Source organism: Phormidesmis sp. 146-12, from assembly GCF_052939495.1.
Window position 1 is genome coordinate 173015 of the sequence record NZ_JBJPHS010000001.1, and the last position, 41861, is coordinate 214875.

The following is a 41861-nucleotide window of genomic DNA, read 5'->3' on the forward strand; positions in this document are numbered from 1 at the left end:
AAAGCCACTAAACCTGAAATCGTCCTGGTCGATCAGCGCGATCGCTTCCTATTTTCGCCGCTTCTTTATGAGTTGGTGACGGGGGAACTGCAATCCTGGGAAGTCGCCCCCCCGTATCAAGAGTTGCTCGAAGGGACAGGCATTCGGTTTTGTCAGACGGCGGTTGAGCAGATTGACCTCGACCAAAAACGGGTGCAACTGCAAGATGGAGAAACGGTGACCTACGATCGCTTAGTGTTAGCAATGGGCGGCGAAACTCCGTTAGATAAAGTGCCTGGAGCCGCTGAATTTGCCATTCCCTTTCGGACGATCGCCGATGCCTACCGTCTCCAAGAACGCCTGCGCGAACTCAAAGAATCGGACGCTGACAAAATCCGAATTGCCATTGTCGGAGCGGGCTACAGCGGCGTAGAGTTAGCGTGCAAATTGGCGGATGTGTTGGGCGATCGAGCCAGAGTGCGATTGATCGAGCAGGGCGATCAGATTTTACGGTCATCTCCCACTCACAACCGAGACGCAGCGACCAGGGCGCTAGAAGAACGCGGCATTTGGGTCGATTTAGAAACGACGGTTGAGTCAATTACAGCCGATTCGATGTCGATGCTTTACAAGGGGTCAGTGGATACGATTCCGGTTGAGTTGGTGCTGTGGACGGTGGGCACTCGTGTCAATGAAGTGGTGCAAAGTTTGCCGCTCAAACAAAATCAACGCGGACAATTGCTGATCACGCCTACGCTACAGGTCGTCGATCGTCCCGAAATTTTTGCGCTGGGCGATCTGGCTGACTGCAAAGATGCAGATGGGCAACAGGTGCCACCGACAGCTCAAGCAGCGTTTCAACAGTCCGACTATGCTGGCTGGAATATCTGGGCCTCTTTGAGCGACCGCCCCCTGCTGCCTTTCCGCTATCAGTATTTGGGTGAAATGATGACTTTGGGCATCGACAATGCAACTTTGACGGGCTTGGGGCTTCAGTTAGAAGGGTCTTTTGCTTATGTGGCGCGGCGGTTAGCCTATCTCAATCGGATGCCGACGCTCAAACATCAGCTTCGAGTTGGGTTAAATTGGGTGACCAAGCCGATCGTCGATGTGCTGGTTGGCAAAAATGGATGAGCGATCGTGCTTCTCTCAATCTTGATCTCTTCTCTCAATCTTGATCATAGAAATCCTTGATGCTTTTAAAGCACAAAATTCTCCAGCAAATCCTGACGATTGAGTAGGATGAAAAGGCATTCAGCGTGAATTTTTTTACCCCAGATTCCTATGCTGTTATCCACACCTGATCAATCTCTAGCGATCGTGAAAAGCGAGTGGGAGGGTTTGACGGTTGAGTATGGTCGGCTGAATGCAGTGGGCGAGTTTGATTTTGCAATGCCTAAGCACAGTTTGAGTATTGCCTTTGCGCCGCACGAGGAAGTGATTTGGTCAGTGGATGGTCAGTCTCAGAAGACGAGCTTACCTGCTGGCAGCGTCTTTCTGTATGGAGGACGAGAGTTTGTTTGGCACCGCCGAGTTAAGCCGAGTGAGTATGTCAATTTAACCCTCGACCACGCTTTGTTAAATCAGATTGCAGTTGAGAATGGACTGTCTTCACTAGACGTTGAACACCGAGTTATCTTTCAAGATCCCACGATTTTACATATCTCACAGCTATTAAAAACAGAGGTGTTGACCGCAGGAATGGCTGGCAATCTATATGTAGAGTCGTTGCGAAATCTATTAGCCGTTCATTTACTCAGAAACCACACCAAAACCTCAATCAAATCGACCCTTGAAGACAATCATCTCAATGGTCTAAAGCTAAAGCAACTTAAGGACTATATTGAAGAAAATTTGACCGAAGCGTTAGCGATCGCTACTCTAGCCGCTCTGATCCCTATGAGTCAGTTTCACTTTGCTCGCGCCTTCAAAACGGCCACCGGAGAACCGCCCCATCGCTACATTACCCAGCGTCGGATCGAACGAGCCAAGGTTTTACTTTCAACCACACGGCTTTCGGCCGCAGAAGTCGCTTATCAAGTTGGGTTTTCTAATCAGAGCCATTTCACAATGCAGTTTCGCAAAGCGATAGGCATGTAATAAGTGTGTGGTGAGAACCGTTGCGATCGACGAGACCACGATCTCACTCATAACTTGGGGGGCTTGTATCTCAGTTTGCAACAGTTGGACAAGATGCAATAGAGCGGGATCAGTGACAGTGCAGTTGTAATTGAGCGGTAGAGAGATAGGGTGAATTTGTTGAGCAATGCTGAAGTCGAGTGAACCGAGTTTCACCATCATATGCAGATTGCTAGTTGGGTGTGGAATGTTCTGGAGAGGAAAGTCTTCAGCGATCGTGCAGCTAATGACGACATCCTGGGAATCGGTCAATGATTGCGAACATTCCACGATTAACTCATGCCAAGAAACTCTGAACCTTGATCCACAACATGGGATTAAATCAGAAGAGACAAGCGCCATTTTCTAAAACTCAGGGATAGCAGTTCTTCATTTAGCAAATTCGGCGGGAAGCCCCGCGCTCTACCTGTACTCACAAGCGTCGGGATGAAAGCCAAGGCGCTGACGAATTGATGTCTTGAACAAGACGAAACGTCGTTGAGTGAGAGATTGACATCGATGAGGAAACGCCACACTCTTACAACTCACCACGAGTTACTTTGTCTAGGAGTTCTTTTGGTTGTGTCTGCACATATCGAATCAGAATGTCTAGCTTTGTGACACCCACCGAATCAATCGAGTAAGACTCATTCCAAAATACTCTAGCGGTCTTCTCGCCAGTTCTACGACTGATTTTTGGGGAGTAGATTTTTTCTAGATGTTCTGCAAACTCCTGGTTCATTTTGCGACTTGAAACACTTTTGATGTTGCCAATAAATTTATCAAGATCAGTTTGGGGGAAGAACCTGAAAACCAAGTGAAAGTAATTTGGCTCTGCGTTGCCTTCAACGTATTCACACTGCCACTTGGTGCAGAGATCTTTAATAATCTCTTTCAGTCTTTCCAGCATCGGTTCTGTGATCACGCTGTATCGATATTTGGTTGTCAATACTAGATGAGCGTGTAGATTGCTAACACCTCTAGAACGTGTCTTGTACTCGCGCTTCACTGCTTTTCAATAAATGAACGTGTGCTATAATTATCGCATGAGAATCGCATACCAGTACCGATTACGTCCAACCTCTAGCCAAGCCGCCACCATGAGCGAGTGGCTAGATTTGTTGCGTCGTCAGTACTATCGCTTAGGTGAGCGGTTTTCTTGGTATGAGCAAAATCGCTGCGACATCAACGCTTGCCCGTTGATTTGCCATATCCCAGAGTTGAGAGACGATCCTGATTTTTATTCTCAGAAGCGCGATTTGGTGAATTCTAAGGCGCTGTTTCCTGAGTATGCAGAGATTCATTCTCAAGTGCTGCAAGACTGCATTGCGAGAGTAAAGAAGACGTTTGACCGATGGTTGAAAGGGGACGGCAACGGTAAGAAATCAGGGAAACCACGATTCAAAGGACATAGACGATATCGCTCATTCACATTCCCTCAGATCAAACAAGACTGCATTCAAGGCAAGTTTATCAAGCTTCCGACAATTGGCAAGGTGAAACTGATTCAGCACCGTCCGCTACCCGATGGATTCACAATCAAGACGGCAGCCATTACTCACAAAGTTGATGGTTGGTACGTTGTTTTGAGTCTCGAAGATGCTTCGGTTCCTGCTCTCAGCCCTGATATTCCAGTGATGGAAAATACTATCGGGATTGATGTAGGTTTGAAGTCATTTCTAACGGATGATTCAGGCGTAGAGGTTGCAATTCCTCAGCATTACCGCAAAGCTGAAAAGCAACTGAAACGACTACAGCGCGGATTATCTCGCAAGAAGAAAGGCTCTAATCGTCGTAGAAAAGCGATTAAGCGAGTCGGTAAAGCACACCTAAAAGTCTCGAATACTCGCAAGGACTTTCACTACAAAACAGCGAAAAAGCTTTTATCTCAAGGGAAGCATGTTGCACATGAAAAGCTGAATATCAGAGGACTTGCCAAATCGAGATTGGCAAAATCGGTCAATGATGCTGGATGGGGTCAATTCCTGCAAATTCTCTCAATCAAGGCTGAAAGAGCCGGGTTGCAAATCATTGCTGTGAATCCAAACGGTACAAGCCAAAACTGTTCAAGCTGTGGGATCAAGGTCAAGAAAGGACTTTCCGACCGTTGGCATTCCTGCCACAACTGCGGATGTAGTCTTGACCGTGACCACAATGCAGCAATCAATATCAAACATAGAGCGGTAGGGCATTCCGTTCTTAAAGCTCATCAAACGTCCGAAGCAATAGCTGGAGTCGATGAGAAGCCAGCGTTCTATGCGTCAGCATGAACGTCTGGAGTATGTCACCTGAAATACGCCCACCTATCTCCTAGCCGCACAACTGTACCGCACTCAATTAAGAAAGGATGCTTGAATCTAACCAAGTCCACCACCATCGACACTAAACTGGCCGCCCGACACATAAGAAGCTGCATCAGAAGCCAACCACAAGACTAGATTTGCGACTTCACCCGGTTGTCCAACTCGCTTGCTTGGATAAGGCGCGACCAGTTGTTCTTCGGTGACTTTCCAATCTCGTTTGACCCGATCGAGCATTGCAGTATTAACTGGCCCCGGCGAAACTACATTAATCCGCAGCTTTCCATACTCCTGTGCTGCCATCTTGGTCATGTGAATGACGGCTGCTTTGCTCGTTCCGTAGCCCACAATGTTTGGGAAAGCCCGCGCTCCTCCGATGCTTGCCATGTTGATAATCGAACCATCGGTCTTGAGAAGATAGGGAATTTCGTACTTCATGCCGAGAAAAACGCCACGAGCATTGGTATTCATCAAGTCATCAAATTCAGCGATCGAGGCATCGGCGATCGGAGCAGGCGGATAATCAATTCCCGCATTATTAAAGGCAATGTCTAACCGCCCATATTTTGCAACACACGCCTCCACAAACGCTTTGACCTCTTCAGCTTTGCGAACATCCGCCTTCATGTAAGTCGCTTCTCCACCCGCCGCCCGAATCTCTTGTTCCACCTGTTTTCCTAAGTTCTCGCGCCGACCGCAGAAAAAGACTTTAGCCCCCTGTTTCACAAAGGCTTCAGCGGTAACTTTTCCAATCCCAGAAGTAGCCCCAGTGATCAAGACAACTTTGTTTGCAAATGCGCCTGGTGAATTCGTCGAAGTCGATTCAGTAGTTTGATTAGGCTTGGGTTGAGCAGCATTCGCCAAGCTGTTTGTCGAAATTGCGGCAGCGAGTCCAGCAGCACCCGTAGCGAGGATATTGCGGCGTGAAAATGACATGATGACCTCCTAAAGAACACTGAAACAGAACAAGAACTGAGCGCGTGAACCTAAAGTGATGACTGTAAGTAGTTGGCAATGAGCGAAACGGACTGATTGACGGTAGCGGTTTGGTCATAGAAATCAAATTGAGTGCGATCGTTTAACCAATTCATCTGTTTGTTTTTACCAGGAATGTTTGCAAAAAACTGACGCGCCCCATCGGGAATTGCAGCTTTCTCACTGTGAATAAACAGGGTAGGAACCTTGATTTGTCTTGCAACGGGCATAGGATTAAACGTCAGCCATTCTGCCCAGGATGCGATCGCAAACCGATTTTTCCACTGAGGAATCGCCCCACGTTTGGGGTTTTGATAATAGTCAATGTCGCCATACATCACGGCTGTTTTATCTGTCTTACTCGTTGCTAACACATAGTCTGCTTTGCCAGTTTTCTCAAACTTTGTTTCGGCTGCTTTCCCCTTTGCAATTAGGGTTTCAACGGCTGCTTTCCCGCCATAAACCGCGTCAACAATTTGTGGATCATGAATCCACGGAGCAACCGTAATGAATGACTTGATCCGAGAATCTTCTGCGGTCGCAACTGCCATATAGCCTGCACTCGCACAAATACCCAATCCAGCAATGCGATTTGCGTCCATAGCATCCACCGTTTGCAAAAAAGAAACTGCATTTTTGATATCAGCAATTTTCGCTGTGGGAGACTCAAAACTCCGCAGCTTACCGCCACTTTCACCCCAAGAGCAGAAGTCAAACGCAAAGGCAGCAAACCCCCGATCGGCTAATCTTTGAGCATACAATCCAGGCATTTGTTCTTTGATCGTCATCCAGGCACCCGTCACAATCACCGTTGGCAGTTTGTCGCCCACTTTGTAGTTTGCAGGTAGGTAAAGATTGCCAACCAACGTTTCGCCTTCACTCTGAAAAGTCACGCGATCAATACCCGATCGCAAAGCGGTCGATCGCATCGAATTAGAAATCCCCGGCGTAGAAGAAACTTGAGACTGAACAGGAGCGATCGCAGCAGTGCTCCCTAACACAACCAGCGGAACTGCCCACAGGAGAGAATGCAATTTCATGAGGTGAAACTCCTTAATCAACTTCGATGTTCTTACTTTACGGATCAAGCCATCGACAGAGATATTGGATTCTTGCGCGGCGTTATCAAAATCTTGCTGACTCCTAATTAGTGATATAAAGTTCTACAGTTTCACGCAAAGGCGAGGCTAAGAGGGCGATGAGTCAGCAAGTTTTGGGCATTGACTTAGGCGGAACGGCGATCAAGTTGGGGCGGTTTGATTCACAAGGGATTTGTTTGCAGTCTCTCACCGTGCCGACTCCTCAACCTGCAACGCCCGAAGCGGTTTTGACGGCGATCGTAGCGGCTATTTCACAAGTCGATCCAGACGGACAAAGCACAGCGATCGGCGTTGGCACCCCTGGCCCAGCAGACGCTCAAGGACGAATTGCCAGAGTTGCGATTAATTTAACAGGTTGGCAGAATGTCCCGCTGGCAGACTGGCTCGAAGCAAAAACGGGGCGATCGACGATTTTGGCAAACGATGCAAACTGTGCCGGATTGGGCGAAGCTTGGCTAGGAGCGGGGCGATCGTTTCAAGATTTGATTTTGTTGACGTTGGGAACAGGAGTCGGGGGCGCGATCGTGCTCAATGGCAACCTGTTTGTCGGGCGAGAAGGGGCGGCGGGTGAGTTGGGGCTGATTACGCTGCATCCAGATGGGTTTGCTTGTAATAGCGGCAACCGTGGCTCATTGGAGCAATATACGTCGATTCAGGCGGTTCGTCGTCGCACAGGGCTGGAGCCTGAAGAATTGGGCAAGCTGGCTCAGGCAGGCGACCCAAATGCGCTGGAGTTTTGGCAGCTTTATGGACGCGATCTGGGAATTGGCTTGAGCAGTCTGGTGTATGTGTTGACCCCGGAAGCGATCGTGATTGGCGGCGGGATTAGTGCGAGTGCTGAGTTTTTCTTTCCAGCGATGCTGACAGAAATCGAGCAGCGAGTCATGCCCAGTTCTCGAAATGGATTGCAGTTGCTCAAAGCCGAGTTAGGCAATCAAGCGGGCATCGTCGGTGCGGCAAAATTGGCCTTGGAGAAGAGTTGACATCCAATCAATTTTTAGGTGAAACAAATTGACCTTTCCCAACCCCTCTTTAGTGCGGGGAGCTAGAAAATTCCACTTCTATAAAATCCCACCCTGCTACCGTGTATACACAAGTCGTTGTCGCTTCGTTTCAGGCGGCTTCAGCCCCCTAAATCCCCCAGTCTGGGGGACTTTGACAAAGGAAAGATTTCCAAAGTTCAAAGCCATGACGACGGCTCAAAGTCCCCCATTTTTGGGGGATTTAGGGGGCGAAGGATCTCAGCAATGACAGATCGATCAACGTGTGTGTACACGGCAGCCCTTATAAGAGGAGATGCCGTAGTCAGGGGGGCGCACATTTATAGCAATGAAAGATCAGACTAGTATTACCTCTAGTATTACTTCTGATAAATCTACTTCACAGCGTTTGTTCGTTGGTTGTATCGCTTAGTTCAATTAATGTAACTTCTCTAAATTCTTCTGGACTCATCACTTTCAATTTCTAGCAATATGAGCTGGAGAGGTTGTACAACAAAACTATGATTCAACACAGGATTCAAGAGGCGATCGGGGAGTCGCTTTAGGTCAATGTTCCTACTCTCCGAGACGATGGATGTAACCTAATTTTGCAACGCCTCCAGCCTTTCGCAAATCATTCATGTAATTTTACATACAAACTGCCTTCATGGTTTTCCCTTAAATCTCTCTACAGATAGTTAGCGCTGATGTGCCAATAAAGAGATAATTCTCAATACATATACTCGGATAACCGATCGCTACATTGCATCTGCTACTCGTAATAACATAATTAAAATCAGCGGAGGAACTCTATGAACCGCTTGACGAAGAATTGGAGATTTAACAATATCTACAGTGCTTTAGGACTTTTACTGACTAGTTACAGTGTGTTTGCGCTGGGCGGCTATGGTAATGATGACGATACTTATCGGATGCTGAATACCTGGAATACACTGATCAGTCAAGGAAAGTATGTGTCCTCTCGGTTTCAGGGATACTTAATTCCAGAAATCGCGATCGGGCTTGCCTCCCAAATCGGAGGGTTCTTTCTTGCTAATCTTGTTTCTGTCGTGTTGTCTGTGACTACGTTGTTTATCTTCTATCGGCTACTTCGTAGAATTACAACGACTAGAATTGCTATATTATCGGTGCTGGCGATCGGGGTAAATCCCTTTTGGGTCATTGCGTCTGCTACGTCGATCGATTACATCTATGCTGCATTTTTCTTTGTGTTGGGTGTCTTTCTGTTAATTGATCAGAAATTCAGATGGGCGGCGTTGATCTTTGCAGCGGCCGTTTCTTCGAGGATTACCTATGGGCCGATGGTGGCGATCGCTTACTTCCTTTACTTCTGCTATGTTCAAAAAGAGTCTAAATCTAGAAGGCTTTTAGTTCAGAGCTTTATTCTTTTTCTGGTTGCATCGGTTGTCTTTTATTTACCTGTGTTCTTTGCGTCTGGGATGACCCTTTCCTTTTTGGGAATTGGCCCCGATGCGTCTGGCGGTTTTGTGGGAATTATTGCCAGATTTGTTTATAAAAACATCTACTTTTGGGGACTGCCTGCTTTTGTTTTACTAGGTGCTTTTCTCTTTCAAGAACGGACTTTTTTAGTTAGAAAGATTGCCGATAATCCATTCCAAAATACTCAGGCTGAGAAACTGATCTTTTATAGTACTTTTCTATGTGTGGTTTATAACCAGATCATGTTTTTCAGGTTGCCTCATGAATATGGATATCTGTTTCCTGTGTTGTTTTCGGTGATCTATTGGATTGCCACCTCTGAGAAAGTTAGAAAGGTGCAATACCTCAGTTTGCTGATTGCTTTGCAGATTGTATATGGACTGGTCTTTAACTTTGATGTCATTCAAACCTATCAGACTGATATCAATCCCAAAACAATTCATTCAGATTCTGCCAGAGTTCACTTCTCGATTAAAGAAGGGGTTTTGATTCGAGATTGGCAGTGGCGATCGATTTACCAAAAGTATCAGCTAGAGGAGTACCGCAAAAAGTGGGGCAAATAAAGTGACATACTCCTACACCAACCTTTCGGTATGGAGTAGGCTTCTCAGTGACTCCTGCTACTGCATCGGACGTTACCTGAGCTTTGTTTTAAATCCACGGAATGCCCTACCGCAGATTGTGAACAAGTACAAAAAGTATGTTCAACCTCTGTACTGTCAGAATTTTACGCACCAACAGAAAGCGACGCAGAACGTCTATTACTCGGTGCAACCCCATATTCTGAGTTGTCGTGGTTCAGATTTCAGAGCGGCGATTAGCTCAAACCCTTGCCCTGATTATATCACACTCGTTTTGTGTCATGAGAGATTTGCTCATTTCCTCCATCTCCCCTTCCCGCGCCTTTGGCATAGGTCAGCGCCCAACCCTGGAGGAGGGTTTCCCTCCGTAGGGGATTGGGTAAGAGAGGGGAGCGTCGTCAACTCACTCGCATTCATCTCAACGCCAAATCAGAGATTATGGCGTGAGGCTTCTGCTGCTTCAGCTAAAGTCAAGTTTCTCAATCGGAACTAAGAATTTGCAAACACTTTGGCCGCTGCCGCAACTCCAGCACCCGACTGCACTCCTTCATATCCGAGTTCTTGGAGCGTGGCTTCTAGGGCACCGATCGCCGTGAGAATGTCGCGATCGCTCACAAATCCCAGATGCCCGATGCGGAAGATTTTACCTTTGAGGTGATCCTGTCCACCCGCCAGCACGATGTCAAACCGCTTCTTCATCACAGAGCGGATTTTTTCAGCATCCACGCCACTCGGAATCACCGATGTAATCGCAGGACTCGCACACTCATCGGCCGCAAGTAAAGGTAAGCCCATCGCTTTGATCGCGGCACGAGTCGCCAAAAGTAGGCGTTGATGTCTTGCAAAAATGTTTTCTAAGCCCTCAGCCTGCATCATTCTCAAAGCCGCTTGTAGTGCGAAGAACAAATTAATGGGAGGCGTGAAAGGCGTAGTATCTTTGGCGGCATCTTTGCGATATTTGCCCAAATCTAAATAGTAGCGAGGCAGTTTAGCCGTTTTGTAAGCCTCCCACGCTTTAGCGCTCACCGCCACAAACCCCAACCCCGGCGGAATCATGTAGCCTTTTTGCGAACCCGATGCCACGACATCCAGCCCCAGCGCATCCACAGGAATATTCATCGCACCCAAACTGGTCACGGTATCGACAATGATTAGCGCTTCTCCGTGGGCTTTGACGTGACGGTTAATCGTCTCCAGATCATTGAGGACACCTGTCGAGGTTTCGCTGTGGGTGACGATGACAGCTTTGATTTGTTTTTGGGTGTCTGCCTCTAGCGCTTGACGAAACTGGGCTGGGTCGAGCGGTTTGCCCCATTCTGCCGTAATGCGATCGGTCTTCAACCCATATGCGTCAGTGACCTCGGCCCAGCGTTCGCCAAACTTGCCATTGGAGCCAACCAAAACTCGATCGCCCGGACTCAAGAAGTTAATGATCCCCGCTTCCATCACGCCCGTACCGCTGGCCGTGAGAATCAACAGATCATTTTGCGTCTGGTGCAGCCATTTCAAATTTTGGGTGACTTCTGCCATAATCTTGCCAAAATCACCGCTGCGATGTCCGATCGGATGTTTGGCCATGGCCAACAAAACCTGCTCTGGTACAGGCGTTGGGCCGGGAATCATCAACATTAATTTGTCATCCATGTGAGCATCCTTCCTGTGGTTTCTGGTGCATGATCCAGGATTACACAAGAGATCCGCGATCGGGTTTAATGCAATTGGAAATTAACTTTCTTGGCTCACAGTCTGGCCGCACACAACGCCGCACCAATCAGACCGACTTGAGGATTGAGAACAATGTGAATCGGAATTCTTTCTAAAACCGAACTCATCCGACCTTTGTGAATAAAAGCCTGCAAAAATCCCTCTTCTTTAATCAACGGGAGAATCTTGGCCGCAATGCCTCCCGCGACATACAAACCGCCGTAGGGAAGGAACTTGAGCGCCAGGTTGCCCGCCTCTGCGCCGTAAGATTCGACAAACATTTGCATGGTTTTTTCGGACAGACGATCGCGATCTTCTAATGCCGCCTTTGAAATCGTCGCCGCTGCATCCACCGTTTTGGGAGTCCGCCCAATTTGAGATTCCCATTCTCTCACCACCTCTGCGACTTCAGGCGTTTCGGTCGCATAGTGTCGATCGCGCAAAAACTGATAAATTGCCACCACACCCTGACCCGAAATCACCCGCTCTGCGGACACTCGCTCAATGTTGTGTTTGGCCAACAAGTAGCTGGATAACTGAAACTCTAAGTCCGATCGGGGCGCAAAATCAGCATGACCGCCTTCAGATCCAAAAATATGATAGTTGCCATCAAAATGAATCAGATAACCCTGTCCTAGACCTGTTCCTGCGCCGATGACGGCGATCGGTGCATTCTTTTGGGCACATCCCATTTGCAGCGTATGCAGATCCGCAGGTTCCAGACCGAGAATGCCATAGCCCACCGCTTCAAAATCGTTGATCAGCGTCACTTTGGGAATGGACAGCGTTTGAGAGATGCGATCGGCTTCGAGAAACCAGCCCACGTTTGTCACTTTGGAAGTGTTGTTGATGACCGGCCCGGCGATCGCAAAGCAGGCTTTTTGGGGCGAGACAGATTCTCCTAATTCCTGGGTGGCAGCCGCCAAAAACGTCTCAGTCATCGGCACCAAATCCGGGAAGTCACTGCTGGGATAGCGAACCTCATAAAGCGAATGGAGCGACCCTTGATCGGGCTGCAATTTAACCAATCGCAAAATCGTCTTCGTTCCGCCGATGTCTCCGGCCAGCAGCAAGTTCATGAAGTCACTCCTAGAGAAGGGGGAAATCGCACATGATAGCGCTCTCATTGAGGATTGATCAATTGTTCACATCCAGCAATCACCTTCTCGATAGAAATACAATGCAGGAAGGATAGAAACTTCAATAGAGATGGATATGTCGATCGCAGATTTGAGGAAAGACTACACGCTTCGCGCACTCACCGAACAGGACGTAGACCCCGACCCGTTTCGACAATTTCAGCAGTGGTTTGATCAGGCCGTCGCAGCCCAACTGCTCGAACCCAACGCTATGACGATCGCCACTGCCAGCAAGGAAGGCATTCCGTCGGCCAGGATTGTGTTACTCAAACATTTTGACGATCGCGGCTTTGTCTTCTACACCAATTACGAAAGCGACAAAGGCAAAGAGTTGATTGAGAATCCTCATGCGGCGATCGTCTTTTTGTGGGCTGAGTTAGAGCGTCAAGTCAGAATTGTTGGCGCAGTTGAGAAAGTTTCTGATGCAGAATCCGACGAATATTTCTACAGTCGTCCCGTCAACAGTCGCCTCGGTGCCTGGACTTCGGATCAGAGTCGCGTGATTCCCGATCGAGCCGTTTTAGATCAGCGATTAGCCGACTTAAAAGTTCAATACGAAAATCAGGAAATTCTCCGGCCGCCTCATTGGGGAGGATTTCGCGTCAAGCCCAGCGCGATCGAGTTTTGGCAGGGGCGATCGAGTCGATTGCACGATCGATTACGGTATCGACGGCAGGGAGAGGGGTGGGTTGTCGATCGGTTGTCGCCGTGAAAGGGATGAGGAATGAGGGATGAGGGATGAGGGATGAGGGATGAGGGGTGGGGATTCTCCAATTTTGTCAAAATGACGGACAATACAGCTACATCATTTTCCCTTCGTCTCTACCCAACCAAATGTCTTTTGAAATTGGCCCGTTTGCCTTCGCTGTTGAAGCCACTCAGATTGCAGGAGCCTGCTTGTGGGCACTGGCGCTCTATTTGGGATTTTCGCCCGTGGGTGAATGGGTCACCGAACAATTGAATCGATGGCTTAATTTTGCGGAGCGATCGCTCTACACGTCTGCCGAAGAATTTGAGAAAACCCGCCCCGCTAGAGAATCTCAAAACGCCTTCTATGCTTCAATTTGCAGCATTCTACCTTTTCTAGTCGTCGGCACACTCTGCAACGTCGTCACCGAAATCAGCCTGGGCGAAAGTTGGGGAATTAGCCTCGGAATTCTCGCCTGCATGGGTTGCGGTATCTACGAATTAGGACGACGCGATGGAGAATCCTCTGATTGATACCAATCAATCTTTGAGTACAACCCATCTACAACCTCCCCAACCTCTCTCAGGCGAGGAGCTAGAAATCCCACCTTGATCATCTACCGTGTATACATAAGTCGTTAATCGCTTCGTTTGAATCGGCTTCAGCCCCCTAAATCTCCCACAAGTGAGGGACTTTGAATCGAATCTAATGTCTTAAAGTCCTCCAGAATTGGGGGGTTGGGGGCAGAAGACTTGAATAACGAAGCGAAATTCATCGAAATCACGTCTTTCTAGCTCACGATCGCGCTAACTCCTCAACGACGATCGCCGCAAACTTCCGGGCTGCTCCCGGTTCTCCTCGGACGGTTCGTAGTTTGTCGCGCATCTGTTGCAGCTTGTCTGGATGGTCGAGAAAATCGGAGACGATCGCAGCGACCGCTTTGGGTTGAAGACGGCCAAACAGTTCAGGCACGATCGCTTCTTGCGCCCAAATATTGGGCCACGACAGCAGCCCCATGCGGCGCACAAACCACCCATTAATCAGCTTGGCAAACAGCGATCCGACTCCCGGTAGATTTGATAATAGACCTGGCAGTCCATCCCACGCTTTCATTGCGTCCATTTGATACGTGGGCAATAAGACGATCATCGGCACGGCTAACGACCCCAATTCCGCCGTATTTGCGCCAACTGTGGTGATACAAAGCGTGCATTGCGACAACAGCGAATAAGCCGGAACTCGCTCCGTCGGATTTGACCAAAGCTCAACTTGCAGTCCGCTGGGTGTTTTGAGATAAGGACGATCGCCCGACTCAGGAATCACCAACTGGGCTGAAACGCCCTCCATCAAGAGCATCACAGGATTTTGCTCAGGGTCAACATACTGAGTCAGCGTGTCCAAATCCAGCGTCGGTGCCACTGGAATCACAAAGCGAATTTCAGAGCGAGTTTGGGGACGATCGCGCCAAAGTTGATCGGCGATCGTCAGCATTAAGGGCACCCCCTGAGACAATTTGGCAGGCTTAGAACCCGGTAACAAACCGATCAGCGTTCCCCCTGTTTTGAATGCCTCCTCGGTGCCAAAGGTCGAAACTTCTGCCATCAGATCTCCGACAACGGTCAGTTTATGAGCAAATTGGTGAGGGGCACGATCGACAACTTGCGATCGCATGACTCCAAAGCGATCGATCCAGCGATGCCAGCGCGCTTCCCATTCGGCATAGATCACCGTCCGATAGCCCAACCGTTTGCCAATCACCAGCGGGAAGAACTGATCGCCGCCGAGAAAGACGACCACGCCGCGATCGTGCCAGTCCCACGGTTCGGCCGTTTTGCCCCAGAGCAAGAAGGGAAAGAAATGCCGGGCGGATTGGACGCGATCGACTTCCGGGTAACTGAGGGCAATTTCAGCTTCTTGACCACTGGCATTTGGACAAGGAGACAGCACCACCGAAATCCGAATGTCATCGCCCAAAAGTTGCTTGAGTTCTCGAACGACAGGCTTGACCCAGGTAGCGAGTTCTCCGGGGGCATTGGAGAGAATCAGAATGTCAGCAGGAGTCGGCATAAAGCGTTAAGAAAAATAGATTACAACCCGTCTGAAGCGGCAAGTTTTAGGGCGGCGAGTTGGGCCTCGGCTTTGTGCAACGATTCATGCCATTCTCGCTCAGGATCGCTGTCTGCAACGATGCCCGCACCGACTTGACCGTAGACGATCGCAGGGGTGAGGGAGAACTTCGATGATCTGTTCCCCTTTGGGGGTAATCCGCTTTGCGAGGAGAGATGAGGGATGAATGGATCTTTCTCCGCTCTCCGCTCTCCACTCTCCTCACCTCTCACATAGAGTAGGGTACGAATCAGAATGTTCAAATCCAAATTGCCGCGCCAGTCGAGGTAGCCACAAGAACCATAGAAGAGACTGCGGCGATCGGGTTCCAGTTCTTCAATAATCTCCATACAGCGGACTTTTGGGCAGCCTGTGATCGTTCCGCCGGGGAAGAGGGCGCGAATCAGGTCAATGGCGTTGAGGTGTGGTTTTAGCGTTCCGGTGACATTGCTGACCAGGTGCATAACGTGACTGTAGCGTTCGATCGTCAGCAGTTCATCGACCTGTACTGATCCCCATTCACACACTCGTCCCAAATCATTGCGTTCTAGATCAACTAACATGATGTGTTCGGCTTGTTCTTTGGTGTTGCTGATCAGTTCTTCGGCTAGTTGTTGATCGTGAGCGATCGTGGTTCCTCTGGTGCGCGTGCCTGCGATCGGCCGCGTTTCTGCATGACGGTTTTGCAGTTTTACTAACCGTTCAGGAGAGCAACTGATGACCGTTCCCCAGGGAGTTCGCCAATAGCTTGCAAAAGGAGAAGGATTAATCTGTTGCAACGCGCGGTAAATTGACCAACTCTCTGCCGTCGTTTCTGCCTCAAATCGCAGCGACAAATTCGCCTGAAAAATGTCTCCCGCTTGGATGTGCTTTTTGGCTTGCAGAATGGCCGATTCGTAGTCAGCCTGAGCAAGATGAAAGTGAGGCGGAGCAGCGGTTTGAAATTCGGGTTTTGGTATCTCAACCCTTCGATCTAGCGCCTCTTGCATTGCATCGAGATCAGTCGCTTGAGTGGCAGCTAACCAAAGCGTTTGTTGGTGATGATCTAGAACGGCAAAGCGATCGGGTTCATACCAGTAAGCGATCGGAAAGGGCAGCGAGTCCGATTTGAGATAAGGCAGCTTTTCAATTTCCCAGGCCAGATCGTAGCCCAACCAGCCCAGCCACCCCCCGGTGAAAGGCAGTTCAGAAGCAGCTACCTCAGCATGAGGACGATCGAGAAGCTGCTGCAAAAAGGGCAAAATTTCACCCACTGGCGGACTCCAAAGCTGCAATTCTCCCTCAACCACACGCGGCGCACCCGCACAAATCGAGTACCGTCCCAACTGCGGATAATCGGGTGAAGATGGATACGGACTTTCGAGCAGCGTCGCGATTTCATCCGTCAAAAACAGGGCTGTGAAAATTTCAGAACCCGATCGTTGGTCGAGAGGAAGCGATCGCCAGTGCCAGGGAAGAAGGGAACGCATTGGAAGGGATGAGGGATGAAGGATGGAGAAGGGATGAGAGATGAGGGATGAGGGATGAATAGAAACGAGTGTTACGCGGTGTACGGCTTTTAATGCGTGTTCGCGTTTTTTAAGTGAGGCTAATTTGAGGTTGAGAAAGAAAACAGGTCTTCTGCCCCCCAACCCCCATCCTGGGGGACTTTCGGACAAGATTTCTGGCTCAAAGTTCTCTGTTTATGGAGAATTTGGGGTGTTCCTGGCTTTGTAGTCGAAGTGAGAAATTTCATCGAATTCACGTCACACCACTTTACGCGAGAATTCTTTCATCCCTCCTCCCTCCTCCCTCCTCCCTCACCCCTCACGCCTGCCCCACAACAAATCTTGCAGCCCACAATACGCCCAACAGTCCCAAAGCCAGCCAGTCAAAGCGTTTGAGGCGCAACTCATGCCACTGGACTCGATGCTTGTTGGGACTGGTAAATCCACGCACTTTCATGGCGCTGGAAATTTGTTCGGCTCGCAGGAGTAAGTTTTCGAGCAACCGTTCGGCGACGAGCATCCACACTTGAGCAGCCCGACGAAAGCCGAGTTTTTTCCAGTCGATCGCGCGAGTTCTGACCGATCGCACTAGATTCTGAAATTCTTCTAACACTAAGGGAATGAACCGCAGAGCCAGCGTCAGTGTCAACGCTATTTCGGTAATCGGCCAGTTAAAGCGGCGCAAAGGACTCATCAAATCCTCTAACCCTGCGGTAATTTCTTCTGGCGCGGTCGTCAGTAGATATAGGTTTGTACTATAAATCAGCGTGAATAGTAAAGTGCTGACCGTGATGGCCAGGGTGAGCGATCGTCGCGTGACGGTAAATGGGCCCGCCTGAAGCACCACATACCGATAAGCAGTGGGCTGAGGTAAATCAGGGCGCTTGAGTTTTTGGGCAGCTTCTTGAGGCGGAGATTTCTTTTCTCCAGTGTTGAAGGGATTATTGAAGGGATTGTACCAGGGGCGAGGCGGAGTTGGGGCAGGGAGCTGATCGGGTTGTTGCACAAAGGCCAACTCATTTGCAGGCAGACGAGGACGAGCATTGACATTCAACGCATCAGGAGAAATCGCCACCAGCGAAAACACATACAGCGAAAACAACAACAGCCACCCCATCTGCTGTTTCCACACCCGCAAAGGGATCATTGCCGTCAGCGTCAACAACACCAACAGCACCACCAAAAAGATGCGCCACTCAGGACTCGCCAACAGCGGAGCAATCAAAAAACTCATCAACCAGGCCAACTTGACCCGCGCATCCAGATGATGAAGCCATGTAATCGGCTGTTCGAGATAGAGACCGAGGGGGAGCGATCGTAGTAAATCCATGAGGGAAGGGAGGAGGGAGAACTTCTTACACCTTCGTCGCCCGATTAGCACTGGCCCGATCGAGTTCTCTCATCTTCTTGCCACGCCATAACAGACGCAGCGGAGTGCCCTGAAAGCCGAGAGATTGACGGAATTGACGCTCGATATAGCGGCGGTAGTTGTCATTGAGCAAAGCGGGATCGTTGACGAATAGGGCGATCGTCGGCGGTCGGCTACTGACCTGGGTGCCATAGTAGATTCTACCTTGACGACCCTGGCGCGTAGTGGGCGGAGAATGCCATCTGACTCCATCTTCGATCACTTCGTTAATTACAGACGTGCTGACGCGGCGTTTGTGCTGTTCGGCGGCGACCTCGATCAGGTCAAAGATTTTCTCGACGCGCTGTCCGTTTTGGGCGCTGATGAAGATGATTTCTGCCCATTCCATGTAGTGAAGTCGAGAGCGAATCAGCTTTTCGTACTCGTAGATCGTGTTGGAATCTTTCTCGATCGCGTCCCATTTGTTCACGACAACAATACAGGCACGCCCTTCATCGGCAATGCGTCCGGCTAGTTTTTGGTCTTGCTCGGTTACGCCGTCTAATGCATCAATCACTAGAAGAACGACATCTGATCGATCGATCGCCTTAAAAGCCCGATTGATGCCAAAGAATTCTGGCCCATATTCGACGTTCTTTTTCTTACGAATTCCTGCGGTGTCGATCAGGCGATACATCTTGTCGTTGCGTTCGACCAGCATATCGATCGCGTCTCGTGTCGTGCCAGAAATCGGACTGACGATCGAGCGATTTTCACCCACAAAGGCGTTCAGCAAACTGGACTTGCCCACATTCGGACGGCCAGCGATCGCCACCCGAATTTCTGGCGTTTCTTCGATCTGATCGGTGGACGGCAAAAATTCGATCACCTGATCCAACAGTTCGCCCGTGCCGTTGCCATGAATTCCTGACATTGCAAAAGGTTCGCCCAGCCCCAACGACCAAAACTCGGCGGCTTGCGTGAGTCCTTGATCAAGCGATTCACATTTATTAACGGCCAACACGACAGGCACGGATTGCTGGCGCAGCCACATGGCGATTTCTTCGTCGGCAGTCGTCAAGCCTTGTTTTCCATCGACAACAAAGATCGCAACGCTCGACTCGGTGAGGGCCGACATCGCTTGTTCACGAATCAGGGGCAAAAATTCGGTATCGTCGTCAAAAACCAATCCGCCTGTATCGACTACGAGAAAGTCACGATCGTTCCAAAAGGCGCGTTTGTAGGTGCGATCGCGCGTCACACCGGGTTCATCGAAGACGATCGCGTCCTGCACTTTCGCCAAACGATTGACGACGGTGGACTTGCCCACGTTGGGACGACCGATGATAGCAACAATGGGCAAAGACATAGGAGAGATGAGGGATGAGGGAGGGCGTTGCCCCGCTTTTGCGAGGAGGGATGAAATCAGACAGTTTGAGGAGTTGAGAGCGTCACAATTTCATCAGCATCCCATTGTAGCGAGTTTAGTCAGACATCTGCGGATTCCTTACCTCCAATCTCCCTTTCGAGAGCAGCCCGCCGCACTGTTTCAACCTCTAAATCAGAAGCATATGCAATTTGTTCCAAAGTCAGACCGAATTTCAGCGATCGAGGCACACATTCCAATTTGCCTTCCAATATTCCTTCCAGTCTCCCTTCTTCTTTGGCTTCCTCATACACTCTGGTTTGCTTGAAGCTATCTGCGAGTTCTATCAGTTCTATGGTTGGGTCATTCATCTCTCAAACAGGGTTAGAGAAGACATTGCTGCGCTCAATCAGGTTGGACAGCCTGCCGAACTGTTTCCAGGTCTAATTCCAACGTCTGAGCGATCTCCTCCAGACTCAAACCGAGTTCTAGAAATCGAGGAACACCCTTCAGTTTGCCTTCTACAAGACCTTCCAATTTACCTTCTACAAGACCTTCCAATTTGCCTTCTTCTTTGGCTTCTTGATAGACCTGGGTTTGTTTTAATTCGGCGAGTTCTAGCATTTGTTCAATGGCCTCTCGACTCAGTTTGGGGAACTTGTAGATGATGATCGTTTCTATCAATTGTAATATTTCCCGCTGGATTGCTTCATCGGTGATCTGAGTTCTGGTCGATCGAATCAACGTTTTGGCCCGTTGTCCAGCGTTGGGCGGTGGTTCGACGATTAGTTTTACCAGACCTAAGCCGATCGACCCTTCAGTGACCTCCAATTCATCTAAATAAATGCGGCGTACTCGCTGACTTTCGAGCAATTCCCAGTAGCGATCGGTGCCTCCCGTATCCAGTTTTCGGCTTCCCCAGACGATGGCTCCTTGCCAGTTATTCACAAGCTCAGTTTTGTCGAGATAGAGAAAGATCTCAGTGAAAAATCGAGAGTAGAGTTTGGGGTCGGGCTGAAACTGAAATTCGCTGAAGTAAAGGGGATCGTTAGGTTGGTTGGGCAAAAACACGCCATCGATCCGAAAAGCAGTTTGTTTGACTTCAACCGAGGCGAATTCATAGCTTTGAGCAACGGCGGCAGGTTGACCGATTAGCTCAAAAAAGATGCCTGGAAAGGACTTGAAGAGACAATACCAGATCGAATCGGTTTTCATCGTTGTAAAAGCTCTTCTGGTAGGCGTTGTAGCAATCGCTGAAAGGGAGCGGTATTTTCTAAAGCACGCGCTAACACCAAAGCACCCTGAATTTGTAAGATGGCATCTTCGGCGCGCTGAGTGGCTAAAGGGAGATTCATGCCTGTTTGGGTGAGAACGGTTGCGATCGCGCCAATCCACTCCTCCAGCGCTGCTCTGATTTTGGGTGAAAATAAGTCTTTTGCGTCGCCCATTGACAAAACAGAAATCAAACAGGACTGTTGACCCCCGTTATAGGCTTGGTCGAGCGATCGCATCATTGCCTCCAATCGTTCTAGAGCCGTTCCGTTTGCTTGAAGTGGAGTCAGAACGTTGGTCTGTTGCCAGCGATCGAGATGCTCCAATACCGCGTTTGCCATCTCCTCTTTGCCGCCCGGAAAGTAGTGATACAGGCTGGCTCTACCGAGGTCGGTGGCTTGAGAAATCTTGGTCAGCGTTGCGCCCTCATAGCCATATTGCCGAAATACTTGCAGCAGTTGAATGACGATCTGATCTCGTGACATAAGTTTTTTGAGTCTTCTATTGACATCTTACCGAACGATCAGTACAGTCATGAATGATTAGACTGAACGTTCGATACAATTGACCCCAACAACTAACGACCATGCTGAAACTTCACGATGCGACGATTTCGGGTAACTGCTACAAAGTGCGATTGCTGCTCTCACTACTGGAATTGGACGTTGAATTGGTGCCCGTCAACCTAAAGGAGGGTGAGCACAAGTCTTCGGCTTTTCTCCAGTTAAATGAGTGGGGACAGGTGCCTGTGTTGGTCGATCGAGACCAGACCATCCGTGATTCTCAAGCGATTTTGGTTTATCTGGCGCGTCAGTATGGAGGCGAAACCTGGTTGCCGACGGATGCAGTTTCGATGAGTCAAATCATGCAGTGGCTCTCAAATGCAGCAAATGAAATCGCAAATGGACTGGCCGCCGCAAGAGTCTACTACCTGTTGGGTCGGACTGAAATTGATGTCGATCGCGCCACCCAAAAGTCGCACCAGTTTCTCACGCTCCTCAATGCACACTTATCAAATCGAGACTGGCTGGAATGTGGTAGACCGACGATCGCCGATATTGCTTGTTTTCCTTACGTGGCGCTGTCTGGGGATGCCAAAGTTTCGTTAGAGCCGTATCCGAATGTCAGGGCGTGGATTGATCGCATTCAACAATTGCCCAACTATGTAGGGATGCCAGGACTATGACCTATCACGCTGGAGAACTTCTGATTCAGACTCGTGTGGGAGTGCAAGCAGCAGCCGATCGCCTTCAAAAACTAATTGGCTCTGTGGTTTCTCCAGCAGCTCAGGACTTTTTGAAACCGCAACAGTGGGCGATCGCCAGTACGGTTGATCAGAATCATCAGGTCTGGGCATCGTTGCTCATCGGTGAAGCGGGGTTTTTGACGGGAAACGATCGCAGCATTCACATCCACGCCGTCGAGTCTGACGATCCGCTCTGGGAATCGCAAAGTGATCAGCAAAGTGATCAACTGATGGGACTGTTGGCGATCGATCTCGCAACCCGCAGACGATTGAGAATAAACGGTTCGATTCAAAGAACTCCGCAGGGCATTCATCTCTACGTCAATCAGGTGTATTTCAACTGTCCGAAGTACATTCAGATGCGGCAGCTTATAGGAATGTCAGAAGAAATGTCGGAGACTAATCAGACAGCCCAATGGTCGGATTTTCTGGATCTCAAACAACAGCAGTTGATCGCTCAAGCCGACACATTCTTTATCGCCAGCCTTCATCCCACACATGGGGCAGATGCGTCTCATCGGGGCGGCCAGCCGGGATTTGTGAAAGTCTTGCAGCCCGATCGCTTGTTGTTTCCAGACTATGCGGGCAACAATATGTTCAACACATTGGGCAACATTGCCGTGAATCCAAACGTAGGCTTGTTGTTCATCAATTTTGTAACGGGTGAAACACTACAGCTAACCGGAAGGGCACAGATTATTTGGGATGCAGACTCAGAATTTGTTGGGGCAGAACGGCTGATTGAGGTACAACTCGATCGTATTCGAGCGACTACCATTCCCCTACGCTGGCAGTTTGTTGAATACTCTCCCGCCAATCCAGCCTAAATCGGTCTTTTCACTTTGTTGGTTAGCCGTTTAGCCCCCTAAATTTGCCATTCTGGGGGACTTTGAGTTGGAGATCTCGTTCCCTAAAATTGGCTGAGTGGGGAGCGATCGTTTGCAGCAGAGTTGGTAGCGGTGATTGAATGCTGAATCGTGACAAGATTGCTTAAGTCTTTCCAAAAAAAGCAACTTTAATGTGAGAGCATACCGAGATTGTTTCACCGTAGTCTTGTAGAGAGTTACAAACAAGACGATCGCCCCAAAAGAGTAATCTTTCTGAAATTCTCAAGGGGATCGCTCACAAACCAGAGGATATTTATTACAATTTGTTATTTCCTGGAAAAGTGATCAATTCAACATAATATTCTCTCTACACTTACACGCCGAGCCAAATCTGAATGAGCATTGAGACATATCTAAATCACCCTACTTTTGGCTTGCTCTTTAGAGTGTGTTTGGTTGAGGAAAAGCGTGAACTGTTTAGCACTCTCTATGCCCAACGCCTCTTTTTTCTGGTAGACAATGGCTCAGACGGCATCGAATTTGAGCCGATCGGTCGGGCTGAGGCCAAAGTTTTGGTCGAAAATCGCATGAGAATGCTGCGACGGACTGGAATGCAGAAGGAATACGACCAGCTTCAGTTTGTGCATAAACGGACGTTTCAGTAGGGATGAGGGATGAGGGATGAGGGATGAGGGATGAAGCGATCGTTCTGTTTATTGATCGAGACGTGGGACTTTAGACTTGAGAAGTGAATTGTCAATTCTGGGTTCGTTTTTTATTTGTTGTTCTCGATCGCTTTCCTCATGATTAAAACTGACCTACTGCAAGAACGCATTCAACAATTTCGCCAGACGATTCCTGATACGGTACGGGTTATCGCAGTTACTAAACAAGTGCCCGTAGAAGCGATGCGGGCCGCCTATGCAGCAGGACTGCGGGATTTTGGAGAAAATCGCATTCAGGAAGCCGAGGCAAAACAAGAACAATTAAAAGATCTTGAAGATGTGACGTGGCATTTGATCGGGCATTTGCAAAGTAATAAGACGCAACGAGCGATCGAGCTTTTTCAGTGGATTCAGTCAGTAGACAGCCTCAAATTGGCGCAACGGCTCGATCGTCTCGCCCAAGACCTCCCTACAAAACCGCAGATCTGCCTTCAAGTCAAACTCTTACCCGACCCCAACAAATCAGGCTGGACAGTACCAGAGTTGCTCACCGACCTGCCTCACCTCAACGATTGCAAAAATCTGGACATTCAAGGACTGATGACCATTCCACCGATGGGCTTGACCCCTGATGAGATCCGGGACGTGTTCAAACAGACTGGCAAACTTGCGGAGACGATCGCGCAGCAGAACTTACCCTACGTTCAGATAAATCAGCGATCGATGGGCATGTCCGATGACTATCTCTTAGCCATTCAAGCGGGGGCGACGATGATCCGGCCAGGAAGAATTTTGTTTGGCGATCGTCCTCTAATCACCTGAGAATAAGGGGTCAGACCCCCCATACCGCTTTACAAAAAGAAAATAGGATGCCCAAAATTGCCCTCGTTTGCACGCTCACTTAGGGCATTAGAAGCCTTTAGAATGAGCAGCGATCGACCTGGTATTCACTGATTCAGCAAGAGAAACAGGTCAAATTTGCAACTTGTTCTTAATAAATGTCGAACTAGATAAAATAACAAAGAAGATCCTCAACATTGGGCAGCAGCTTCATAGATAAGGACTTCAGGAAGATTCTCAGCTTTTTTAAAGTTGCTGTTGACGTTCTGGAGAAAGGTGATATTGTAAATAACCTGATCGGCAATTGGTTTGAACGATCGCATTGGGTAATCTGGCTTAAATCTGAAAGCCGAACTTTAGAGAGTTCAAAATTGACCCAATCAAAGCTTCAATGTGCCACCTGCTTGATCTGCATTTTTAGACTTGTGACCGTGCAGTTGTCGTTTCAACTTTTGCGGCACTTTAGGCACTGCTGTTTGTTCATCATTCAGCACCTCGATCGGCGATAGAACCTTCTCTATCACCCAAACTTTTACGACCAAATCTTTCACCTAACTGGTTCACTTAACTGGGGCAATTTGTCACTGAGGTTTCTGTTGTCAAGACAGGCGATCAAAGGAGGTTTGTGAATGCAATCGCACAAGACTAGAAAATTTCTTGATCTTGCGATCGCATGGCTTCATCAGCCGATACAATTGCGACGGCGATTAAAAAATTTAGAAAGGGCGGCTCATTTTGGAAACAGCATGTATACTAATTGTTCATTCGGCGAGGTGGGCAGTGTGGTAGACTTTCTAACGCTGCGAACCCAACTTTAAAACCTTTCTTCGATCGCATCCAACAAGTGACTTAGATAGGCGTGATAACAAAAACTGTAAATGGCTTTTTTCTTGCTACTCTACAGTTGTCAAAAACAGATTTGTCAGTAAACTAACGTACACAACAACATAGATCGTGACGGAGCGTGAATCGTGAATATCTTCAGCAAGCTACGGGATTTTGTCGGTCTGAACGAGCAAGTCGATTATGAATATGAGTACGACGAAATGGATGGGCAGGAATACCAAACGCTCTACCAGGAAGAGAATCCTGCACCCGCTGTCAACAACAGCAATACTGAAGAAGAAACTCGTGCGCGCCGTCAAAGGTTTCGCGATCGAGCCGCTATCGCTACAGAACCCGCAGTCATTGGAACCACAGGTGTAAACAACGGTATGAATAACGTGATTGGAATGCCCGGCGCAGTTAATGGAATTTCTGAAGTCGTGGTGATGGAGCCTCGCACCTTTGAAGAAATGCCCCAAGCCATTCAAGCGTTGCGCGAACGCAAATCCGTTGTCTTAAATCTGACCATCATGGACCCTGACCAAGCTCAAAGAGCTGTCGATTTTGTGGCAGGTGGCACTTATGCGATCGATGGTCACCAAGAGCGCATCGGCGAAAGCATTTTTCTGTTTACACCTAGCTGTGTTCAGGTTAGTACTCAAACAGGCGTAATCCACGAAGTGCCTCAACCTGCACCTGCGGCCCGCCCCGCTCGGCCTGCGGCACCGACTCCTGCATGGGCGACTGAGCAAGCGAGAATGGCGCAATAAAAAGGGATGAGGGATGAGGGATGAGGGATGAATTTGTTAATGAATTTTTTGGTGAGTTCATTCCTGAATCTGTTTGTTTCTGAACGTCAAACTTTTGGCTTTTGTTATATTTCCAGGAATTGACTTGAGCATTAAATTTGGAATGATTGGGGGCGGGATGATGGGGGAAGCTCTGTTGTCCCGTCTTGTTGTGCAGGAGATTTATTCGCCGGATCAGATGGTGGTGAGTGAGCCGCAGTCCAGGCGACGTGATTTTTTAGCCTCACACTATCAAGTTCAGGTGACTGACCAAAATAAGGCGGCCGCGGCCGCGAGTGAAGTGCTGTTTTTGGCAATCAAGCCTCAGATTTTTGCGGCGGTTGCTAAAGATTTGGAATCAGATTTGGGGTCTGAAACTCGTGGCGCTCTGGTGATTTCGATCTTGGCAGGAACGTCGTTAGAGACGCTAGAAGCCGCTTTTCCAGGACAGCCTGTAATTCGAGCAATGCCCAATACTCCAGCGGCGGTTGGTGCGGGGATCACGGCGATCGCACCCGGTCAATATGCCCAATCTCATCACTTAGATCAGGCCCGCCAAATTTTGGAGACCGTAGGCGAAGTGGTCGAGGTGCCCGAATCGATGATGGATGCTGTCACAGGGCTTTCGGGATCGGGGCCGGGGTATGTGGCGCTGATGGTCGAAGCGTTGGCGGATGGAGGCGTGGCCGCAGGTTTGCCCAGAGCGATCGCCCTCAAGCTGGCTTTACAAACGGTACGTGGTACGGCTCAACTGCTGCAAGAAGAGGGCATTCATCCCGGTGAATTGAAGGATCGAGTGACAAGTCCGGGGGGGACGACGATCGCGGGGATCGCTCAGTTAGAGAAATCAGGCTTTCGATCGGCGGTGATTGAGGCGGTTAAGGCGGCGTGGAAGCGATCGCAGGAATTAGGACGGAAACTTTGAATGTAAATCTGTGTATCACAATACAAAGTTCCTTATCTTTTTCGCCTGATTCCGAAAAGAAGGGCGTATTCTTGTAGATACAGAAGGAATGAACCTCTATGAAAACCGCCAGTCACCCACTATAAAACGACTGGTTTATAAAAACCAAACCTGGATCGATTCGTCGGTCTGGGTTTATTTTTTGGGATTCGTTATTCAAGCCTTTTGCCCCCAACTTTGCCTTGAGAAGGGATGTTGATCAGAGAGTTGAGGGTTAGAAGCTGCTCGATCGCGATTGTGATAAGAAATGCTTTAACCAACCCTGAGTTGATTTAAGGGAAACTTATGAATGGCGCGACGAAACCTCGATCGGTTTGAGCAAAAGCCGTGATCGTCGTGGTGAAGGTTGCGGTTGTCGTGGTGAAGGTTGCGGTTGTCGTGGCGAAGGTTGCGATCGTCGTGGCGAAAACTGCGATCGTCGTGGCGAAAACTGCGATCGTCGTGGTGAAGGTTGCGGTTGTCGTGGTGAAGGTTGCGGTTGTCGTGGTGAAGGTTGCGGTTGTCGTGGCATGTCCTTGATCTGTGCTGACAAAGGCTGCGATCGGGGCAGGGGTGATGGCTCTGCTGGTGTCCGTTGGGTCATTTTATTTGAACGTCAGTTCGATGAGAGTGACTCGCTTCGTTGCGATCAGCTTCAGCCCCCTAAATCCCCCAAAATTGGGGGACTTTGACCCAGAGAAAGTTCCAGAGTTCAAAGAAAGAAATGATGCTGATTCAAAGTCCCTCAGAATGGGGGATTTAGGGGGCGAACCCCTTGGCAACGAAGCGAAAAAGTTTATCGAAGTGACGTTATTTGAGCACCTGTTGAAGTCGATCGGCTTTCTCTTTCAGTCTTCATCTCTGCCAAACCCACCCCACGATTTTCTGCCACAGCGAGGTCTGGCGATTTGTTGGGGGTTGCGTCATCTCGTTGCAAATGGCATTCAACTCCTGGTCGCTTTGCCCATCGGGATTGTAAGTGCGGTAGTCGTGCAGCCAATCACATCCCAAGGTCATCAAGCTATTCAGGTCAAGATTCCAGAGGATTGCCGTGTTGTCATCACTCCCCGTCGCCAGCGTTTTGCCATCCGGGCTGAAACTCACGCTCAAGACCATTCCACTGTGCCCTTTCAAGGTTTGCAGTTCCCGTCCCTGCAAGTCCCACAGCTTCACCGTGTTGTCATTACTCCCCGTCGCCAGCGTTTTGCCATCCGGGCTGAAACTCACGCTCCTGACCCCTCCACTGTGCCCTTTCAGGGTTTGCAACTGCCGTCCCTGCAAGTCCCACAGCTTCACCGTTTTGTCTTCACTGCCCGTCGCGATCATTTTGCCATCCGGGCTGAAACTCACGCTATAAACCCTTTCACTGTGCCCTTTCAGGCGATTGCGTTCGTTGATCTGATAGACCACCTGTAGTGCGGCTTTCACCTGCGTGGGTGTCCCTGCTTCTACATCCTTTTCCCACTGTTTCAGCTTGTCTCCTGCCTTCAAGCCCTCCGCCAGCGACTCCAGGTGTAGATCAGAAGCCAACAAATTGAGAGACGTGAGACTTTTAGCACTGAGTTGAGCCTGCTGCTTTTGGGCCACGGCCTCCTGCTGCTGCTGAAACGCAAAGACCGCCGCCCCCGCCGCCACCAGCGCAAACGCCCCCACCCCCACCACAAACGCCCGTTGTCGCCCTGCCTCCGCTCTCTGCCGCAGCGTCTCCGCCAGCCGACTCGCCCGAATATAGCCCCCCTGAAGCTCCGTCACCTGCGGCTGCTTACTCGCCCCCTGCACCAGCCAGTCTTCTGCCCCCGCCAGATCCATCCCCCGCAGCAAAAAACTCTCATTGCGCTGCTTGCCCTCCCACTCCACCGCCCGCTCCGTCAACCGGGTATGCGATCGCACATACTCCAGATCCGTCTCGATCGCCCGCACCAAATCCCCAAAGCCGCGATCGAACTCATCCGTCTCCCGAAAAAACAGCCAATTGTGCTTCGACAACATCGGATGGACGGCTGTCATATCAAACCCCTCTCGATGAACGATCGGCACCAATCGCTTATTGTGCTTAACCGCGTGATCGATTTCTTTGCGGCAAATGTCTGATGCGATCGAATCAGGACTGATCACAAACACAAAGGTATTGGTGCCTTCGATGCCGCGCTCAATCTCCTGCCACCAGTCAGCCGTCAGCGGAATCGCCTGCCAATCGACCCAAATTTCTCGCTGTTCTGCCCTGAGCGCATCATGCAGCGTTTGCACAAAGGCTTTATCTTTCCGAGAGTAGGAGAGATAAACGTCAGTCATGAGGCTAGAAGAAGATTTTATCTAACCCACACAAAGTAGCAATCGAATCCCCTCACCCCTGGAATACTCAGCAATTCTTATGAATCTCGATCGCACCAGAGCGGCACGACTTCAGACGATATTTGAAAAGTCTTCGTTCATGACATTCCCCCGCTTGAGAGTTGAGCGATCGTCCCCTCCTCGCACAGTTCAGCCCCTCGCCCCAAAACTCCAGCAACCTCGCGTCGTACAAAATCCCAGACGAAATGCTTGACGACCCTGGAGAATGTCGGTATGCTCTCTGGTTAAGTTGCTTTATGGAGAGAAAGTAGCAGGTCGCTCGAAAATCTAGCCCAACGCCATCCAAAGCTGGTGAGACAACTCTGGATAGCTAACCCCCCACACTGTTAGAGGCAGTCTGAGTGGGCTGATGGAGATTTTAACACTCCACCTGGCCACCTCGATTTTGCGCTGCGGTTCTCGGAATATTCTCCCCTCCGAGTCGATCGGGATGGCCAGGTTTCTGGGTTTTCTTCAAATCCAAAACTACGGAGACAATCATGGTTGACAATTCTTTAGCGAATCCCGGCGTAATTCCCGTTCCCGACCCCGATGAGTCTGACGGTAACTGGGAGCGTCTGTTAGTGCTGGTGATTGGGTCAAGCGAAGGGACGATCGAAACCATTCACAACCTCTACGCCAGAGGCTTTGCCGACGTGAGTGCGTGGAGTCCTTTGCTGCCAGCCCCCTACCCCCGCGAAGTGGTGAGCATTCTCTCTCGCCGCCGCCGAAAGTAGTGACCTATCCCGGTTTGCTGCCTATCCGACTCTGATGACAAGCAATACAAAGCGGGCCGTCGAGTCCCTGGCTACTCGCTGCATCGGCTCGGCGGTCTGACACCTCCACGAGCTTAGTTTTAACGTCAGTTCGATGAGAGTGACTCGCTTCGTTGCGATCAGCTTCAGCCCCCTAAATCCCCCAAAATTGGGGGACTTTGACCCAGAGAAAGTTCCAGAGTTCAAAGAAATTATGCTGATTCAAAGTCCCTCAGAATGGGGGATTTAGGGGGCGAATCCCCTGGCAACGAAGCGAAAAAGTTTATCGAACTGACGTTAGTTTTACTTCTGCGTGAGGGCTGCTGCTGAAAAAGCTCAACTCTGATCAATCTGATCAAAGAGATCGATCGGCAGATGTCCAAACGTCTCATTCACGTCGCCATCGTAGGCAGATTGGCAGGAGACTAATACCCCCCGATGGACTCCTGTGTAGGGTTCAGCGTGCGATCGTCCCGTTTTGGGATTGTATTTGATATAGACAACGCCATCCGTTACGCCGCTCACAGTGGGCATTTCTTCGTAATTTAAGGCCGTCAGGTAGCTAGAAAGCGTTTGTTTGCCCTGGTCAAAACTGTCGGCACAGATGCCAAAAATTTGATAGTCCGACTGATCGACCACCAGAAGTAGGGACGATCGGATCAGCGCATAATCCAACGGCGCGGCAGGGCTATCACTACAAATAAACTGCCTGAGAACCTTGAGCGCCTCTTCTTTCGTCAGCGGAGAATTTTGTAGAGACATGGCGAGACTGGGGGCGGTACGTGATCCATCCTCCGCTAGACTCGCTTCACCTGTCAAAATAACAATAGAATCATTCGTTTTCTTTACTATGCTTGCCGATCGCCCCAACCCCCCAACCGGACGCGACCCCCTGATTCAACAATTGCGAACTGGATTGCGCCCTGGACAGCGTGAAATCGCCGATTGGCAAGGGGGGCGGTTGGCAGTTTCGGCAGTTCCGGGATCGGGCAAGTCTACCGGGATGGCCGTGGCGGCAGCGATCGCGATCGCTCGATATCAGCTTCATACTCGCCGTCAGTTGGTTGTGGTGACTTTTACGCGATCGGCGGCCGCCCATATCAAAACCAAAATTCGGCAGCATTTAAAAACGCTTTCTTTGCCCCAGGGCGGATTCGTCGTTCACACCCTGCACGGGCTGGCGTGGTCGATCGCTCGCAGCTACCCAGAGCTTTCGGGACTTAACCCAGACAGCGTTTTGGTCACGCCCAATCAAGGACATCGGCTAATTCGCACGAGTGTCGAACAGTGGATCGGCAACCATCCGCAGCTTTTTCAACAGTTGCTCGAAGGCAGACAGTTTGATGGCGAAGAAACTGAGCGGTTGCGACGACAAGCCGTTCTCAGAACTGAAGTGTTACCTGCGCTGGCAGACACCGTGATTCGCGAGGCCAAAAGTTCGGGATTGATGCCCCAGGATTTGCGCGATTGTGCCTCCGACCATTACTTGATTCTAGAAATCGCGGCTGGACTTTATGAACAATATCAGTCACAGCTTCGCGCCAGAAATTTGATTGATTATGACGAAATGATCTTGGGTGCCCTGCGCGTGTTGGAAACTCCGACGGTGCGCGATCGCTGGCAGAGGCAAGTATTCGCGGTCTTTGAAGACGAGGCGCAAGATTCCAGCCCATTGCAGACTCGATTGTTAGAAATTCTCGCGGCTGATCCCGATCGTCCCGAATCAAATCAACAAAACCTGGTCAGAGTGGGCGATCCCAATCAGGCGATCAATTCCACTTTTACGCCAGCCGACCCGGTTTTCTTTCGTCAATTTTGCGAAGAATGCAGCGACGAAGACCGACTGGCTGAGATGAATCAAGCAGGTCGCAGTAGTCAAGCGATCGTCGATGCAGCAAATTTTGTGTTGCAGTGGGTGAATGGAAGACACAAAGTCAGTGAGGAGAGAGGAGAGAGGAGTGAGGAGAGGAGTCAGGGAAGCCTTCCGTTGGAGTCTCCGTTTCGTCCTCAAAAAATTCATCCTGTGGCGTTTGATGATCCTCAGTTGGATGCGAATCCGTTGCCCGAAGGGTTGGGGCTGGAGATTTACACGCCGGACGATGTGTATCAAACGGTTGAATTAATTGGACAGCGATCGCTCACTCTATTCACTCAAAATCCCGATGCTCAGGCGGCCGTTCTGGTGCGTACCAATGATCAGGGGCGGTTTGTGGCGGAGCAGATTCAACGCTGGCATGGTGAAAATTTGAAGGTGTTTGATGTGGGACAGCGCGATCGCCAGTCTCATGTTCCGGCTGAAATGCTGGCGTTGTTGCAGTTTCTCGATCGCCCCCATTCGCCAGACAATCTCAAAGCGGCGCTCACGGTTTTGGTCAGTCGTCGGCTGATCCCCAATCAAGATTTGAATGCGTTAGTCACCTTTCCCGAACAGTTTTTGTATCCCGCACCGCTCGACCCTCCGCAAGCGCCCGCCGTTAAGGAAGCGAGCCGTTATTGTGTGAGTCTGCTCCGCGCCAGATTAGAACTGCCGATTTATCAACTGATTTCTTTTTTGGCGTACACCCTGATTTACGACCAGACCGAGTTGGCGACGGCGAATAAGCTGTCCGATCGCATTCTCCAACAAGCTACTGAGAATTCTTTGGGCGCAGTTTTAGAAGTCTTGTCAGAGATCGTCAGTTCAGAGCGATTTGAGCCAGTCGAAGCGGAAGAAGACGATCGCTATGTGCGCGCCAGCCAGCTTACGGTGATCACGATGCACAAAGCAAAAGGACTGGACTGGGATTACGTCTTCATTCCCTTTTTGCATGAGAACATGATCCCCGGCAGTTTGTATGTGCCGCCGCAAGCCAAGTTTATTGGCGACTTCACCCTGTCAGAAGTGGCCCGCGCTCAGATTCGAGCGATCGTTCATCAACAAGAAATTCCCGATGTTTTCACCGCCTGGGAACGCGCCGGACACCTCAAAACCGCCGAAGAATTTCGTCTTCTCTATGTGGCGATGACACGAGCCAAACGCCTGCTGTGGATGTCAGCCGCCAAACAAGCCCCCTTTGCCTGGAGCAAACCAGAGAACTTGAGCGATCGTCCTCCCTGCCCAGTGATTCCTGCCCTCAAAGCAAAGTTTCCCTTAGCCGCGATCGCAGAAGATGACGAAGACGTTGCTTTTTAACGCTGATAAATCCTGCTTTTTTAGCCTTGCTTTAGAATCTCCGTCACCCAGTCCTGATCGTGAGGAGAAAGGGCAGGTTTGAGCGGCTGAGAATAGTCGATCGCTAAATCAAATCGGGCCCGATCGTAAATTTCATTCAGCAGCTTTTGCAAATCAACGATGGGTTCGGGTTCTCTCGCTCGTAGAGGAATCGGAATTGCCGGGATCGAGGTTCTCAAATCAAAGGTGTACAAGTCTGCATCGGGTCTGTCTACACTGCGGCTGACCAAAATTCGATATGCGTCATCGACTGCACCGACGATCGGCATCGGGTCGCCCAGTCTTAGGAAGTCAATTTCTACCAAATTTGTGGAAGATGCCAGAATTTTCTGACGCTTGTTTTGGTAAGTTGATCGACCTTCTTTAGACCGCTTGTTTTTGGGTGAAAGAATCTCAACGATCGAGATCAATTCTTTGGACTGAGTTGAGCGCACTTCCAAAAACCGTTCTGTCACCTCTTCTGGCATGGGAACTTTCACTTTATTGGGTTCGGTGCTTTTTACCGTTGCTAACGGTGTTCCAGAATTTTGACGATCGCTCACCGCAACATCTGCAATTCCCACCAACAGAAGATCATCAACACTGGAATAAACTCGTTCCTCGATCGACACGCGATATTGGGGGGCAATTTGAGGCGTGAGATCGTCTGCGATGGCTACAATTAGCCGATTATGAACCTGGTGCCACAGTTCGGGTTGCTCTAAATAAGGGTTCATACCAGGAAACGGGTTAGCCATCTCACACGCTCACCATTGCTTATTTTGATTCTATGTTGTCTTTGCTGCCAAGGTTTAAACGTCAAGTTTGGGTGCAGTCTGCGGCACGAGGACTCTTTCAAGTCGGGCAAGGGCTACTTCAGTTTTATGTGCCGATCGTCTTTGTTAATCAGGTCGGTTTGTCTGCCACCTCAGTTGGAATCGGGCTGGCCAGTTCCTCAATTTCTGGAGTGGTGGGGAATTTTTTGGGCGGTGCCCTATCAGATTCACAAACAGGCCGGCGGGGAACATTGCTTTTATCGGCGAGTTTATCAATTTTGGCCGCGATCGCCCTCGCCTTCACTCAAACGCTGCCGATGCTGATTGTCGCAAACTTGCTGTTGGGGTTGAGTATGGGGTTTTATTGGACAGCCGCCGATGCCGCCGTGATGGATATGACCGAACCAGAGCAGCGATCGCAAGCCTTCGCAATGTTGGGCGTGACAGATAATCTCGGTGTCGGAGTCGGCATTTTGGGCGGCGGATTGTTATTAGCTTTAGTCAAGCAACCGCGATTTCTCTTCCTATTCACCAGCTTGTTGTTTGTCGGCTTTTTGATTTTGATTCAGTTAGGCATTACCGAAACGAGAGAGAAACCTGGAGAACATTCAGAAGGCTGGTCGATCGCGCTCCAAGACAAAGCCTTGAGAATCTTCGTCGCTGCCAACATCCTCTTCACCACTTACATCGCTTTAGTGAATGTGGCCTTGCCGCTTTACTTCACCAACTTTTTGCTCAAATCGTCTACCGCGAATATTGCCAGTTCGTTTACCTGGTGGTACATCGGATTGGGAGCCGTTTTGCAGATTCCGATCGCTCACCTCTTCGCCCCTTTGGGCAACATTCGCGCGCTCGCCGTTTCGATGGGTTTGTGGAGTGGGGGATTTGGTCTCGTATGGTTGATGGGCGGATTAGCATCGGTGCAGCCTCCTGTTCAAATCGGAGCGTTGGGCGTATTAGCGATCGCCACCATCCTCTACCGACCCTTTGCCGCCGCCTTACTCTCACAACTCGCCCCCCCATCGCTTCGAGGAATTTACACCGGAATCAGCGCTCAATGTTGGGCGATCGGCTACTTTGTCGGGCCAATTCTCGGCGGTTGGGCACTAGATCAGACCAGCGAAGTCACCCGAACTTTCTGGCTATTTCTGGGATTAAGCGGCGTGATCGGACTCCTAATTCTCTGGCGTTTGTCCAACGAAAAGGGAACGATCGCCCCAACCCAAGAAGCAACCTAGCCCCCTCCTCCCTCCTCTCTCCTCTCTCTTCTCTCCTCTCTCCTCCCTCCTCCCTCCTCCCTTCTTAAAGAATCCCTTCCTTCTTGGCCATCGCCACCATCAGATCGATCACCCGCTTCGAGTAGCCCCACTCATTGTCATACCAGGAGACGACCTTGAAGAAGTTTGAATTTAACTCAATGCCCGCCCCCGCATCAAAAATACTGGAGTGGGGATCGCCCTGAAAATCAGTCGAAACCACTTCCTCATCGGTGTAGCCCAAAATATCCTTGAGGTCGCCTTCTGAAGCCGCCTTCATCGCCGCACAAATTTCTTGATAGCTCGTCGCCTTCTCCGTTTTGAAGGTCAGATCAACGACAGAAACATCCGGAGTCGGGACGCGAAACGCCATACCCGTCAGCTTTCCCTTGAGTTCTGGAAGTACCAGAGTGACTGCTTTTGCGGCTCCCGTCGAGGCAGGAATAATATTTTGAGCGGCTCCCCGTCCGCCTCGCCAATCTTTTTTGCTGGGGCCATCGACCGTAGGCTGCGTTGCTGTCATCGCGTGAACCGTCGTCATCAGCCCTTCTGTCAGACCAAAATTGTCGTTGATCACCTTAGCCACCGGGGCCAAACAATTCGTCGTACAGCTTGCATTCGAGACGATCGTATCTTTCTCAGGATCAAACTGGTCATGATTGACCCCCATCAACAGGGTTTTGACGCGATCGGGTTCCTTCGTGGGCGCAGAAATGATCACTCGTTTTGCCCCCGCCTTGAGGTGATTAGACGCGCCTTCAAAGTCGGTAAATAAGCCTGTAGACTCCACTACATAATCAGCACCATCCTTGCCCCAGGGGAGATCTGCGGGATTGCGAATGGCCGTACAGGAGATGAATTTTCCATTCACGACAATGCCATCTTCTTTGGCTTCGACGGTGCCATCAAACGTGCCGTGAGTCGAGTCATACTTGAGCAGATAAGCCAAATTGTCTGGGGGAACCAGGTCATTGATGCCGACAAATTGAATGTTGGGATGATCAATTCCCGCCCGAAATACGAGCCGACCAATGCGACCAAACCCATTGATGCCTACTTTGACGATCGTCATGATGCAGTCCTCAAACAGCGCAGATTGCAAACAAGTTATCGTATTTCTCAACAGAACGGGGCTGACATAATCTTTTCATCACCTTAAGAATCGTGAAAGACTGATCTGAACCGTTATGCAAAACTGGGATTGCAGTTAAAGAGGAACTGACGATGACACAGCAGCCCCTTGCAGGCAACTCAAAGAAAGCGCCCTATCAACCTTCACTATTGCGCCTACTTCATGGCATTAACGCCCTAATCGCTTTGTCGGCCCTAATTACCGGATTTTGGGTTTACAACATCTTCGACGGTCGGTTTGGCAAATTGCCCCTGCCGCGAGTCAACGATATTATTGGCATTCATGGCACCTTTGGCAGAATATTCTGGTTGTTTACGCCGCTCTTTATTCTCTACAGTGTTGTAATTGGCTATCGTCGCCTGATCCAAAAAGATTCTCTAGTCAAACTCAAACAGCTCAACACGCCAATCTGGTGGTACACGCTACATCGCATCACCAATACAATCATGATTCTCGCGTCTCTGTTTGCGGTCAGCACCGGGCTATTGATGCAAGAATCGTGGCTACCTTCCAGGGAGTTGGATCACACTGCCTATTTACTGCATCTGGCAGCTTGGGCGACGTTGCTGGGTTGTCTAGTGCTGCATTTAGCCATGAGCGTCAAAGTCGGCGGAATTCCATTACTGTGGTCGATCGCCAACTTCAAGTATCGCCCCGGAGACAGCCCTAAGCTGTGGCTACAAAAAATCCGCGATCGCCGAGAATAAAAGTTACCGTTTTGGCAGAATACTGAGTCGGCTGCTAATCGCTCATCGGTTTGTTAGCCTACTGGGTTACCTGTAAGGCAGTACTTCAGGTGTGCTTGCAAATGTTCCACGCTACACAGCACTGGATCTAGACTGTCGAAGTTACGTGGGTAAGGATGGCGATGGAATTTCACAAATCCAATTAGCCATAGACACTTGCTTTTGCGGGTATTTAATTAAAGCGACAAAAGCGGCAAGCTATTCGATCTGAATTAATCGTTCTTTATCAGGAGAGTGACACCAAGAAGCGAGGGAAGCAACTAGAAGTAATTTTGAATAGCCTGTTTGAGAGTGAGGGAATTTTGATCAGAGAATCTTTCACTATAAAAGGTGAAAACAATGAAGGAGTAATTCAGCAAGTTGATGGAGCTATTGAGGTGAACAGCCATCTTTATCTTGTTGAAATGAAGTGGTGGAAAGAAGCTTTGGGTCCCGGTGATGTTGCACAGCATGTCATGCGCCTTTTTGAGAGGACTGATGTTCGCGGTATCTTTATCTCAGCTTCTGGTTATACTGATGCAGCAATCATCAATATTCAGAAGGCACTTAATCAGAAAATTATTGTGCTTTTTACCTTAAAAGAACTTGTTCTTCTTTTAGAAGGAGAAAACTCTTTCGAGTCTCTTTTGAAGTCCAAGGTTGAGGCTATTCAGCTTGAGGGGAAGCTTGTGTATGACCTTTAAAGAGTGGATTTGCTTATTCTCTAAGTCATTGGAGGCAAACCAAAATATGCCCTAAAGCCGGATAAACGTCATCGTCAACTTTGTCAGGTTCATCTATGATTTAGATAGTTGAGTCAAAGCCAATCTATGCCAGTCTTAGCACCAAAATCTTATGTAGAGTACCGAAACGAGAGTTACTGGGTAGAAGGAACTCGGATTTCTCTTGACTCGATTGTCTACGTTTTCCAGAAAGGGTTATCACCGGAAAGTATTGTTCAGTCTTTTCCGTTGTTAACCCTTGAGCAGGTTTATGGTGCGATCGCCTTCTATCTTGCCAATCGTACTGAGATTGACGCTTACTTGGCAGCAGAGGAGGAGGCGTTTGACGCTATGTCCCAACCGCTACAAACCACTGATCCTGTTTTGTATAACAAGCTTATGGCAGCGAAGGCAGCGAAGCGGCAGGTAGAATTGTGACCATACGTTATCAGGCTGATGCTGATTTGAATCAGGCGATTGTAACGGGTGTTTTACGGCGAGAACCTACAATTGATTTTCAAACCGCTTTTGCTGCTGGATTGGAAGGTGTTAAAGATCCAGAAGTGTTGGCAATCGCAGCAGAACAAGGGCGTATTCTCGTCAGTCATGATCGCAGAACGATGCCATTGGAGTTCGCCACGTTTGTTACCAGCAGTCAAAGCTCAGGAGTTATCATCGTTTCGAGAAAACTATCGATTGAAGTTGTTATTGAGGAATTGCTGCTAGTTTGGGCAGTATCCAGTGCAGAGGAGTGGGTAAATCGCATTGCAAAGTTACCCCTTTGACGCAGGCTAACAACCTTGGTGCAGCGGACGGTATCAAGATCTTGGTGGTGATACAAAGGTGATCTGCCGCCGCTGACCAGGAACGGTAGCAGACATAGCGGATGCCCGATCGTTCCCAAGTAGAAACTATTCACGAGCTACATTCGACACCTCCTCCCTCCTCACCTCCTTCCCTGCATGACTTTTACCATTCAAAACGCTCTGATCCCAGTTGACCAAGGCTATACGGCGACGGATATCTACATTGAAAACGATCGCATCCAAATGATCGCGCCTCACCTTGAACCGATCGGCACCCTGATCGACGGGCGCAACAAATTACTCCTTCCTGGCTTTGTCAATGCTCACACTCACTCTTCAGAAATGTGGCAACGGGGGATCATTCCTCCCACACCGTTAGAGCTTTGGTTAGCCGAACTGTATGACTTCTCACCACTCGATCCTGAGCAAGCCTATCTGAGCGCCGTGGGCACCGCCGTCGAAACCTTGCTGACTGGAGGAACGAGCGTTGTCGATCATTTGGTGTTGATTCCGGGAAAGGAGTTGGAGACGATCGCGGCTGCGGTTCGGGCTTATCGTCAGGTTGGAATTCGGGCATTTGTGGCCCCGCTGATTCAGGATGAGGCGATGTCGAGCGGCATTCCCACGGGGGGCGGTGAGTCAGAACGCGAGACCTATGTGCGACCGACGAAGGCGACTTTGGCCTTGATGCAAGAAGCCGTGACGCAGTTTCACCGCCCGGATCAGGGGGTCAATATTCTCGTCGCACCCACAGGCACTCAGCTTTGTTCGGATGCGTTGTTTGAGGGGTGTATTGAGTTGAGCGATCGCTACAATCTTTGTCGTCACGCCCACCTACTCGAAACCAAAGCGCAGCAGCTTCTCGCTCAAGAAAAGTATGGCTGTAGCGCGGTTGAACATCTGAAAAAAATTGGCTATCTCAGTCCTCGCACCTCACTGGCTCACTGCGTTTGGCTAGACGATGCCGATATTGAAATCATGGCCGCTACGCAATCGACCGTGGTTCACAATCCGCTGAGTAACTTGCGTCTGGGCAGTGGCATCGCTCCCATTCTCAAATATCGTCAGGCGGGGGTGAATGTCGCGATCGGCTGTGACGGCTCCGCCAGCAACGATTCGCAAGACTTGTTAGAAGCGATCAAAGTCGGCTCAATTTTGCACAATGTGACTGACCTGGATTATCACCATTGGATCACGCCGAGGGAAGCGATCGCAATGGCCGCGTTAGGCGGTGCGAAAGGTTTAAATCTAGCCGACGACATGGGATCGTTAACGGTTGGCAAGAAAGCAGATTTAGTGTTGTATGACTTGATGAGTCTATCGTTGTTACCGCGAACTGATCCAATTGGGTTACTAGTTTTAGGTCGTCCAGTCAACGCTGTCGCACACGCCTGGGTGAATGGGAATCTAATTGTCAAAGATGGCGAAATGTGCAACGTCAACGTCAACGAATTGAGACAAAATTTGTTCGATCGCAGCGAATGGAGTACCAAACGCCAGGCTCCCTCGGTCGCTCAAATCGAAGCCAAGTATCGATCGGTCATGGGGTTACCCAGCGTCACACAGGGCTACTCCTAATTGACATCCTCCCCACTGCATAGGCGGATGGGGCTTCCCAATGATCACGAACTAAATAACGTCAGTTCGATGAGAGTGACTCGCTTCGTTTCAATCGGCTTCAGCCCCCTAAATCCCCCACAAGTGAGGGACTTTGAACGAGAAATATTGTCTCAAAGTCCCCCAAAATTGGGGGGTTGGGGGGCAGAAGTGCTGAATAACGAAGTGAGAAAACTCCATCGAATTTACGTTAAATCAGGACATTTTCATAACCGTCAATGAGTCAACAGGGATGCGTGGTTTTCCTTCTGGTATATCTTTCTGTTAATCTGGGTACAGCGATCGCGTAAAGGAAACACGGGCATGAGCGAGAGTGCCGTTTTGATCTCCGGTTCTGCTAGAAATCGAGTTGACCATGATGTGTTTATCTCCTACTCGCGGCGAGATGGTGAGTTTGCTCGGCGGTTGCTGGGGGCGCTCAAGGGTGAAAATCGGGATACCTGGGTCGATTGGCAGTCGATTCAGGCGGCAGAAGATTTTTGGCAGGCGATCGAGACGGGCATTGAGGCGGCCAATACGTTCATTTTTGTAATCAGTCCCGATTCGGTGGCATCTGAGTATTGCAACAAAGAAGTTGACTACGCGGTTTTGCACAAAAAGCGTTTGATTCCTGTGGTGTGTCGTGAGGCAGGAGATGTTCATTCGGCACTGCGATCGCTGGACTGGATTTTTTTACGAGAACAGGACGACTTTGAGCCTGCGTTTGCGCGATTGGTAAAGGCGATCGACACCGATCTGGAGCATACGCGATCGCATACGCGATTGTTGGTGAAGGCGATCGAATGGAACAAGCGGGGACGAGATGACAGCTTTTTGCTACGAAAACGTGACCTGACAGATGCAGAATATTGGCTGACGGCTAGTGCAGAAAAGGAGCCGATTCCGACTGAGTTGCATCGAGATTACATTACCACCAGCCGCAAGGTTGAGGATGACTACAATCTACTGCTGGCAAAGGGGAGACGCGCACAGCGATGGGTGGGAATTGCGGCGATCGTCGTGCCTGGTGCGGTGGCGATCGCCTTAGCTTTAGGAATCTATTCTGCACAAGTCAGCGCTGAACTAGCACAAAAAAAACAAAACATCCGGGACGTGTGGCAATTTACCGATGCTCTGGCTGATAGTGCAAAGGGAAACTACGGCAGTGCCCTGAATCGGCTGGCAACAGTGATAGATCGAAATCCTCGCAGCACCTTTGCTCTAATGGGGCGTGGCTATGTTTTTTTACAGATGGGAAACTATACAGCATCGGAAGCAGAATTTAGGCGGGCACTTCAGATTGACCAAAATGACCCAACTGCCTGGCTTGGCTTGAGCAATGCGCTGTCTTACCAAAACAAACTCGATGAGGCGATCTCTGCCCTCAACCAAGCGATCAAGCTTGACCCCAAATATGCTGTGGCTTACAACAATCTGGCCAATGCGCTGAAAGACCAAAACAAACTAGATGAAGCGATCGCGGCTTACAACCAAGCGATCAAGCTTGACCCCAAATATGTTGATGCTTACAACAATCTGGGCAATGCGCTGAGAAGCCAGAACAAGCTTGATGAAGCGATCGCAGCTTACAATCAAGCGATCAAGCTTGACCCAAAATATGCTGACGCTTACTACAATCTGGGCAATGCGCTGTCTGCCCAAAACAAACTTGATGAGGCGATCGCTGCCTACAACCAAGCGATCAAGCTTGACCCAAAAGATGCTACGGCTTACATTTACACAGGTCTGGGCAATGTGCTGTCCGACCAAAACAAACTCGATGAGGCGATCGCCGCTTACAACCAAGCCATCCACCTTGACCCCAAATATGCTG

The 41861-nt window shown here is 49.7% G+C and carries 40 protein-coding genes (1 of these 40 cut by a window edge); 23 read left to right on the top strand and 17 right to left on the bottom strand.

What is annotated here, in order from left to right:
• Nucleotides 1–1113 carry the 3' portion of an NAD(P)/FAD-dependent oxidoreductase gene (locus ACKFKF_RS00685; protein WP_446865922.1) on the top strand. The gene continues 90 nt to the left of window position 1, outside the view, so only the last 1113 of its 1203 coding nucleotides appear in the window; the start codon falls outside the window, past its left edge; its stop codon occupies nt 1111–1113.
• A 150-nt stretch (nt 1114–1263) separates the two neighbouring features.
• Nucleotides 1264–2079, top strand: coding sequence for a helix-turn-helix transcriptional regulator (locus ACKFKF_RS00690; protein WP_446865923.1), 816 nt, complete (start codon nt 1264–1266; stop codon nt 2077–2079).
• Between the two features lie 556 nt (nt 2080–2635).
• Here ACKFKF_RS00690 and tnpA read toward each other — a convergent pair.
• Nucleotides 2636–3106, bottom strand: coding sequence for an IS200/IS605 family transposase (gene tnpA / locus ACKFKF_RS00695; protein ID WP_446861621.1), 471 nt, complete (start codon nt 3104–3106; stop codon nt 2636–2638).
• Between the two features lie 37 nt (nt 3107–3143).
• Here tnpA and ACKFKF_RS00700 point away from each other — a divergent pair, with 37 nt between their 5' ends.
• Nucleotides 3144–4367, top strand: a complete 1224-nt coding sequence (locus tag ACKFKF_RS00700; protein WP_446865924.1) for an RNA-guided endonuclease InsQ/TnpB family protein — start codon at nt 3144–3146, stop codon at nt 4365–4367.
• 87 nt (nt 4368–4454) lie between these two features.
• On the opposite strand, the gene ACKFKF_RS00705 is transcribed toward ACKFKF_RS00700, so the two are convergent.
• Together ACKFKF_RS00705 and ACKFKF_RS00710 are read right to left on the bottom strand one after the other, a co-directional pair.
• Nucleotides 4455–5333 carry an SDR family NAD(P)-dependent oxidoreductase gene (locus ACKFKF_RS00705; protein WP_446865925.1) on the bottom strand — a complete coding sequence of 293 codons (879 nt, stop codon included), beginning with the start codon at nt 5331–5333 and terminating at the stop codon, nt 4455–4457.
• A gap of 50 nt (nt 5334–5383) precedes the next feature.
• Nucleotides 5384–6412: an alpha/beta hydrolase gene (locus ACKFKF_RS00710; protein WP_446865926.1), complete on the bottom strand. Its 1029-nt coding sequence runs from the start codon at nt 6410–6412 to the stop codon at nt 5384–5386.
• 158 nt (nt 6413–6570) lie between these two features.
• Between ACKFKF_RS00710 and ACKFKF_RS00715 the strand changes: the two genes are divergently transcribed.
• Entirely contained in the window at nt 6571–7455 is an 885-nt protein-coding gene (locus ACKFKF_RS00715; RefSeq protein WP_446865927.1) for an ROK family protein, read from the top strand.
• An 809-nt stretch (nt 7456–8264) separates the two neighbouring features.
• Nucleotides 8265–9476: an ArnT family glycosyltransferase gene (locus tag ACKFKF_RS00720; protein WP_446865928.1), complete on the top strand. Its 1212-nt coding sequence runs from the start codon at nt 8265–8267 to the stop codon at nt 9474–9476.
• Nucleotides 9477–9983: 507 nt separating this feature from the next.
• Here the strand turns inward: ACKFKF_RS00720 and ACKFKF_RS00725 are convergent.
• Nucleotides 9984–11138, bottom strand: coding sequence for a pyridoxal-phosphate-dependent aminotransferase family protein (locus tag ACKFKF_RS00725; RefSeq protein ID WP_446865929.1), 1155 nt, complete (start codon nt 11136–11138; stop codon nt 9984–9986).
• 95 nt (nt 11139–11233) lie between these two features.
• Entirely contained in the window at nt 11234–12277 is a 1044-nt protein-coding gene (locus ACKFKF_RS00730; RefSeq protein WP_446865930.1) for a glucokinase, read from the bottom strand.
• A gap of 136 nt (nt 12278–12413) precedes the next feature.
• On the opposite strand from ACKFKF_RS00730, the gene pdxH reads away from it, so the two are divergent.
• The gene (gene pdxH / locus ACKFKF_RS00735) at nt 12414–13049 is read left to right on the top strand and encodes a pyridoxamine 5'-phosphate oxidase (RefSeq protein ID WP_446865931.1); all 636 of its coding nucleotides are present in this window, start codon (nt 12414–12416) and stop codon (nt 13047–13049) included.
• Nucleotides 13050–13096: 47 nt separating this feature from the next.
• The gene (locus ACKFKF_RS00740) at nt 13097–13558 is read left to right on the top strand and encodes a hypothetical protein (protein WP_446865932.1); all 462 of its coding nucleotides are present in this window, start codon (nt 13097–13099) and stop codon (nt 13556–13558) included.
• A gap of 262 nt (nt 13559–13820) precedes the next feature.
• On the opposite strand, the gene ACKFKF_RS00745 is transcribed toward ACKFKF_RS00740, so the two are convergent.
• From ACKFKF_RS00745 to ACKFKF_RS00775, 7 genes are all read right to left on the bottom strand, one after another.
• Entirely contained in the window at nt 13821–15092 is a 1272-nt protein-coding gene (locus ACKFKF_RS00745) for a lipid-A-disaccharide synthase (RefSeq protein WP_446865933.1), read from the bottom strand.
• Between the two features lie 20 nt (nt 15093–15112).
• Entirely contained in the window at nt 15113–16600 is a 1488-nt protein-coding gene (locus ACKFKF_RS00750) for an anthranilate synthase component I (protein ID WP_446865934.1), read from the bottom strand.
• A gap of 337 nt (nt 16601–16937) precedes the next feature.
• A complete protein-coding gene (locus ACKFKF_RS00755; RefSeq protein WP_446865935.1) occupies nt 16938–17948 on the bottom strand; it encodes an energy-coupling factor transporter transmembrane component T family protein in 1011 nt (336 codons plus the stop codon).
• Nucleotides 17949–17973: 25 nt separating this feature from the next.
• Nucleotides 17974–19335 (bottom strand): ribosome biogenesis GTPase Der, encoded by a 1362-nt coding sequence (gene der / locus ACKFKF_RS00760; RefSeq protein WP_446862546.1) that lies wholly within the window; start codon nt 19333–19335, stop codon nt 17974–17976.
• A gap of 119 nt (nt 19336–19454) precedes the next feature.
• The gene (locus ACKFKF_RS00765) at nt 19455–19703 is read right to left on the bottom strand and encodes a hypothetical protein (RefSeq protein ID WP_446865936.1); all 249 of its coding nucleotides are present in this window, start codon (nt 19701–19703) and stop codon (nt 19455–19457) included.
• Between the two features lie 34 nt (nt 19704–19737).
• Nucleotides 19738–20547 (bottom strand): Rpn family recombination-promoting nuclease/putative transposase, encoded by an 810-nt coding sequence (locus ACKFKF_RS00770; protein ID WP_446865937.1) that lies wholly within the window; start codon nt 20545–20547, stop codon nt 19738–19740.
• On the bottom strand, nt 20544–21089 hold the full coding sequence (locus tag ACKFKF_RS00775; RefSeq protein WP_446862549.1) for a TetR/AcrR family transcriptional regulator: 546 nt from the start codon (nt 21087–21089) through the stop codon (nt 20544–20546). Before ACKFKF_RS00775 ends, ACKFKF_RS00770 begins: the two co-directional genes overlap by 4 nt.
• A gap of 101 nt (nt 21090–21190) precedes the next feature.
• Between ACKFKF_RS00775 and ACKFKF_RS00780 the strand changes: the two genes are divergently transcribed.
• The 4 genes from ACKFKF_RS00780 to ACKFKF_RS00795 all read left to right on the top strand — a co-directional run bounded on the left by ACKFKF_RS00780 (nt 21191) and on the right by ACKFKF_RS00795 (nt 24164).
• Nucleotides 21191–21790: a glutathione S-transferase family protein gene (locus tag ACKFKF_RS00780; RefSeq protein WP_446865938.1), complete on the top strand. Its 600-nt coding sequence runs from the start codon at nt 21191–21193 to the stop codon at nt 21788–21790.
• Complete coding sequence (locus ACKFKF_RS00785) at nt 21787–22677, top strand: pyridoxamine 5'-phosphate oxidase family protein (protein WP_446865939.1); 891 nt, start codon at nt 21787–21789, stop codon at nt 22675–22677. The genes ACKFKF_RS00780 and ACKFKF_RS00785 overlap by 4 nt, the downstream gene beginning before the upstream one ends.
• Before the next feature lie 395 nt (nt 22678–23072).
• Nucleotides 23073–23342: a transcriptional coactivator PipX gene (gene pipX / locus ACKFKF_RS00790; protein ID WP_446862552.1), complete on the top strand. Its 270-nt coding sequence runs from the start codon at nt 23073–23075 to the stop codon at nt 23340–23342.
• A 138-nt stretch (nt 23343–23480) separates the two neighbouring features.
• Nucleotides 23481–24164, top strand: a complete 684-nt coding sequence (locus tag ACKFKF_RS00795; protein WP_446865940.1) for a YggS family pyridoxal phosphate-dependent enzyme — start codon at nt 23481–23483, stop codon at nt 24162–24164.
• Nucleotides 24165–24562: 398 nt separating this feature from the next.
• On the opposite strand, the gene ACKFKF_RS00800 is transcribed toward ACKFKF_RS00795, so the two are convergent.
• Nucleotides 24563–24733, bottom strand: a complete 171-nt coding sequence (locus tag ACKFKF_RS00800) for a hypothetical protein (RefSeq protein WP_446865941.1) — start codon at nt 24731–24733, stop codon at nt 24563–24565.
• Nucleotides 24734–25153: 420 nt separating this feature from the next.
• Between ACKFKF_RS00800 and ACKFKF_RS00805 the strand changes: the two genes are divergently transcribed.
• From ACKFKF_RS00805 to ACKFKF_RS00815, 3 genes are all read left to right on the top strand, one after another.
• Entirely contained in the window at nt 25154–25777 is a 624-nt protein-coding gene (locus tag ACKFKF_RS00805) for a cell division protein SepF (RefSeq protein ID WP_446862555.1), read from the top strand.
• Between the two features lie 124 nt (nt 25778–25901).
• Nucleotides 25902–26720 (top strand): pyrroline-5-carboxylate reductase, encoded by an 819-nt coding sequence (gene proC / locus ACKFKF_RS00810; protein ID WP_446865942.1) that lies wholly within the window; start codon nt 25902–25904, stop codon nt 26718–26720.
• A gap of 366 nt (nt 26721–27086) precedes the next feature.
• Entirely contained in the window at nt 27087–27278 is a 192-nt protein-coding gene (locus ACKFKF_RS00815) for a hypothetical protein (RefSeq protein ID WP_446865943.1), read from the top strand.
• Between the two features lie 315 nt (nt 27279–27593).
• On the opposite strand, the gene ACKFKF_RS00820 is transcribed toward ACKFKF_RS00815, so the two are convergent.
• Nucleotides 27594–29030, bottom strand: a complete 1437-nt coding sequence (locus tag ACKFKF_RS00820) for a toll/interleukin-1 receptor domain-containing protein (protein WP_446865944.1) — start codon at nt 29028–29030, stop codon at nt 27594–27596.
• 539 nt (nt 29031–29569) lie between these two features.
• On the opposite strand from ACKFKF_RS00820, the gene ACKFKF_RS00825 reads away from it, so the two are divergent.
• A complete protein-coding gene (locus ACKFKF_RS00825; protein WP_446865945.1) occupies nt 29570–29806 on the top strand; it encodes a hypothetical protein in 237 nt (78 codons plus the stop codon).
• Nucleotides 29807–30160: 354 nt separating this feature from the next.
• On the opposite strand, the gene ACKFKF_RS00830 is transcribed toward ACKFKF_RS00825, so the two are convergent.
• A complete protein-coding gene (locus tag ACKFKF_RS00830; protein ID WP_446865946.1) occupies nt 30161–30586 on the bottom strand; it encodes a DUF1824 family protein in 426 nt (141 codons plus the stop codon).
• Nucleotides 30587–30674: 88 nt separating this feature from the next.
• Here ACKFKF_RS00830 and ACKFKF_RS00835 point away from each other — a divergent pair, with 88 nt between their 5' ends.
• Nucleotides 30675–32996 carry an ATP-dependent helicase gene (locus ACKFKF_RS00835; RefSeq protein WP_446865947.1) on the top strand — a complete coding sequence of 774 codons (2322 nt, stop codon included), beginning with the start codon at nt 30675–30677 and terminating at the stop codon, nt 32994–32996.
• A gap of 20 nt (nt 32997–33016) precedes the next feature.
• On the opposite strand, the gene ACKFKF_RS00840 is transcribed toward ACKFKF_RS00835, so the two are convergent.
• Entirely contained in the window at nt 33017–33772 is a 756-nt protein-coding gene (locus ACKFKF_RS00840; RefSeq protein WP_446865948.1) for a DUF4058 family protein, read from the bottom strand.
• A 32-nt stretch (nt 33773–33804) separates the two neighbouring features.
• Between ACKFKF_RS00840 and ACKFKF_RS00845 the strand changes: the two genes are divergently transcribed.
• Complete coding sequence (locus ACKFKF_RS00845) at nt 33805–35028, top strand: MFS transporter (protein ID WP_446865949.1); 1224 nt, start codon at nt 33805–33807, stop codon at nt 35026–35028.
• Nucleotides 35029–35092: 64 nt separating this feature from the next.
• Here the strand turns inward: ACKFKF_RS00845 and gap are convergent, their stop codons facing one another.
• Nucleotides 35093–36118 carry a type I glyceraldehyde-3-phosphate dehydrogenase gene (gene gap / locus ACKFKF_RS00850; RefSeq protein ID WP_446862632.1) on the bottom strand — a complete coding sequence of 342 codons (1026 nt, stop codon included), beginning with the start codon at nt 36116–36118 and terminating at the stop codon, nt 35093–35095.
• A gap of 152 nt (nt 36119–36270) precedes the next feature.
• Here gap and ACKFKF_RS00855 point away from each other — a divergent pair, with 152 nt between their 5' ends.
• The 6 genes from ACKFKF_RS00855 to ACKFKF_RS00880 form a co-directional block, all read left to right on the top strand.
• Nucleotides 36271–36885, top strand: a complete 615-nt coding sequence (locus tag ACKFKF_RS00855) for a cytochrome b/b6 domain-containing protein (RefSeq protein ID WP_446865950.1) — start codon at nt 36271–36273, stop codon at nt 36883–36885.
• Nucleotides 36886–37139: 254 nt separating this feature from the next.
• Nucleotides 37140–37607, top strand: coding sequence for a restriction endonuclease (locus ACKFKF_RS00860; RefSeq protein WP_446866007.1), 468 nt, complete (start codon nt 37140–37142; stop codon nt 37605–37607).
• 126 nt (nt 37608–37733) lie between these two features.
• The gene (locus ACKFKF_RS00865) at nt 37734–38063 is read left to right on the top strand and encodes a DUF433 domain-containing protein (protein ID WP_446857323.1); all 330 of its coding nucleotides are present in this window, start codon (nt 37734–37736) and stop codon (nt 38061–38063) included.
• Entirely contained in the window at nt 38060–38410 is a 351-nt protein-coding gene (locus tag ACKFKF_RS00870; RefSeq protein ID WP_446865951.1) for a DUF5615 family PIN-like protein, read from the top strand. The genes ACKFKF_RS00865 and ACKFKF_RS00870 overlap by 4 nt, the downstream gene beginning before the upstream one ends.
• 177 nt (nt 38411–38587) lie before the next feature.
• Nucleotides 38588–40009 carry an amidohydrolase gene (locus ACKFKF_RS00875; protein WP_446865952.1) on the top strand — a complete coding sequence of 474 codons (1422 nt, stop codon included), beginning with the start codon at nt 38588–38590 and terminating at the stop codon, nt 40007–40009.
• A gap of 342 nt (nt 40010–40351) precedes the next feature.
• Nucleotides 40352–41861, top strand: a 1510-nt coding sequence (locus tag ACKFKF_RS00880) for a tetratricopeptide repeat protein (RefSeq protein ID WP_446865953.1), incomplete at its 3' end; no start/stop codon positions are given.

Excerpts from the sequence above, each read along its gene's own strand:
- ACKFKF_RS00690 (WP_446865923.1), top strand. The coding sequence starts at position 1,264 with ATGCTGTTATCCACACCTGATCAATCTCTAGCGATCGTGAAAAGCGAG.
- ACKFKF_RS00700 (WP_446865924.1), top strand. The coding sequence starts at position 3,144 with ATGAGAATCGCATACCAGTACCGATTACGTCCAACCTCTAGCCAAGCC.
- ACKFKF_RS00705 (WP_446865925.1), bottom strand. The coding sequence starts at position 5,333 with ATGTCATTTTCACGCCGCAATATCCTCGCTACGGGTGCTGCTGGACTC.
- ACKFKF_RS00710 (WP_446865926.1), bottom strand. The coding sequence starts at position 6,412 with ATGAAATTGCATTCTCTCCTGTGGGCAGTTCCGCTGGTTGTGTTAGGG.
- ACKFKF_RS00715 (WP_446865927.1), top strand. The coding sequence starts at position 6,571 with ATGAGTCAGCAAGTTTTGGGCATTGACTTAGGCGGAACGGCGATCAAG.
- ACKFKF_RS00720 (WP_446865928.1), top strand. The coding sequence starts at position 8,265 with ATGAACCGCTTGACGAAGAATTGGAGATTTAACAATATCTACAGTGCT.
- ACKFKF_RS00725 (WP_446865929.1), bottom strand. The coding sequence starts at position 11,138 with ATGGATGACAAATTAATGTTGATGATTCCCGGCCCAACGCCTGTACCA.
- ACKFKF_RS00730 (WP_446865930.1), bottom strand. The coding sequence starts at position 12,277 with ATGAACTTGCTGCTGGCCGGAGACATCGGCGGAACGAAGACGATTTTG.
- pdxH (WP_446865931.1), top strand. The coding sequence starts at position 12,414 with ATGTCGATCGCAGATTTGAGGAAAGACTACACGCTTCGCGCACTCACC.
- ACKFKF_RS00745 (WP_446865933.1), bottom strand. The coding sequence starts at position 15,092 with ATGCCGACTCCTGCTGACATTCTGATTCTCTCCAATGCCCCCGGAGAA.
- ACKFKF_RS00750 (WP_446865934.1), bottom strand. The coding sequence starts at position 16,600 with ATGCGTTCCCTTCTTCCCTGGCACTGGCGATCGCTTCCTCTCGACCAA.
- ACKFKF_RS00755 (WP_446865935.1), bottom strand. The coding sequence starts at position 17,948 with ATGGATTTACTACGATCGCTCCCCCTCGGTCTCTATCTCGAACAGCCG.
- der (WP_446862546.1), bottom strand. The coding sequence starts at position 19,335 with ATGTCTTTGCCCATTGTTGCTATCATCGGTCGTCCCAACGTGGGCAAG.
- ACKFKF_RS00765 (WP_446865936.1), bottom strand. The coding sequence starts at position 19,703 with ATGAATGACCCAACCATAGAACTGATAGAACTCGCAGATAGCTTCAAG.
- ACKFKF_RS00770 (WP_446865937.1), bottom strand. The coding sequence starts at position 20,547 with ATGAAAACCGATTCGATCTGGTATTGTCTCTTCAAGTCCTTTCCAGGC.
- ACKFKF_RS00775 (WP_446862549.1), bottom strand. The coding sequence starts at position 21,089 with ATGTCACGAGATCAGATCGTCATTCAACTGCTGCAAGTATTTCGGCAA.
- ACKFKF_RS00780 (WP_446865938.1), top strand. The coding sequence starts at position 21,191 with ATGCTGAAACTTCACGATGCGACGATTTCGGGTAACTGCTACAAAGTG.
- ACKFKF_RS00785 (WP_446865939.1), top strand. The coding sequence starts at position 21,787 with ATGACCTATCACGCTGGAGAACTTCTGATTCAGACTCGTGTGGGAGTG.
- pipX (WP_446862552.1), top strand. The coding sequence starts at position 23,073 with ATGAGCATTGAGACATATCTAAATCACCCTACTTTTGGCTTGCTCTTT.
- ACKFKF_RS00795 (WP_446865940.1), top strand. The coding sequence starts at position 23,481 with ATGATTAAAACTGACCTACTGCAAGAACGCATTCAACAATTTCGCCAG.
- ACKFKF_RS00820 (WP_446865944.1), bottom strand. The coding sequence starts at position 29,030 with ATGACTGACGTTTATCTCTCCTACTCTCGGAAAGATAAAGCCTTTGTG.
- ACKFKF_RS00825 (WP_446865945.1), top strand. The coding sequence starts at position 29,570 with ATGGTTGACAATTCTTTAGCGAATCCCGGCGTAATTCCCGTTCCCGAC.
- ACKFKF_RS00830 (WP_446865946.1), bottom strand. The coding sequence starts at position 30,586 with ATGTCTCTACAAAATTCTCCGCTGACGAAAGAAGAGGCGCTCAAGGTT.
- ACKFKF_RS00835 (WP_446865947.1), top strand. The coding sequence starts at position 30,675 with ATGCTTGCCGATCGCCCCAACCCCCCAACCGGACGCGACCCCCTGATT.
- ACKFKF_RS00840 (WP_446865948.1), bottom strand. The coding sequence starts at position 33,772 with ATGGCTAACCCGTTTCCTGGTATGAACCCTTATTTAGAGCAACCCGAA.
- ACKFKF_RS00845 (WP_446865949.1), top strand. The coding sequence starts at position 33,805 with ATGTTGTCTTTGCTGCCAAGGTTTAAACGTCAAGTTTGGGTGCAGTCT.
- gap (WP_446862632.1), bottom strand. The coding sequence starts at position 36,118 with ATGACGATCGTCAAAGTAGGCATCAATGGGTTTGGTCGCATTGGTCGG.
- ACKFKF_RS00855 (WP_446865950.1), top strand. The coding sequence starts at position 36,271 with ATGACACAGCAGCCCCTTGCAGGCAACTCAAAGAAAGCGCCCTATCAA.
- ACKFKF_RS00865 (WP_446857323.1), top strand. The coding sequence starts at position 37,734 with ATGCCAGTCTTAGCACCAAAATCTTATGTAGAGTACCGAAACGAGAGT.
- ACKFKF_RS00875 (WP_446865952.1), top strand. The coding sequence starts at position 38,588 with ATGACTTTTACCATTCAAAACGCTCTGATCCCAGTTGACCAAGGCTAT.